46 protein-coding genes and 4 pseudogenes (1 of these 50 only partly in view) are annotated in these 57171 nt (G+C 71.4%); 26 read left to right on the top strand and 24 right to left on the bottom strand.

The genetic code is table 11. The annotated features are described in order from the left end of the window. The 8 genes in view from AB0E67_RS22920 to AB0E67_RS22885 are tightly spaced (at most 45 nt apart) and all read right to left on the bottom strand, a layout consistent with a single transcriptional unit that may run on beyond the window. Window positions 1-427, bottom strand: the 5' portion of a protein-coding gene (locus AB0E67_RS22920; protein ID WP_362029821.1) for a right-handed parallel beta-helix repeat-containing protein. The gene continues 662 nt to the left of window position 1, outside the view; only the first 427 of its 1089 coding nucleotides appear in the window; it begins with the start codon at window positions 425-427; its stop codon lies beyond the left edge, outside the window. After that, window positions 424-1029 (bottom strand): hypothetical protein, encoded by a 606-nt coding sequence (locus tag AB0E67_RS22915; protein WP_362029819.1) that lies wholly within the window; start codon window positions 1027-1029, stop codon window positions 424-426. The genes AB0E67_RS22920 and AB0E67_RS22915 overlap by 4 nt, the downstream gene beginning before the upstream one ends. 3 nt (window positions 1030-1032) lie before the next feature. Beyond that, window positions 1033-3015, bottom strand: coding sequence for a hypothetical protein (locus AB0E67_RS22910; protein ID WP_362029816.1), 1983 nt, complete (start codon window positions 3013-3015; stop codon window positions 1033-1035). 3 nt (window positions 3016-3018) lie between these two features. Next, window positions 3019-4800 (bottom strand): heparinase II/III family protein, encoded by a 1782-nt coding sequence (locus AB0E67_RS22905; protein ID WP_362029814.1) that lies wholly within the window; start codon window positions 4798-4800, stop codon window positions 3019-3021. After that, window positions 4797-5561 carry an SDR family NAD(P)-dependent oxidoreductase gene (locus AB0E67_RS22900; RefSeq protein ID WP_362029812.1) on the bottom strand — a complete coding sequence of 255 codons (765 nt, stop codon included), beginning with the start codon at window positions 5559-5561 and terminating at the stop codon, window positions 4797-4799. Before AB0E67_RS22900 ends, AB0E67_RS22905 begins: the two co-directional genes overlap by 4 nt. 45 nt (window positions 5562-5606) lie before the next feature. Beyond that, the gene (locus AB0E67_RS22895) at window positions 5607-6530 is read right to left on the bottom strand and encodes a carbohydrate ABC transporter permease (protein WP_362029809.1); all 924 of its coding nucleotides are present in this window, start codon (window positions 6528-6530) and stop codon (window positions 5607-5609) included. Continuing rightward, window positions 6517-7488: a sugar ABC transporter permease gene (locus tag AB0E67_RS22890; RefSeq protein ID WP_362029806.1), complete on the bottom strand. Its 972-nt coding sequence runs from the start codon at window positions 7486-7488 to the stop codon at window positions 6517-6519. Before AB0E67_RS22890 ends, AB0E67_RS22895 begins: the two co-directional genes overlap by 14 nt. A gap of 12 nt (window positions 7489-7500) precedes the next feature. After that, window positions 7501-8769 (bottom strand): ABC transporter substrate-binding protein, encoded by a 1269-nt coding sequence (locus AB0E67_RS22885; RefSeq protein WP_362029803.1) that lies wholly within the window; start codon window positions 8767-8769, stop codon window positions 7501-7503. Window positions 8770-9007: 238 nt separating this feature from the next. On the opposite strand from AB0E67_RS22885, the gene AB0E67_RS22880 reads away from it, so the two are divergent. From AB0E67_RS22880 to AB0E67_RS22870, 3 genes and pseudogenes are all read left to right on the top strand, one after another. Further along, complete coding sequence (locus AB0E67_RS22880) at window positions 9008-10195, top strand: LacI family DNA-binding transcriptional regulator (protein ID WP_362029801.1); 1188 nt, start codon at window positions 9008-9010, stop codon at window positions 10193-10195. 81 nt (window positions 10196-10276) lie between these two features. Beyond that, window positions 10277-10687 (top strand): annotated as a pseudogene (locus tag AB0E67_RS22875) (Tn3 family transposase); the annotation flags it as partial. Window positions 10688-11039: 352 nt separating this feature from the next. Beyond that, window positions 11040-11849: a hypothetical protein gene (locus AB0E67_RS22870; protein WP_362029798.1), complete on the top strand. Its 810-nt coding sequence runs from the start codon at window positions 11040-11042 to the stop codon at window positions 11847-11849. 418 nt (window positions 11850-12267) lie between these two features. Here the strand turns inward: AB0E67_RS22870 and AB0E67_RS22865 are convergent, their stop codons facing one another. Further along, window positions 12268-12576 carry a hypothetical protein gene (locus AB0E67_RS22865; RefSeq protein WP_362029795.1) on the bottom strand — a complete coding sequence of 103 codons (309 nt, stop codon included), beginning with the start codon at window positions 12574-12576 and terminating at the stop codon, window positions 12268-12270. A gap of 506 nt (window positions 12577-13082) precedes the next feature. Here AB0E67_RS22865 and AB0E67_RS22860 point away from each other — a divergent pair. After that, entirely contained in the window at window positions 13083-13640 is a 558-nt protein-coding gene (locus AB0E67_RS22860; protein ID WP_362029792.1) for a DUF3291 domain-containing protein, read from the top strand. 123 nt (window positions 13641-13763) lie between these two features. On the opposite strand, the pseudogene AB0E67_RS22855 reads toward AB0E67_RS22860, so the two are convergent. Beyond that, a pseudogene (locus tag AB0E67_RS22855) lies at window positions 13764-14027 on the bottom strand (MFS transporter); the annotation flags it as partial. A gap of 254 nt (window positions 14028-14281) precedes the next feature. Continuing rightward, window positions 14282-15157, bottom strand: a complete 876-nt coding sequence (locus AB0E67_RS22850) for an aminoglycoside phosphotransferase family protein (RefSeq protein ID WP_362029789.1) — start codon at window positions 15155-15157, stop codon at window positions 14282-14284. A gap of 220 nt (window positions 15158-15377) precedes the next feature. On the opposite strand from AB0E67_RS22850, the gene AB0E67_RS22845 reads away from it, so the two are divergent. Next, window positions 15378-15998, top strand: coding sequence for a LysE family transporter (locus AB0E67_RS22845; protein ID WP_362029786.1), 621 nt, complete (start codon window positions 15378-15380; stop codon window positions 15996-15998). Window positions 15999-16079: 81 nt separating this feature from the next. Here AB0E67_RS22845 and AB0E67_RS22840 read toward each other — a convergent pair whose 3' ends face one another. Continuing rightward, complete coding sequence (locus AB0E67_RS22840; RefSeq protein ID WP_362029784.1) at window positions 16080-17933, bottom strand: serine hydrolase; 1854 nt, start codon at window positions 17931-17933, stop codon at window positions 16080-16082. A gap of 182 nt (window positions 17934-18115) precedes the next feature. Here AB0E67_RS22840 and AB0E67_RS22835 point away from each other — a divergent pair, with 182 nt between their 5' ends. Together AB0E67_RS22835 and AB0E67_RS22830 are read left to right on the top strand one after the other, a co-directional pair. Next, the gene (locus AB0E67_RS22835; RefSeq protein ID WP_362029781.1) at window positions 18116-19225 is read left to right on the top strand and encodes a nitronate monooxygenase family protein; all 1110 of its coding nucleotides are present in this window, start codon (window positions 18116-18118) and stop codon (window positions 19223-19225) included. After that, window positions 19222-20793 (top strand): acyl-CoA synthetase, encoded by a 1572-nt coding sequence (locus AB0E67_RS22830; protein ID WP_362029778.1) that lies wholly within the window; start codon window positions 19222-19224, stop codon window positions 20791-20793. Before AB0E67_RS22835 ends, AB0E67_RS22830 begins: the two co-directional genes overlap by 4 nt. A 70-nt stretch (window positions 20794-20863) precedes the next feature. On the opposite strand, the gene AB0E67_RS22825 is transcribed toward AB0E67_RS22830, so the two are convergent. Beyond that, window positions 20864-22621, bottom strand: a complete 1758-nt coding sequence (locus AB0E67_RS22825) for an AIPR family protein (RefSeq protein ID WP_362029775.1) — start codon at window positions 22619-22621, stop codon at window positions 20864-20866. 234 nt (window positions 22622-22855) lie between these two features. On the opposite strand from AB0E67_RS22825, the gene AB0E67_RS22820 reads away from it, so the two are divergent. Both AB0E67_RS22820 and AB0E67_RS22815 read left to right on the top strand, forming a co-directional pair. Then, the gene (locus AB0E67_RS22820) at window positions 22856-23284 is read left to right on the top strand and encodes a DUF3592 domain-containing protein (RefSeq protein WP_362029773.1); all 429 of its coding nucleotides are present in this window, start codon (window positions 22856-22858) and stop codon (window positions 23282-23284) included. A 330-nt stretch (window positions 23285-23614) separates the two neighbouring features. Continuing rightward, the gene (locus AB0E67_RS22815) at window positions 23615-25114 is read left to right on the top strand and encodes an acyl-CoA synthetase (protein ID WP_362029770.1); all 1500 of its coding nucleotides are present in this window, start codon (window positions 23615-23617) and stop codon (window positions 25112-25114) included. Window positions 25115-25171: 57 nt separating this feature from the next. Here the strand turns inward: AB0E67_RS22815 and paaK are convergent, their stop codons facing one another. Then, a complete protein-coding gene (gene paaK / locus AB0E67_RS22810; RefSeq protein ID WP_362029768.1) occupies window positions 25172-26461 on the bottom strand; it encodes a phenylacetate--CoA ligase PaaK in 1290 nt (429 codons plus the stop codon). Between the two features lie 184 nt (window positions 26462-26645). Continuing rightward, window positions 26646-28274, bottom strand: coding sequence for an FAD-dependent monooxygenase (locus AB0E67_RS22805; protein WP_362029986.1), 1629 nt, complete (start codon window positions 28272-28274; stop codon window positions 26646-26648). A gap of 264 nt (window positions 28275-28538) precedes the next feature. Here AB0E67_RS22805 and AB0E67_RS22800 point away from each other — a divergent pair, with 264 nt between their 5' ends. The 7 genes from AB0E67_RS22800 (at window position 28539) to AB0E67_RS22770 (ending at window position 33847) form a co-directional block, all read left to right on the top strand. Then, complete coding sequence (locus AB0E67_RS22800; protein ID WP_362029766.1) at window positions 28539-29660, top strand: SchA/CurD-like domain-containing protein; 1122 nt, start codon at window positions 28539-28541, stop codon at window positions 29658-29660. Window positions 29661-29736: 76 nt separating this feature from the next. Next, window positions 29737-30171 carry a cupin domain-containing protein gene (locus AB0E67_RS22795; RefSeq protein WP_362029763.1) on the top strand — a complete coding sequence of 145 codons (435 nt, stop codon included), beginning with the start codon at window positions 29737-29739 and terminating at the stop codon, window positions 30169-30171. Next, window positions 30168-31436 (top strand): beta-ketoacyl-[acyl-carrier-protein] synthase family protein, encoded by a 1269-nt coding sequence (locus tag AB0E67_RS22790; RefSeq protein WP_362029760.1) that lies wholly within the window; start codon window positions 30168-30170, stop codon window positions 31434-31436. Before AB0E67_RS22795 ends, AB0E67_RS22790 begins: the two co-directional genes overlap by 4 nt. Continuing rightward, window positions 31433-32683 (top strand): beta-ketoacyl synthase N-terminal-like domain-containing protein, encoded by a 1251-nt coding sequence (locus AB0E67_RS22785; protein WP_362029757.1) that lies wholly within the window; start codon window positions 31433-31435, stop codon window positions 32681-32683. The genes AB0E67_RS22790 and AB0E67_RS22785 overlap by 4 nt, the downstream gene beginning before the upstream one ends. Before the next feature lie 14 nt (window positions 32684-32697). Next, complete coding sequence (locus AB0E67_RS22780) at window positions 32698-32955, top strand: acyl carrier protein (protein ID WP_362029754.1); 258 nt, start codon at window positions 32698-32700, stop codon at window positions 32953-32955. Window position 32956: 1 nt separating this feature from the next. Then, window positions 32957-33436 (top strand): SRPBCC family protein, encoded by a 480-nt coding sequence (locus AB0E67_RS22775; RefSeq protein ID WP_362029751.1) that lies wholly within the window; start codon window positions 32957-32959, stop codon window positions 33434-33436. A gap of 75 nt (window positions 33437-33511) precedes the next feature. Beyond that, the gene (locus AB0E67_RS22770) at window positions 33512-33847 is read left to right on the top strand and encodes a TcmI family type II polyketide cyclase (RefSeq protein ID WP_362029748.1); all 336 of its coding nucleotides are present in this window, start codon (window positions 33512-33514) and stop codon (window positions 33845-33847) included. An 84-nt stretch (window positions 33848-33931) separates the two neighbouring features. On the opposite strand, the gene AB0E67_RS22765 is transcribed toward AB0E67_RS22770, so the two are convergent. From AB0E67_RS22765 to AB0E67_RS22755, 3 genes are all read right to left on the bottom strand, one after another. Further along, window positions 33932-35023, bottom strand: coding sequence for a methyltransferase (locus AB0E67_RS22765; RefSeq protein ID WP_362029745.1), 1092 nt, complete (start codon window positions 35021-35023; stop codon window positions 33932-33934). Between the two features lie 35 nt (window positions 35024-35058). After that, a complete protein-coding gene (locus tag AB0E67_RS22760) occupies window positions 35059-36126 on the bottom strand; it encodes a right-handed parallel beta-helix repeat-containing protein (RefSeq protein WP_362029742.1) in 1068 nt (355 codons plus the stop codon). A gap of 340 nt (window positions 36127-36466) precedes the next feature. Continuing rightward, complete coding sequence (locus AB0E67_RS22755) at window positions 36467-38119, bottom strand: acyl-CoA synthetase (RefSeq protein WP_362029739.1); 1653 nt, start codon at window positions 38117-38119, stop codon at window positions 36467-36469. A 165-nt stretch (window positions 38120-38284) separates the two neighbouring features. Here AB0E67_RS22755 and AB0E67_RS22750 point away from each other — a divergent pair, with 165 nt between their 5' ends. The 4 genes from AB0E67_RS22750 to AB0E67_RS22735 are packed head-to-tail and all read left to right on the top strand — an operon-like array spanning window position 38285 to window position 42263. Then, window positions 38285-39085: a crotonase/enoyl-CoA hydratase family protein gene (locus tag AB0E67_RS22750; protein WP_362029736.1), complete on the top strand. Its 801-nt coding sequence runs from the start codon at window positions 38285-38287 to the stop codon at window positions 39083-39085. A 15-nt stretch (window positions 39086-39100) separates the two neighbouring features. Next, window positions 39101-40051, top strand: a complete 951-nt coding sequence (locus AB0E67_RS22745) for an OB-fold domain-containing protein (protein WP_362029733.1) — start codon at window positions 39101-39103, stop codon at window positions 40049-40051. Next, window positions 40052-41107, top strand: a complete 1056-nt coding sequence (locus AB0E67_RS22740; RefSeq protein ID WP_362029730.1) for a thiolase domain-containing protein — start codon at window positions 40052-40054, stop codon at window positions 41105-41107. Continuing rightward, window positions 41097-42263, top strand: a complete 1167-nt coding sequence (locus AB0E67_RS22735) for a thiolase domain-containing protein (protein ID WP_362029727.1) — start codon at window positions 41097-41099, stop codon at window positions 42261-42263. Before AB0E67_RS22740 ends, AB0E67_RS22735 begins: the two co-directional genes overlap by 11 nt. Before the next feature lie 48 nt (window positions 42264-42311). On the opposite strand, the gene AB0E67_RS22730 is transcribed toward AB0E67_RS22735, so the two are convergent. After that, entirely contained in the window at window positions 42312-43769 is a 1458-nt protein-coding gene (locus tag AB0E67_RS22730; RefSeq protein WP_362029724.1) for an MFS transporter, read from the bottom strand. A gap of 88 nt (window positions 43770-43857) precedes the next feature. Between AB0E67_RS22730 and AB0E67_RS22725 the strand changes: the two genes are divergently transcribed. Further along, complete coding sequence (locus AB0E67_RS22725) at window positions 43858-44601, top strand: TetR/AcrR family transcriptional regulator (RefSeq protein ID WP_362029721.1); 744 nt, start codon at window positions 43858-43860, stop codon at window positions 44599-44601. 23 nt (window positions 44602-44624) lie between these two features. Then, window positions 44625-45125, top strand: a complete 501-nt coding sequence (locus AB0E67_RS22720; protein WP_073789562.1) for a hypothetical protein — start codon at window positions 44625-44627, stop codon at window positions 45123-45125. Window positions 45126-45401: 276 nt separating this feature from the next. Here AB0E67_RS22720 and AB0E67_RS22715 read toward each other — a convergent pair whose 3' ends face one another. Next, window positions 45402-47621, bottom strand: a complete 2220-nt coding sequence (locus tag AB0E67_RS22715) for a terpene synthase family protein (RefSeq protein WP_362029718.1) — start codon at window positions 47619-47621, stop codon at window positions 45402-45404. Between the two features lie 385 nt (window positions 47622-48006). Here AB0E67_RS22715 and AB0E67_RS22710 point away from each other — a divergent pair, with 385 nt between their 5' ends. Then, a complete protein-coding gene (locus AB0E67_RS22710) occupies window positions 48007-49338 on the top strand; it encodes a peptidoglycan recognition family protein (RefSeq protein ID WP_362029715.1) in 1332 nt (443 codons plus the stop codon). Between the two features lie 79 nt (window positions 49339-49417). Here the strand turns inward: AB0E67_RS22710 and AB0E67_RS22705 are convergent, their stop codons facing one another. After that, window positions 49418-50548 (bottom strand): aminoglycoside phosphotransferase family protein, encoded by a 1131-nt coding sequence (locus AB0E67_RS22705; RefSeq protein WP_362029713.1) that lies wholly within the window; start codon window positions 50546-50548, stop codon window positions 49418-49420. Between the two features lie 231 nt (window positions 50549-50779). Here AB0E67_RS22705 and AB0E67_RS22700 point away from each other — a divergent pair, with 231 nt between their 5' ends. After that, window positions 50780-52279, top strand: coding sequence for a hypothetical protein (locus AB0E67_RS22700; protein WP_362029710.1), 1500 nt, complete (start codon window positions 50780-50782; stop codon window positions 52277-52279). A 258-nt stretch (window positions 52280-52537) separates the two neighbouring features. On the opposite strand, the gene AB0E67_RS22695 is transcribed toward AB0E67_RS22700, so the two are convergent. Beyond that, a complete protein-coding gene (locus AB0E67_RS22695) occupies window positions 52538-54004 on the bottom strand; it encodes a SpoIIE family protein phosphatase (RefSeq protein ID WP_362029708.1) in 1467 nt (488 codons plus the stop codon). 482 nt (window positions 54005-54486) lie between these two features. After that, entirely contained in the window at window positions 54487-55143 is a 657-nt protein-coding gene (locus tag AB0E67_RS22690; RefSeq protein ID WP_362029705.1) for a YoaK family protein, read from the bottom strand. Window positions 55144-55389: 246 nt separating this feature from the next. On the opposite strand from AB0E67_RS22690, the pseudogene AB0E67_RS22685 reads away from it, so the two are divergent. Together AB0E67_RS22685 and AB0E67_RS22680 are read left to right on the top strand one after the other, a co-directional pair. Next, window positions 55390-55823 (top strand): annotated as a pseudogene (locus tag AB0E67_RS22685) (DUF664 domain-containing protein). A 447-nt stretch (window positions 55824-56270) separates the two neighbouring features. Continuing rightward, the gene (locus AB0E67_RS22680; protein ID WP_073791731.1) at window positions 56271-56786 is read left to right on the top strand and encodes a lytic polysaccharide monooxygenase auxiliary activity family 9 protein; all 516 of its coding nucleotides are present in this window, start codon (window positions 56271-56273) and stop codon (window positions 56784-56786) included. A gap of 132 nt (window positions 56787-56918) precedes the next feature. Here AB0E67_RS22680 and AB0E67_RS22675 read toward each other — a convergent pair. Further along, window positions 56919-57171: pseudogene (locus AB0E67_RS22675) on the bottom strand (hypothetical protein); the annotation flags it as partial.

The raw sequence follows: 57171 nt of genomic DNA, 5'->3' as shown, positions 1-57171 counted from the left end.
CATATATGAGTTTGAGGCGGTAGCCCGACACGTCGGTGGACGATCCGTGCAGCCCGTCCACGGTGAATCCGCTGAGCGTCGTCGAGTCGTGCCGGACCTGGATGATCCGGGCGTCGCCCGCCCCCTTCACCACGGCGCTCGAGGGGCCGGTGACGGTCACTCCGGAGCGCTTGGTCACGACGTCCTGCCGGTACGTGCCGGCGGCGAGGTGCACCACCGAGCCCGTCGGCGCGAGATCGAGGGCGTTCTGGATCGTGGCGAGCGGGGCGCCGGCCGACGTGCCGGTGTTGGAGTCGCTGCCGGTCGGCGAGACGTAGTACGCGGTGGCTTGTTCGGCCGCTCCGGCGGCGACGGAAGCGGGCGGGAGGGCGAGCGGCGCGCCGACGGCGAGGGCGGCGACGAGAGTGGTGCGTAGTACACGGCTCATGGGGTGTGCCTCCTGGGATCTGCGAACGACAGGGCGAGCAGGACGGGGACGCTGGGGCCGAGGAGCAGGGGCCCCAGCGGTACGACGAGGGAGAGCAGCGCGGCGGAGACCACCGCGCCGAGCAGTGCGGTGCCGCGGGCCGCCGACCCGAAACCGAGGGCCAGCGCGCCGCGCGACCAGGCACGGACCGTGCCGCCCGGGGACCGGCCGGCCTCGGCCGCCAGCGCCACGTGGTGGACGGTCAGCGCGGCGGCGATGCCCACCTGCGCGGCGAGCAGCACGAACGTCCAGGGCTGCGGACGTCCGAGGAGATGAAGGATGTTGGCGGCCAGCAGGAGTGCCGCCGCGGTGGACGCGAGGGAGTGGGGCCAGAGCGCCCGCCAGTACCGGGGAAAGGCGGCGAGTACGTTGACGAAGCAGCGGCTGTCGCCCTCCGCCCGCCACCGCTGCAACGCGTTCCCCAGCGCGGCGAGCGCGGGCAGCCAGGTCACGACGCCGAGCGAGAGCAGGGCGAAGGCGGCCCCGGCAGCGGCCGGGTAGGCCACGAACTCCAGCCCCCGCAGCAGCGACGCCGACCGGCCGGACGAGAGGGACGCCCGCATGACTCAGCCCACCTTTCCCGTGTACGGCTCCGGCACGTCCAGCAGCACCCGGCCCGCGAGCTCCAGCCGGGTGGCCGCCACCACGTACGCGGGCGCCCCGTCGGCGAGCAGCACCGCCGCCGCGTCGGCCACGACGGTGTCGGTCCGGATGCGCCGCGCGGCGGGGGACAGGAGCACGGTCTCCCCGTCGCAGACCACCCCCTCGCCCCGCGCGCACGCCACGCGTTCGACGGCGGCCGGTGCCGCGCCCGGGACGATCGCGGTGAGGAAGAGGCCGTGCGACGAGCGGGCCGTCGTGGTGCGCGACGTGTGCAGAGTGCGCGTGAGGCGCAACTCCGGGGTGCTGGACGTCGGATTGGCCTCGACCTCCGTGACCTCGGACACGAACGAGCTCTCGGGCGAGGAGAACTGACGCACCGTCGCCCGCGCCGCGCCGGACCGGACGAGCCTGCCGCCGTCCGGCAGCGGCTCGGTCGGCCGGTCGGTCTGGAGCAGGAACGTCCACTCCCGCTCCGAGTCCGCCTCGGCCAGGTCCAGCAGCACCAACCGCCCCGACGGGGTGAACACCAGCGTCCGGTCCAGCCGCCGCACCCCCAGCGCCGGGTCGTACATCGCGGCGATCTCCGCCGTGGCGTGCGCCCATCCGTGCTCCTCGTCGACGAGCACGTCGCGCTGCCGGGCCTGCCGCTCGTACGGGATGTCCCGGTACACGTGGTAGCGGTCCTCGTCCGCGTACCCCTGCCCGTCGACCAGCAGCAGGTTGTGGTGCGCGGCCCGCTTGCGGTTGCTGTAGCCCTCGTCGACCGCGAGGAACTCACCCTGCGAGATCAGTACGAACGAGCCCGAATCGGGGTGGTGGTGCCCCTGGTTCAGGGTCTCCCAGCCCCGCTCCGCCCGGTGCCCGGCCGAGGTCTCCCACGCCTTGTGGCCACCACCGGGGCTCGCCTTGAACGAGACGAGCGTGGCGTCCTCGTCCCAGCCGGTACGGGCCGCGAGCAGACCGAGGTCCGGGAAGAACGCCCGCGTGGCGGTGGGGCGGGCACCGGGCACGGACGGGTCGTACCAGAGGTGTTCCAGGTACGCCTCCGGCAGGATGCCCGGCCGCACCCCGCTCTCCGCGGCCTCCTGCCACAGCAGTTCGCCCGAGACGAGATCACCCAGCCACTGCGCCTCGGGGATGCCGTACTGGGCCGCGAGACGGTAGTAGAGGGCGGCGCTGTGGCCGCTGCGGCGGTCGTGGCAGTCCCCGTGGTCGACGTTGAACGCGAAGCCCGGGGCCGCTTGGTGCAGCCGGTAGCGGAAGGTGCGGGAGAGGAAACCGCCCCGCCCCCACCAGTCGATGCCCTCCGCCTCCTGGAGGAGGTCCAGATGGATGGCGAGGAACGGCACCCCGTAACGCCAGTAGACCACCCCCTCGGCGTGCGAACCGTCGTCCGGCAGCAGATCGAGGACCGTACCCAGATTGGCCTTGGCACGCTCGGTCCACTCCTCCTTTCCCAGCACGTAACCGGCCGTCGCCAGGCCCGCGTAACAGATCCAGTTGTGGTTCTGCCAGTACGACGACGACCACCAGCCGCCCTCGCTCGCCACCGCGTACTCGTACAGGCGCCGCCCCTGGAGCAGCAGCTTGTACCGCAGCAGCGCCCGCAGCCCGTCCGGCAGGTCGTCACCGATCCACCGGTACGCGAGCGAGAGATGGTGCAGCAGCCAGCCCGCGTCCAGGTCGTGGTCCGGCATGTGGGCCCGGCCCCAGTGCGGGAACCGCACCGCGGCCTCGATCCAGCGCGCGCTCTCCGCCAGATGGGCCGGATCGCCGCCGACCCGGAAGGCCAGCGCCGGATTGCAGGCCGCCGGGCCCAGCCAGGTGACGCTGGCCAGCGGGTGGTCGCGCGGCGGAGTCAGCCCGCGGTGGCGGGCGGCCTCCTCGAACAGCCGTGCCTCGCGCGCGGGACGCGGGCCGGGCGGCGGGGTCGCCGAGAGCAGCAAGGGTCAGTCCTCCGTCCGGAACCGTTCGGCGGTGCCGTCCGCCAGCACGACCGTCAGCAGTCCGTCGCCGTCGAGCCGTACGTCGGTCACGGCCGGACCCGCCGAGGCCGCCTGGTACACCGAGGCGAACGTGACCCGGTCCGCGACGGCCGTGAAGTCGACCCGGGTGCGCACGCGTTGCGGATCGTCGGCCGTCCCCGGCCCCGGCCGGGCGACCGGCCGCACCGGCCGGCCCGGGGTGTGGGTGTGCCAGCCGTGCAGGGTCTCGTCCCCGTACCAGGTGGTGCGCACCGGGCCGGTGCCCTGGACCTGGACGTCCAGCGCCACCCCGGGACGCAGCTGCGCGGACAGGCGCCGCTCGTCCTCGGCGGCCACGGTCAGCAGGTCGACCAGGAAGCCGCCGCCCAGCACGAGCTTCCGCACGGCGCGCACGCCCTCGTACGCCGCCGTCACCTCGGCGGTGACCGACGCACCGTCCGCGCGCAGCAGCCTCCCCGCGCACTCGGCCTGTTCGCCGTCGTCCGCGCGGAACGCGGGATGCGCAGCCGTCGACGCGTAGAGGTCGCGGAACTCGGCATGGGCGTAGGGGACCTGGCCGGGGTCCGGCTGCCACGGGGTGGTGTCCCCGTACAGGTACAGCGACAGCTTGTCGCGGTGTCCGTGCGAGCCGCCGTGCGGGCCGAAGTCCAGCAGGGCGTGGATGCCCGCGTGGCGCAGTACCGCGTATCCGGCCACGGGGAACACCGTGACCGGCTCCGGCGCCGCGCGTTCCGGCAGCGGGGGACCGGCGAACCAGCCGCCCAGCTCGCGGTCGAGGCCGTCGTCGTGCGCGCCGAGCTCCTCGCGGGCCCGCCCGGCCACCGCGTCCAGTGCGGGGGAGGGGAACAACTGCCCGGCCAGTGCGGCCAGTTCGAGCCATTCCAGGGCGAGCGGGGCACGCAGGTACGGGCCGTCGTGCAGGGCGGGCAGGAGGCCGCCCGGCGTGGCGATCGCCGCCAGCACGTCCGTCATCCCCGCCAGCACCTCCAGCACGTCCTTCGGAACGGCCGCGGGATCGGTGCCGCGCAGCGCCAGCAGCGCGGCCCGCAGCACGAACCCGTGGTAGTAGGTGCTGCCCTCCCACTCCCAGCCGTCGTCGGCGACCGCCGCCCGCAGATGCGCGTACAGCCCGTCCTCGCCCTCCAGCCACCGCTCGGCGCCGCCCCACTCCCGGCCCCGGACCGCGTCGGCGGCCCGGCTCGCCGCCGCGCCCGCCGCGTTCAGCCACGCGGTGTAGTTGGAGGCGAGATGCCCCTGACCGGTCAGCACGCCCCGGGCGTCGAGCGCCGACCGTTCCAGGTCGTCCAGGAGCGGCAGCACACTGTGCAGGCCGTCGACGGACGCCTCGGCGAGCGTGGTCACGGTGTGCCCGACGGTGACCGCCCAGATGGCGTCGGTCAGCGCCTGGTGGAAGAGCCGGCCGCGCAGCATCCAGCTCTGTGCCTCGCCGTGCCGTTCGGTGGCGAGTTCCGCGTACAGCGCGGCGTACTCGACGAGCCCGGCCAGGGCCCGGGCGTGCTCGCCGCGGTGGGCGAGCACCCGCAGGTGTCGCGCCCACGCCTGGTGCGACAGCACCAGCCAGGCGCCGCGCACCGCCTCGTCGTCCACCCGGCAGCCGTACGCGCACCGCGCTCCGCCCTCGGGGAAGACCCCGGAGAGCACATCGCCGTGATCCAGCTCCACGCCGTGCGCCGGGCAGACGTACGCGTGCCACCAGCCGCCCCGCTCCCGGGGGATCCGCTTCACCGCGGCCACGCCCCGCCGTCGATGTCCACCGTGGTCGCGGTGAGGAAGCCGGACGACGGTGACGCCAGATGCACCACGGCGGCGGCCACGTCCTCGGGGGTGCCGGCCCGTCCGACCGGGATGCCCGCCTCCATCGCCTGCTGGGCCTCGGGGGCGGTGAACGTGTCGTGGAAGGCGGTGCCCTTGATGAAGCCCGGGGCGACGGTGTTGACGGTGATGCCGGTTCCGGCGAGCTCCTTGGCCAGGCCCTTGGTGAAGCCGCGGACACCGGCCTTGGCCGCCGCGTACGCCACCGAACCGGGGCCGCCGCCGTTGTGCGCCGCCAGCGAGGACATGGTGATGACGCGTCCCGCCGCGGACTTCGTCAGATGCGGCAGGGCGGCCCGGACGGTGCGGAACGTCGACGTCAGGTTGGTGGACAGGACGCGATCGAAGTGGTCGTCGGACATCTCGGCGATCGTGGCCCGGCCGATCAGATGGCCCGCGTTGCAGACCAGCACGTCCAGGCCGCCGAGGAATCCGGCCGCCTCCTCGACGAGCCGGTCCACGTCCTCGGTGACGGTGACATCGGCCGGCAGCGCCTTCGCCCTGCGGCCCAGCGCCTCGATCGCCGACACCGTCGCCGCGGCCTGCTCGGCGGAGGAGTGGTAGTGCACGACGACATCGGCGCCGGCCTCGGCGAGGGCGACGGCGATGGCGCGGCCGATGCCGTGCCCCGCACCGGTCACCAGTGCGCGGGAGCCGTGGAGATCAGCAGACATGGAGTAAGAACCTTTCGATATCCGGTCGTATCCGACCGGTACCGGTCACTTGAGGCCGGCGGTTGCGAAGCCCTGCACGAAATAGCGCTGGCCGATGAGGAAGAGGATGACCATGGGAAGGGTGGCCAGCGTGGTGCCGGCCATCAGGAAGTGCCACTGGGGGCCGTTCTCCGTCTTGAAGACGGAGAGCCCCACCTGGATCACCCGCAGGCTGTCCGTGCGGGTCACCAGCAGCGGCCAGAGGAAGTTGTTCCACGACGACTCGAAGGTCAGCAGCGCCACGGTGGTGAGGGCGGGCTTGACCTGCGGCGTCATGATCCTCGCGTAGATCCGGAACTCGCCCAGACCGTCGAGCCTGGCCGCCTCCTCCAGCTCCACCGGAAGGTCGAGGTAGAACTGGCGGAAGAGGAAGACCGCGAACGGGGTGACGGCGCCGGGGACGATGAGCGCCCACCAGGAGTCCAGCCAGCCGCTGCCGCCCTGGCCGAGGATGTCGTTCCCGCCGGCCAGCGGCATGAAGCGGACGATCAGGAACTCGGGGAGCACCTTCGTGTACGTCGGGATCATCAGCGCGGCGATGAAGAGGTAGAAGATGACCTCGCCGCCCCGGAACCTGATCCGCGCCAGCGCGTACCCGGCCATCGACGCCACCACCACGTTGAGGACGGTGTGGCTGATCGCGATGACGAGGCTGTTGCGCGCGTACGTCGCGAACGGTGCCGCCTTCAGCGCGTCGAGGTAGTTCCCGAACTTCCAGTGCTCCGGCAGCAGTCCGGCGTCCCGCGAGGCGATCTCCACGGGTGACTTGAGCGAGGTGAGCACCATCCAGACGAACGGCACCACCATCAGCAGCGAGACGGCGGTGAGCGTCACGTACAGCGCGACCCGGCCGGCCGTCGGCCGCCTGCGGGCCGCCCGGATCCGTCCCTTCCCCGCGATCCCCGGCGCCGGCGGGTCAGTTGTGGCCACGGGTGCCTCCCATGATCCGCCGGTTGACCAGGGTGAAGCCCATCAGCAGCACGAACAGCACCAGCGACTGCGCGCAGGCGTAGCCGACGCGGAACTCCCGGAAGGCGGACTTGTAGATCTCGTACGTCATCATCGTGGTGCTGTTGGCGGGACCGCCGTCGGTGAGGATGTAGATCTGGTCGAAGGACTGGAACGCGCTGATCATCGACGTGATGAGCACGAAGAACGTCGCGGGCTTCAGCAGCGGCAGCGTGATCGAGAAGAACTGCCGCACCTTCGACGCGCCGTCCACCGAAGCCGCCTCGTACAGCTCCTTCGGCAGCGACTGCAGCGCGGCCAGGTAGATCAGCATCTTCATGCCGATGCCCTGCCAGATGCCGACCAGGATCACCGAGGGCATGGCCCACGAGGTCGACGACAGCCACGCCGGGCCGTCGATCCCGAGGAACGAGAGGAGCGTGTTGAGCAGCCCGTTGCCCGGGTTGTAGATCCACAGCCAGACCAGCGCGATCGCGACGGTCGCCGTCACCTGCGGAAGGAAGACCGCGGTGCGGAAGAAACCGCGCGCCCTCAGACCGGTGTGCAGCGCGAGGGCCAGGAGCAGTCCCAGCGCCATGCCGAAGGGCACGGTGAAGAACGTGTAGACGACCGTGTTGACGACGGACTTGCGGAACACCGCGTCGTCCAGCATCTCGCGGAAGTTGTCCAGACCGGCGAACCGCGGCGCGGTCAGCACGTCGTACTCCGTGAAGGCCAGGACCACCGACGCGACGACGGGCAGGCCGATCCAGAGCGAGGCGTGCAGCAGCGCGGGCGCCACCATCAGCAGACCGGCGCGCCTCCTGCGTCGCCCCGGCCCCGCGGGCCGCCGGTCAGTGGCGGCCCGCTTCGGGGCCGTGCGCCCGGCCGGGGCGGGAGGGCGCGCGGGCCGCGCCTTGAGTACGGATGTCGTTCCCACGGTGACGGGCCCTCACATCCGGCCGATGGCGGCCTCGGCGAGCCGGCCGAGTTCCGCGATGGCGTCCTTCGCGGACTGGCGGCCCACGATCGCGGGCTCCAGCGTGGGCTTGATCTTCTCGCGGATCTCCATCCAGGCGGGGGTGCCGCCCTCGGAACAGGCGTCGCCCATGCTCCGCAGCGAGAGGTCGACGAACTCGTTCTCCTTCACGTATCCGGAGTCGTTGAGGTCCTTGAGCCCGGGCACCGAGCCCCGCTGACGGGCCGCGCCCAGGATGGAATCGGGGGTCGCGAGGTGCTCGACGAGCGCACGGGCCGCCGCCGGATGCTTCGAGCTCGCGGACTGGGTGACCAGTGTGCCGCCCTGGAGCATCGCCGGCCTGCGGTTGGCGAGGACGAACGCGCCGAGCAGGTCGTTCTCGATCAGATCCGGTGTCTGGTCCTTGACCTGGTTCCACAGGGCGCTGGTCGTCATCATCATCGACGCCTCACCGGTCTGCACGTTGGTCGGGGCACCGGCGTCCGTCTTCCTGGCGTAGTCGGCGGAGCCGTCCTCGATCAGGTCCTTGAAGAACTGCAGCGCCTCGACCCCCCGGGCGTCGGTGAACAACACCTTCCTGCCGTCCGCGCCGAACAGTTCACCGCCGTTAGCGAACAGGAACGTCTCCCAGCACTGGCGCAGGTCGATGGAGAAGGGGTCGAACCCGATCCGTCCGCCCTTCGTGAGCTGCTTGGCCACGGCGCGCAGTTCGGCCCAGTTCGCCGGGGTCTTCCTGATGCCCGCCGCGGCGAAGTGGTCCTTGCGGTAGACGACGATGCGGGTGTCCAGCACCACCGGGAGCGCGTACAGCCTGCCGTCGTACCGGGAGGGCTCCAGGACCCGCTTCTCGTAGTCGTGCGCGGTGGCGAGCTTCTCGGGCAGTTCGGCGATCGCCTTCTTCGCCGCGAACGGCGGGATCCAGCCGACGCCCATCATCAGGACGTCGGGCAGCAGACCGCCCGCCAGACCGGTGGTGATCTTCTCGTTGAGCTGCGCGTACGTGGTGTAGTCCACGTTCACCTCGACGTCCGGGTACTTCTTCCGGAAGCTGCCGAGGATCTCCTTCTCCAGCTGCTTCTTGCCGTCGGCGCCCTCGAAGATCGGGGTGAGCAGCCTGATCTCGCCCTCGGCGGGGCCGTCGGCGGAGCCGGCCGTCGAAGTGCCGGTACCGCAGGCGCCGAGGGCGGCGGCAGCGGTACCGGCGCCGATGGCGGCGAGCACCGACCGTCTTGTGAGTTCCATGGGACACCCCTTTTGAGGTGGAGACTGTGGATCGATCCAGCGATGGCAACAGGGATGACAACCCGGCCATGGCTGAGAAGCGCTGGTAAATCGATGCAGTGATGCTAGGAATGAGTCAAGAGGGACGTCAACAGCTGATGCACATGAATTTTTCTAGGGTGTTGAACGGTGTACCGGTGAACGGAGTCAGGTAAATCGATACACTGCTGCGGCAGACGTGTTCCGAACCGGAGGTGGCATGAGCGGGGTAACGATTCATCAGGTCGCGGAGGCCGCAGGGGTCTCCGCGAGCACGGTGTCCAACGTCCTCAACGGGCGCACGGACCGCATGCAGGCGGCCACCCTGGCCCGGGTGGAGCAGGCGATCGAGCGGCTCGGCTACCGGCCCAACCGCGCGGCCCGCATGCTGCGCACGGGACGCATCAAGGTCATCGGGCTCATCGTCCCGTCCGTCGCCAACCCGTTCTGGGGGGCGCTCGCCCGTGAGCTGGAGGCGATCGCGCTCGCCGAGGGCTACCACGTACTGCTCTGCAACAGCGAGCGGGACCCGGCCCGGGAGCTGAAGTACGGGGAGGAACTGCTCGCGGACGGGGTAAGCGGCGTGGTGCTGTGCTCCTCGCTGCCCTCGCTCGACCACATGACGCCGCTGCTCGGCCGGGGGCTGAAGATGGTCGCGTTCGACCGCACGGCACAGGCGGGCGACCCGCCGTCGCTGGCCTCCATCAGCGTCGACAACGCGATGGGCGCGGAGATCGCCACCCGCCACCTCCTGGAACTCGGCCACCGGCGGCTGGCGTTCGTGTCCGGTTCGGTCCACAGCGTCAACCGCACCGCGCGACTGCTCGGCTTTCGCGCCGCCCTGGAGTCGGCCGGCCTCGACCCGGCGGACGCGATCGTCTGGCCCGGCGCCGACACCACCGAGTTCGGCGACAAGGACGCGGCCGAGCTCGGGCGCAACGCGGCCCGTGAGCTCCTCGGCGGCCCGCGACCGCCCACCGCCTTCGTCGCCATCAACGACATGTGCGCGATCGGCATCTGCCGCGGTGCCAAGGACGCCGGGCTGAGCGCGGGGCGGGACGTCTCCGTGGTCGGCTTCGACGACATCCTCCTGGCCGACCTCTTCGAGCCGCCGCTCACGACCGTCCGTCAGCCGCTTCCGGAGATGGCCGCGGAGACGTTCCAGCAACTGCGGGCGCGGATCGACTCGGCCCCGGCGGCAGGGCGGTCACTGCTGATCCGGCCGAGGCTGGTGGTACGGGAGTCGACGGCCCCGGTCCCGGCGCCGGCCGCCGGGTCCGACGTCCCGCCCCGGCCGGCCACCGTGCCGGGCCCCGCCGCCGTTCCGGAACCGGCCGGTGGCGGGCGGGCGGTGGCGGGCGGCTCGTCGCGGGGCGCCGTCACGGCCGGCTCCCGGAGTCCGTCGTGAGGCGGTGCGCGCCGGACGCGGGGGTAGCCCAGCGGGACCGCCACGCGTTCCCCGACCCCGTTCATCGCGCCCATGCGCCCCGTGGTCGACCCCGTCGACGACACCTACCGCCGTCGGATGAACCGGCAGCTCACCGTGCAGGAATCCCGCCACAAGCTCGCGAGGGGTGTGTGTCACGGCAAGCGCGGCACCATCCACCAGGCGTACCGGGACGGGATGGAGGACCAGCTCGGCGCACTCGGCCTGGTCCTCAACGCCGTCGTGCCGCGGACCACCCGCTACCTCGGCGCCGCCGTCGGCCGGCTCCGCGCCGAGGGCCACGAAATCCGCGACGAGGACGAGGGCCGGCTCTCGCCGCTCAAGCACCGCAACCTGAACGGGCTCGGCCGCTACAGCCTCACCGCGTCCACCCCGGTCGGTGGCGGCCTCGGGCCACTGCGAGACCCGGGCACGCTTGGGCTCGACGAGGACGACGACGGCACCGAAGACTGACCGCGGCCGGACACTCACCAGACCGATGGCCGCTCCTTGGAGCCTGCCCGGCGGGAAGCCGACCTGGGCCCCCGCAGGCCGGACGGCGCTCGACCGTGTTCTGGCATCGGCCTGAGAGCCGCTTGCTCGTCGCAAGGATTCCGAGGTGCGGCGACCGTGCCTGCCCGCACGGCTGACGGTCCGGCAAGCAGGAGGGAGCGGGCGCCCCGGCCATGAGGATACGAGGGCCCGCCCCCGCGGCCCGTGGGGCGAACACCTTTGCCACCAGGGGCGCGGGGCGGCGGATTCACCCGCGAGAGCCCAAGGTGGCCTGCGGCCGCAGGCCATCCATGACCAGTGGAGTTCGAACAACATGAGACCCAGACGCCTGCGCCGGTATGTGTGCATAGGAACTCTCCTCGCTGTCGGCACCCTGGCCGGATGCTCCTCGTCGGACGGGTCGGCCGAGCCGACGCGGACAGAATCGTCGTCCGACCGGCCCGCGCACGAGAGCGGCAGCCCGAAGGCGTCGTCGTCCCCGGCGTTCACCACCCCGGCCGAGTGCGGCGGGCTCCAGCTCAGGGGCGACGCGACCTTCGCCGGTTCGGCCCTGTCGAAGTGTCTGGTGGCCGCGTTGAAGGCGTACGGATCGGGTACGGAGTCCGTGCAGTCGGGGGACGAGTCGGGGACCTCGCAGTTCGTCTTCGGGGACGAGCCCGCGCTGTCCGGTTCGATGACGGGACCGGAGGGGGAGAACGCGTACGTCTTCAAGGGCGACGACGAGTGGATCAAGACCCCGGGGCTCGGCAAGTGGGTCAAGGGGGACGAGAACAGCACCGACCCGCAGGAGCGGGTGGTGGCCGCCACGGGGAAGCTCTATCGCGCGCTCGCCGATCCGGCGGTGACGGCCCAGATGATCGCGTCGGCGCCGGAGTGGACCGTGGAGCGGGAACGGCCCGTGATCTCCCTGGACAACGGGGAGGACGTCGAGGCGTGGCGGATCGTGAACAAGAAGCCGTACACGTTCCTGGGCGCGGACGTGCGGGAGCACATCCTGTGGTTCGGGGACGACTTCACGCCTTACGGCGGGCAGGCCGAGTCCAGAGCAGGCGGCGTGATGACCACGACCACGCAGCGCTTCTACGATCTGGGCGAACCGGTGACGATCGAGCCGCCCGAGTAGACCTACCGGAGTCCGGAGTCCGGGCCCGATCCGCGCACGCGGCCGGAGGAGCGCGTACCGTCCGTCAGGCACCAGGGGCGCGGCCTTCGTCGGGGGTCGGGACAGGTGAGACCGCCACCCGGGCCGACGGAACCGGTACGGCCCGATGCCGTCGGTCCGCCGGGAGATTTCAGGAATCCCCCGGTGACCTGGAGACACACGCTCGCGCTGGAGGACCTTCGACTCCTCGGATCCGTGTCGGACCGCCCTCCGGTCGGCGAGCGCGGCCACTTCGGTGAAGTACACGCGGAACAACGGCTCGTCACCGCAGCGGCACCCGGAAGGTGGTCTCCTGTCCTGTCGAAGTGCATGTGTCAGACAGCGAGCCGTTGACCTGCTGGGATGCCAGGTCGTTTGAGAAGACGGCGGCCCGGAGTTCTCAGGCGACCTGGCTTTCGCGGAAGTCGCGATCTCGGTAGAGGCAGAACCTCCGGTGGAGGGGGTCCTGGGTTCCGAGGGTGGTACAGATCCGCGCGAATCGTCGGCTCAGCTCGGCGGTCGTCGCCAGGTAGAGCTCTTTGGGGTCGAAGGCGGTTGTGGGCGGGTCGAGGATCAGGTGCGTCAGCACCACGATCTCGGGGAACGCCGCGAGGTGGCTGCGGTCCTCAGCCGCGGTCTTCTTGCTGACAGCGAGTGCTTCGACCCGGTCAAGGCGATCGGCCCACTCTCTCCCGAGGTCGATCGGCATTCCGGAGGTGGACCAGTCCTCGACGATCTTCCGCGCCAGGTCGAGGGCTCGCCTCGTCTGCCGTTGACGGCGGTCGAGCCGGTCGAGTCGTCGCTGGGCCTCGATGACTTCCGGTAGGACGCCGAGCGGACGTCATGAGTGGAGCGGATCCAGAGCTGATGTCGCGCGCAGAGGTGGACGTGGGCGGGCGAGAGGGCTCGTGCACAGGGCAAACGCCGTCGCTTGTCCTTTGATAGCGAACCCAGTCGCTGTGTCATCCAACCCGGTCGACGCCGCTGGCGTCGCCCCGCAAGAGGCCACTTGGACAGGGAAAACGCAACTTCGACATGGCCCGCGGAGGCAGCTACCTTCACCTGGTCTTCGGCGGTCGCCCACGGTCGCACAGGGGTTCCTTCAGGCTGAGCCACCTGCGACGGGATGAGTTGGTCACCCCACGAATCCTCGACCCCCATGCGCAAGCCACCGAACCGGGTCCCCACCAGGCACCCCCAACCAGGGAGAGAAACTTGCCCCATCTTGCTCTGTACACATTCGGCGTTCTGAAGTCACCTCTCGCCGGTCCCGCACCTCTCACGCGCCAGTTCCACGACAGCGCTGAGGCCATCTACCGGAAGATCGGTCAGCACCCCGGATACCTCGCTCGTGCGGAAGCGGCAGACGGCGACCGGGGCACACACTTCGACTTGGACTGGGGTGCATGGGGAGAGTTCGCCGTACCGGCCTGGTACGGCAAGGGCCGTACGGTGGAAACCATCGCCCTGGCCGCGACCCTCTCACTCTGGACCGACCTGCGCCCCGCCTTCGACGCCATCTACACCGGCCTGCACCGTGAGGCGCTGAACAGGCGTTACGACTGGTTCGAGAGGACAGGACACCCGGGTTACGTGTTCTGGTGGGTCTCCGACGGCGTGGTACCCACCTGGCAGGACGGGGTTTCCAGGCTGGAGCACCTCCACGACCACGGCTCCGCGCCGCACGCCTTCACCTTCCACCACTCGTTCGCCCCGGACGGAACTCCGACCAGGATCAAAGGCATCGGGCCGAAGAGCGACCAGGTTCGCTGACAAGGAAGCCTGATCGACTGGGTTCGCTGTCAAACGCCTCGAGTGAATGACGGCCGAGGCTCAGTGCGACAGGACACTCCGGACTCGGCCCCGTTCTCGTATAGCTACGGCGAGCGGACATGTAGCGCTGAGTGATGCTCGGGGCTGGATCGCGGCCAGGAGGTTGCCCAGGAACAGGATCCGACTGCGCGACAGCCGGTCGGCGAGCACGCCGCACACGACGGTGGGGACGATCGTCGGCAGGGAGTTCGTGGCCAGCACGACGCCGAGCGATCCGGTTCCGCCCTGCCCGATCACCGCGTACGCGAGGGCGAGGGGAGCCATCGCGGACCCGGTGGCCGATACGAGGCTCGCGAGCACGAAGCGGCGGAAGGCGGGAACGCGCAAGGGGGCGAACCGGGGTGCGGTCCGCGCGTCCGCGGCGCTCGCGCCGTCGTCCCGCCCGGTACCGCGGGGGCCGGGAACACCCGCCTCGCGGGCCGTCGCACCGTGCGATTCCCGCCCGGCGCCATGCCGCCCGCCCGTATCCGCCTTGCCGCCACCGAGCACCACGGGGGCCTACCGCACCGATGCGATCTCCGGCCCCGTCGCGGGAGACCCCGACGGGGCGGCGGAGGGCGGCCCCCGACGGACGTGCTGCCTCACAGGCGTCGCTCGGCCAGATCGATCCAGTGTCCGACATCGCCCGGGGCGAAGTGCCTGATGGCCCAGTCGACCATCCGCAGACTCATGTGCGCCCAGGAGACCCGCAGGACGTCCTCGGGCAGGCCGTCCAGAATGTCGTCGAGGCGGTCCGCGACCCCCGGCACCTGTTCGGACGCGTGCAGCCCGAAACGCAGCGTGACCAGGTCGAACCGGCGGTCTCCCCGGCAGGCGCCGTCCCAGTCGATGACACCGGTGACGAAGCCGCCGGTGCACAGCAGGTTGCCGTGGTGGAAGTCGTGGTGCACGACGTCCCGGCCGGTCAGCAGCCGAGGACGGTCGGCGCCGAGCGCCGCGATCCGGCGCTCCAGGTCGCGGCTGCGTCGGCCGTGCCGGCGCAGCGGCTCGTGAAGACAGTAGCCGGGACCGTCGTCGAGCAGATACAACGGCATCGGGGGAATGTCCGCACGAGGGGCCAGCAGTCCCGCCTGCGCCTCGTTGAGGGCGAGCGCCCGGTCCAGCCCTTCGTGGTCGAGGCGGTCCACCGGCGCGCCCGGCAGCAATTCCTGGACCAGAACCGAGGCATGGCCCACCTGGAGCGCCAACTCCGTCGACGGGCAGGGATATCCGTGCGCGCGCAGCACCTCGCACACCGCCAGGGCGCCCGCCCGCAGCTCCTCGATCCGGGTGTCCGGACGCCACTTCAGCACGGACCGGCGACCGTCCGGCCATCGCACGTACGCGGCACCCACCTCGCCGCCCGGGCAGGGCCCCTCCACGGTCGGCCTCAGGCCCGTCCGCGCGTACAGCTCCTCGGAGAGGCGAGAGGCGTCGAGCCGCCGGACGCGCGTCCAGTCCTGCGGTGATGTGGTCATCGGGGCATTCTTCCATCGCCCGGGCGCCGGGTCGTCCGGTCGCCGGGTGCCGGACCGCCCGGGCACGGCGAGGACGAAAATGCCTTGCCCGGGGCGCCGCACGGCTCGACCATCTGCCCATGACACCGACCACCGTGCTGTCGCCGTCCACCTCCGCCGCCTGTCCGGTGCGGGACCGACAGCGGTCCGGGCGACGGCGGAGACCGGCTGTCGCGCGCCCATGACCGCCGCGCTGGTCGCGGGTCTTCTGGCCGGGTTCGGCATCGCCGTTCCCGTCGGGGCGGTCGGGAGCCATCTGGTCGGCCTCACCGCCCGGACGTCGCTGCGGACGGGAGCCTGCGCCGCCCTGGGCGTCGCCACCGCCGACGGTCTCTACGCGGCTGCCGCCGTGTTGGGAGGTTCCTCGCTCGCGGCGGTCCTCGCACCGGTCATGCCGACGCTGCGTGCGGCGTCCGTGCTGGTGCTGATCGCGCTGGCCGTCCATGGCGGCGTGACGGCGATCGCGCGGTACCGGGGGCGCCGGGCGGCGTCCCCGGTCGGCGCGGAGCCCGCCGGTCCGGGACGGTCGTACCTGCTGCTGTTCGGGATCACCCTGATGAACCCGGCCACCGTCGTCTATTTCGCGGCGCTCGTGCTCGGAAGCCGTACCACTGCCGAGGCCGGGCATCCGGAGCGGGCCGTGTTCGTGCTCGCCGCCTTCCTCGCGTCGGCGAGTTGGCAACTCCTGCTCGCGGGCGGGGGAGCGCTGCTCGGCCGGGTGGTGACGAGCCGACGCGGGCAGCTCGTCACCGCGCTGGCCTCCAGTGTCCTGATCACGGCCCTCGCCGTCCGATCGCTGTGACCGTGCCGGCGGCGGACCGGCCTTCAACGGCACGGCCGCGCCGCCCCGGCCCGCCGCGGCCGTACCTCCGGTTCGTCCCGCTCAGTCCGCCGAGGCGGTCCACCCCACCGCCTCGATCCGCGCCGTGTCGGCGGGCCGGCTCTCGTCGAAGACCGTCCGCCCGCCGTCCTCGACCCGGATCGCGTCCACGTACACCCCGCGTCCGACGTACAGCTGGTCCGTGGTGTACCGCCAGCGCAGCCGCACCTCCTGGCCGCGCCATGCGGCGAGGCCGGCGTCGAGCCGGTGCCAGATCCGGCCGGACCAGCCGGAGACCGAACCCGTCGGCCGGGGTTCGGGCTCCGGGCGGCCGGGCCCGTGGAGCGGCGAGGTGGTGAACGGCACCGGCTGCCAGGTAGCACCCGCGTCCGCGGATGCCTCCAGAAGGACGAAGTCGGACCCGGGCTCGGTGTCCCACCACAGGGCCGACGTCAGCCGGGCCCGCGACGAGGCGAGGCGCAGCGCGGGCAGGGTCAGCGTGGCGGTGGCGGCGCTCGCCATCCCCGAGAACCACGCCGTGCGGCCCCGGACCGGACGGACCGGGACGGCCCGCGCCATCCGGTTGGCGGCGGCGACGCGCGGCGCGCTGCCGGAACGCCAACTACGAACCGGATGAACCGAGTTGCCGAGAACGATCAGGAACGAGTCGGTCGTCGGGTCCAGGACCAGGCAGGTGCCGGTGAAGCCGGTGTGCCCGGCCGTGCGCGGGGTCGCCATCGCGCCCATGTACCAGTGCTGGTAGAGCTCGAACCCGAGCCCGTGCGCATCGCCGGGGAACGCGGTGTTGAAGTCCGTGAACAGCAGGTCCACCGAGGCTTCGGACAGGATCCTCGCCCGGCCGTAGGCCCCGCCGTTGAGCAGGGTGCGGGCGAGGACCGCGAGGTCCCAGGCGCAGGAGAAGACCCCGGCGTGCCCCGCGACGCCGCCCAGGCCGTACGCGTTCTCGTCGTGCACCTCGCCCCAGACCAGCCCTCGGTCGAGGCCGGACCACGGGAGCCGGGCGTCCTCCGTCGCCGCGATCCGCGGCCTCCAGGAGGCCGGAGGGTTGTACCGCGTGCGGTGCATCCCGAGGGGAGCGGTGATCTTCTCACGGAGCAGGACGTCCAGCGCGCGGCCGGTGATCCTCTCCAGCACCAGTTGCAGCGAGATCAGGTTCAGGTCGGAGTAGAGGTAGACCGTGCCGGGCGCGTTGGCCGGCGCCTCGTTCCACAGCAGCTCCAGCTGCCCCTCGCGCGTCGGCGCCTTGTACAGCGGGATCCACGAGCGGAACCCCGAGGTGTGCGTGAGCAGCTGACGGATCGTGATGTCCTGCTTCCCGGCGCGGGCGAAGTCGGGCAGGTACGCGGCGACCCTCGCCTCCAGCTCCAGTGTTCCGCGCTCGATCTGCTGCACGGCCAGGATCGAGGTGAACAGCTTGGACACCGACGCCAGGTCGAAGACCGTGTCCTCGGCCATGTCGATCTGCCGGTCGGGCGGGAACTCGACCCCCGTGTCGGTCTTCTCGTCGTACGCGGAGTAGCGCACGGCCTTGCCGATCGGCCGGTGCAGCGCCACCGTGCCGCCGCGTCCGGCGAGCAGCACCGCACCGGCGTACCAGGGGTGCGCGGGGGAGGGCTCCAGGAATTTCTCCGCGTCCGCGACCAGTTGGTCCAGGTGCTCCGGCGAAAGACCGGCGCGGACGGCGGATCCGCGCCGCAGTGTCGGGCGGGCGCGCCCGGGCACCGTGCCCGTCCCGGATCCCGCGCGCATACCCGACGACTCCGCTCCCGACTCCATGGCCGACGCGCGTTCCGCGAACGGAATCGGCGCCAGGGCGAGTGCCCCGCCCAGGGCCAGCATCCCACCGCCCAGCCTGCGTCGGCTGATCCCTCTGCTGCCGGTCGTGTCCTCGGTCATCCGGAACCCCTTCCCGCCGCGCGAAAGTAACTTTCGAAATCGTGCCCGATGATGAAACTTCTTTCCGTCGCAGAGAGTACTGTCACCCCCGCCGTCACGGAGGTCCCCGGCGTCACAAAGAATCTGACGAAGCATCAGAAAATCTCTTCCTTCGGCCGTCCGGCTGCGGCATCCTGCGCCCCATGGAGACGGAGCTGAGCAAGAAACTGGGAGTCGAGCACGCCATCTTCGGCTTCACGCCGTTCCCCGCGGTGGCCGCCGCCATCACCCGGGCCGGAGGTTTCGGCGTACTCGGCGCGGTCCGCTACACCGCCCCCGGAGACCTCGCGCGCGATCTCGACTGGATGCAGGAACACACCGACGGCAAGCCGTACGGTCTCGATGTCGTCATGCCCGCCAGGAAGGTCGAGGGCGTGACCGAGGCCGATGTCGAGGCGATGATCCCGGACGGGCACCGGCAGTTCGTCCGGGACACCCTGGCCGAGCACGGCGTGCCGGAACTCGCCGAGGGCGAGGCGTCCGGCTGGCGGATCACGGGGTGGATGGAGGACGTCGCCCGCACCCAGCTCGACGTCGCCTTCGACTACCCCATCAAGCTGCTCGCCAACGCCCTCGGCTCACCGCCCGCCGACGTGATCCGGCGCGCCCACGACCAAGGCGTCCTCGTCGCCGCGCTCGCCGGCAGTGCCCGGCACGCCCGCCACCACGCGGACGCGGGCATCGACATCGTCGTCGCCCAGGGCTACGAGGCCGGCGGCCACACCGGCGAGATCGCCTCCATGGTCCTGGTCCCGGACGTGGTCGACGCCGTGGGTCCGCTCCCGGTCCTCGCCGCGGGCGGTATCGGCAGCGGCGAGCAGATCGCCGCCGGACTCGCCCTCGGCGCCCAGGGTGTCTGGCTCGGCTCGATCTGGCTGACCACCGAGGAGGCCGACCTCCACTCCCCGGCCCTGACCCGCAAGCTCCTCGCCGCGGGATCCGGCGACACCGTCCGCTCCCGCGCCCTCACCGGCAAACCCGCCCGCCAGCTCCGCACCGAGTGGACCGACGCCTGGGACGACCCCTCGGGCCCGGGCGCCCTGCCCATGCCGCTCCAGGGGCTGCTGGTCGCCGAGGCGCTCTCCCGCATCCAGAAGTACGAGACCGGCGCGCTGCTCGGGACCCCCGTCGGACAGATCGTGGGCCGGATGACCCGCGAACGCGGCGTGCGCGCCGTTTTCGACGACCTGACCCGCGGCTTCGAACGCGCCGTCGACCGGATCAACCGCATCGCCGGACGGAGTGCCTCATGAACCCCCCGCCCAACGGCTTCTGGGCCCAGGCCGCGGCCGACCCGGGACGCAGGGTCCTGACCGCCCCCGACGGCGAGGACTGGACGGCCGGACGGCTGCACGCCGCGGCCAACCGTCTGGTCCACGGACTGCGCGCGGCCGGGCTGCGGCGCGGCGACGCCTTCGCGGTCGTCCTGCCCAACGGCGTCGAGTTCTTCACCGCCTACCTCGCCGCCGCCCAGGCGGGCCTCTACCTCGTCCCCGTCAACCACCACTTCGTCGGACCCGAGATCGCCTGGATCGTCTCCGACTCCGGCGCCAAGGTCCTGATCGCACACGAACGCTTCGCCCCCGCCGCGATCGCCGCCGCCGACGAGGCGGGGTTCCCGGCCGGCCGCCGCTACGCCGTGGGCGCGGTCGACGGCTTCCGCCCGTACGGCGAACTGCTCGACGGGCAGCCCGGCACGCCACCCGAGGACCGCACCCTCGGCTGGGTCATGAACTACACCTCCGGTACCACCGGCCGGCCGCGCGGCATCCGCCGCCCGCTCCCCGGCAGGCTCCCCGAGGAGAGCCACCTCGGCGGCTTCCTCGGCATCTTCGGCATCCGGCCCTTCGACGACAACGTCCATCTGGTGTGCTCGCCGCTCTACCACACGGCCGTCCTCCAGTTCGCCGCCGCGTCCCTCCACATCGGGCACCGGCTCGTCCTGATGGACAAGTGGGCGCCCGAGGAGATGCTGCGGCTGATCGACACCCACCGATGCACCCACACCCACATGGTGCCGACCCAGTTCCACCGCCTCCTCGCCCTCCCCGACGAGGTGAAGGGGCGCCACGACGTCACCTCCATGCGTCATGCCGTCCACGGCGCCGCACCCTGCCCGGACCACGTCAAGCGGGCCATGATCGAGTGGTGGGGGAGGTGTGTCGAGGAGTACTACGCGGCCAGCGAGGGCGGCGGAGCCTTCGCGACCGCCGAGGACTGGCTGAAGAAGCCCGGCACCGTCGGCAGGGCCTGGCCGATCAGCGAACTCGCCGTCCTGGACGACGACGGCAACCGCCTGCCGCCCGGCGAACTGGGCACCGTCTACATGAGGATGAACACCGGCGGCTTCCGCTACCACAAGGACGAGGCGAAGACGGAGAAGAACCGCGTCGGCGACTTCTTCACCGTCGGCGACCTCGGCGTCCTCGACGAGGAGGGCTACCTCTTCCTCCGCGACCGCAAGATCGACATGATCATCTCCGGCGGGGTCAACATCTACCCCGCCGAGATCGAGGGCGCCCTCCTCGCGCACCCCGCCGTCGCGGACGCGGCCGTCTTCGGCATTCCCCACCCCGGCTGGGGCGAGGCGGTCAAGGCCGTGGTCGAACCGGCCCCGGGACACGAGCCCGGCGACGCGCTCGCGGCCGGGATCCTGCTCCACTGCGAGCAGCGCCTCGCCGGGTACAAGCTTCCCCGGAGCATCGACTTCATCGCGGCGATGCCCCGCGACCCCAACGGCAAGCTGTACAAACGGCGACTGCGCGACCCGTACTGGGAGGGGCGCCCGAATGCGCTGTCTCCGTCGGAGCAAGGAAACTGATGACCGGCGGGACGAGCGCACCTGTGCCGACGCGCTCGCCCCGGCTCACCTGAGACCTCCGGAACGAGCCTCAGCGCTCGATGTGAAAGCGAGTCTGTGAGATGACGGACTGCCGGAGTCGGCTGGTGAACTCCGGACTCCGGGCGATACGGTCGACGCCACCGGCCTTGCTGGTGCGCAGGGCGGACTTGAAGTTCTGTTCGAGAACACCGGTCATGCGCCCCATGAGGTCGGTGTTGAGGTGGTCGAGGTCGATGTTGAGCAGGTCTCGCGGGGAGGGGCGGCGAAGGCGGGTGAGCGTGTATGCGCAGACGCCAGCGAGAGGATAGAGCCAGTTCTCCACCGTTTCGCCGAGGAGGGGGCGGTCTTCGGAGTATTGGATGAGAAACCGGCGCAGGCGCGTGTGGACGTCGAGCGTGAGACGGTACAGGTCGAGGTCGTTACGAGGAGAGAAGATCTGCCCGTAGTGCTTGTCGTCCAGGAGCAGGGCCTCCGAGTGGCGTAGCGCGGTGTGAGGCTCCCGCAGTGCAAATGCGGTGAACTCACGTGCGAGTCGGGTCATGCTGACGACTTGGTCGAGACGAAAGCCGAGATTTCGGTAATAACCTGCTCGGCGTTCGTAGTAGTAGCCACCTCCATGGTTGAGGCTTTCCTCGATATCTTTCTGGATCGGTTCTGTGGCCCGCAGCGCCCCGGCCGGCAGCTGTGTCTGGCTGTTGGTGGCCCGGATGATTCGGTCACGAGTGGTACCGGACTCGGGCGCAACGACGATCTTGACCAGCAGTGACCTGTCGAGGTGTTGCCCACCCCCTTGGAAGTAGCGATAGACCTCGTGACTGCTCTGAAGTCCGTTGACGATCTGTGGGTCCTTGATCACGATCTTCTTCCCCGCGATCTGGGCGGCATCGGCAACGACGGTGACACCGTTGTTGAACCACCAGAAGTCCTCACGCGTCCCGGACTTCAGCGTGTCGCCGATGGCTGTGTTCACTGCCGTGGAGCCGGCGTAGTCCCTCACATTTGATTCGAACAACTCCAGTCGTAGCGCCTCGTTTTCAGAGGTGATGAACCGGTAGTACTCGTCCAGGCGGGCCAGACAGACATAGCCTTCGCCGAGAGACGTACTCATCGGTGTCTCGGAGAAGACGAGTTGTGCGACCGCCTTCGCCCCTCGGGCGGTTCGCTCGCGCAGGTCCGCGGCGCTCAGGTACTCGATAGTCGCCTCGGAGTCGGATGTGATTTTTGCCAGCTCTCGGCGCAGTCGGTCACCTTTGGCCTTGACGTTGGGGTGAGGCTTTTCCGCTGCTTTGCTTGCATAGATCACCTTCACCCGAACCTGGGGGAACGAGGAGGCAAGTTCCTCAAGGACCTGTAGAAAGCGACGTGTGCGATCCATCAGTTTCGCGTTGGTGTGCGCGATGAGTTCGTCCTCGTCGCGGCCCATGTCGAGCAGCGCGGGGAGATGGAAGTGCAACTTTTCGAACACCGTTTCCTGGTAGCCGGGTGAGGTCTTCGCCTGCAGAATGACCAACTCGATCGTACTCGCCCGGGAATTCAGATACTGGTGGGCATCGGCGGTGACGTAGCGGCCATCGACGAAGGACCAGATACCGTCGATTCCGCAGTCGTGTGCCCCGTCCACGATGCCGTCCGTGATCTCGTCGTTGTCGAGATCCCAGTCCTGTAGCGCCTTGTCAGCGGCAAAGAAGGTAAAGAAGTCGTCTCGTCCTTGATGTGGAGCGAGACGTCGACGCTGATCATCCAGGATGCGGTCGAGCAGGCGCTGGTCGTTGCTCTGTGCAGATGTCACAAACCCCCCAGTGGTCATGCGGACGGGACAAGATTGTCATTGGACTGGTGCCTGGGGAAGCCCACGAAAGTCGTGAAACCTGTTTGATTACAGGGGAGTCGGCCGCGTCTTGAGTCGCCCTGGAGGCTGACCTGCCGTCACGATCGCCCCTTGCCGACCGGGCGGTGGGCACGGGATCATGGCGTCCATACGGGAGTTCGACTTCCGGGCGGGACCGGCGCCCGGAAGGGCCGTCAGCATTCCGGGGGAGCCGTGGTCGTCGCCGTCGTGTATTTTCTCGCCGCCCTGGGGGCGGCCGCCGCCTTCGCCGGGGGGCTGGACCGGCAGCTCCACGGGCCTCGGCTGCGGGCCGCGTGGAAGGACGGGCTCACTGCCGACGCGCGGTGCACGCGTGTGCGCACCGAGGAGGCGCAGGACGCGGACGGAGTGCCGTTCGTCCGCGTCTGTCCGACCCTGGAGTTCCGCACCGCCGACGGCCGGACGGTGAGCTTCGAGGAGCGCCAGGGACGCACCGAACCGGCCGAGGGCGACTTCCTGACGGTGCACTACAGCGCGCACGACCCGCTGACGGCGACGACCCGCTCCCCGTCGTTCGGCATGCTCCATCTCAGGGCCCTGGTGACCGGCGCGGGAGCGGTGTTCGCCGCGGTCACGGCGACCGTGCTGGCGCTGGTCCTCTGACACTGTCCGCGGTGCGTGCGAAGGTCTGTCCCGTAATCCCTGGTGGATCGGCGCGCGGCGTCGGATGCGGTGCGTCGCAAGGCGGAGGGGCGCCCGCATACTGGATGTATGCGGGCGTTCCGACAACGCGGCGAGGTGCCGTAGCTGTCGTCGTGCGCCCGCCAGGGATTACGGGACAGCCCTCAGGGGGCACCGCTCCCGGTCCGTCGCGTCCGAGCGGTCGGCAAACGGGCCGCCGGTGCCTGAGCGGACCCCTGTCCGCACCCCGTGACCTCCCCTTGCGTCGTCCCACCCCTTGACCGCAGGGATCCGGCCGCACAGGATCACGCCATGACAGGTGTACGGAGCAGCACAGTCGACGGTGTCGTGGCCCGCAGCGCACGCCGCACCCCCGGGCGCACCGCCCTCGCATACGCACGGCGGACCTGGACCTACGCGGAACTCGACACCGCCGTGAGCACGGCGGCGGCGGTCCTCACCGGGGAGCACCGGCTGAGCGCGGGCGACCGGGTCGCCTGCTACGCGCACAACTCCGACGCGTACCTGATCGCCTTCCTCGCCTGCGCCCGCGCGGGCCTGGTCCACGTCCCCGTCAACCAGAACCTCACGGGTGACGACCTCACGTACATCCTGGAACAGTCCGGCACCGCCCTCGTGCTCGCCGACCCGGACCTCGCCGACCGGGTCCCGGACGCCTTCGCCGTACGCGCGCTGCGCGACGCACCGGGCTCCCTCCTCGACGCCCTCGCCGCACCGCGCCCCTTCACCCCGGACCGCGAACCGGAAGCCGGGGACCTGGTCCAGCTCCTCTACACCTCGGGCACCACCGCGCTCCCCAAGGGCGCCATGATGACCCACGGCGCCCTCGTCCACGAGTACGTCAGCGCGATCACGGCGCTCGGCCTGCGCGCCACCGACCGGCCCGTCCACTCGCTGCCGCTCTACCACTCCGCGCAGATGCACGTCTTCCTGCTGCCCTACCTCGCCGTCGGCGCGAGCAACGTCGTCCTCGACGCCCCCGACGTGGACACGATCTTCGACCTGGTCGAGGCGGGCCGGGCGGACAGCCTCTTCGCCCCGCCCACCGTCTGGATCGGCATCTCCCGGCACCCCGGGTTCGCCACCCGGGAACTCGGTGGACTGCGCAAGGCGTACTACGGTGCGTCGATCATGCCCGTACCCGTGCTGGAACGGCTCCGCGAGCGGCTGCCCGGCCTCGCGTTCCACAACTGCTTCGGGCAGAGCGAGATCGGGCCGCTCGCCATGGTCCTGGGACCGGACGAGCACGAGGGCCGGATGGACTCCTGCGGCAGGCCCGTCCTGTTCGTCGAGGCCCGGGTCGTCGACGAGGACGGCAAGGAGGTGCCCGACGGCACGCCCGGCGAAGTCGTCTACCGCTCACCGCAGTTGTGCGAGGGCTACTGGGACAAGCCCGAGGAGAGCGCGGCGGCGTTCCACGACGGCTGGTTCCACTCCGGCGACCTCGCCGTGCGCGACGCGGACGGCTTCTTCACGGTCGTCGACCGGGTCAAGGACGTCATCAACTCGGGCGGTGTCCTCGTCGCCTCCCGCCAGGTCGAGGACGCGCTCTACACCCATCCCGCCGTCGCCGAGGCCGCCGTCGTCGGACTGCCCGACGAGCGCTGGATCGAGGCGGTGACGGCCGTGGTCGTCCTGCGGGGCGAGGCGACGGAGGCCGAGCTCATCGACCACGCCCGCGAACGGCTCGCCCGCTTCAAGGCCCCCAAGAAGGTCCTCTTCGTGGACGAACTGCCGCGCAACGCCAGCGGGAAGATCCTCAAGCGGGAGCTGCGCGACAGGTTCGCCTGACAGCCCGGTACGGACCCTCGGCGGGGTCGGCGGGGCCGCGCCGTCCCCGCCGACCCGCTACCGCCCGCCGCGTTCGTCCACGATCCGCCGGAACTTGCCCACCGACCGCTCCAGCGTCTCGGGATCCACGATCTCGACCCCCACCGAGACCCCGATCCCGTCCTTGACCGCGGTCGCGATCGACTCCTCGGCGGCCCTCCGTTGCTCGGGGGTGGCCCCGGCCCGGGCCTCCGCCCGTACGGTCAGGGAGTCGAGGCGGCCCTCGCGGGTCAGCCGCAGCTGGAAGTGCGGCGCGACGCCCGGCGTCCGCAGCACGATCTCCTCGACCTGGGTCGGGAAGAGGTTCACGCCGCGCAGGATCACCAGGTCGTCGCTGCGCCCGGTCACCTTCTCCATCCGCCGGAACACCCGCGCCGTGCCGGGCAGCAGCCGGGTCAGGTCCCTCGTCCGGTAGCGGATCACCGGCATGGCCTCCTTGGTGAGCGAGGTGAAGACCAGCTCGCCCTCCTCACCGTCCGGCAGGACCTCCCCGGTGAACGGGTCGACGATCTCCGGATAGAAGTGGTCCTCCCAGATGTGCAGCCCGTCCTTGGTCTCCACGCACTCCTGCGCCACACCGGGGCCCATGACCTCCGACAGCCCGTAGATGTCGACCGCGTCGATCGCGAACCGCTCCTCGATCTCGTGCCGCATCCCCTCCGTCCACGGCTCGGCGCCGAAGATTCCCGCCTTCAGGGAGGTCGTGCGCGGATCCACGCCCTGCCGCTCGAACTCGTCGAGCAGCGTCAGCATGTACGACGGCGTCACCATGATGATGTCGGGCCGGAAGTCCTGGATCAGCTGCACCTGACGTGCCGTCATGCCGCCGGAGGCGGGGATGACCGTGCAGCCGAGCCGTTCCGCCCCGTAGTGCGCCCCCAGACCGCCGGTGAACAGCCCGTATCCGTACGCCACATGGACCTTGTACCCGGGGCGGCCGCCCGCCGCCCGGATCGAGCGGGCGACCACGTCCGCCCAGGTGTCCAGGTCCCGCTCGGTGTAGCCGACGACGGTCGGACGGCCCGTCGTCCCGCTCGACGCGTGAATCCTGCGCACCCGTTCCTCTGGGACGGCGAACATGCCGAAGGGGTAGTTGTCCCGCAGGTCCGCCTTGGTCGCGAAGGGGAAGCGGCCGAGATCGGCGAGCGTGCGGCAGTCGTCCGGCCGCAGCCCGGCCGCATCGAACGCGGCCCGGTAGTGGCCGACGTTCTCGTACGCGTGGCGCAGCGCGGCGCGCAGCCGCTCCAGCTGGAGTGCCTCCAGCTCGTCCCGGCCCAGTCGTTCCGCCGAGTCCAGCAGAGACGTCATCCGGATCTCCCTCTCCCGAGCAGACGACCGATCATTCGGTCGATCTTTCTGGAGCAGTAATTCAGGATGTTCCGCCCCATGGCAAGAGGGGCGACGCGGATCATTCGCGTCGCCCCTCGCTTCCGCCCCGCCCGTCCGCCGCGAGCCCGCCCCGGCCGGGCCGGCCGGGAGCGCGACGGGCAGGTCAGGACCGGTGCAGCAGTGAGGTCAGGACGTCGTGGAGGGTGGCCTCGGCATCGTCGACGGAGCCCGTCGACCGCCAGGCGACGAAACCGTCGGGACGTACCAGCACGGCGCCCTCGGGCGTCGTGCCGTGGGCCTGCGCCCAGTCGGCCCCGCCCTCCGGCTCCAGGTCGGCACCGGGGCCCACGCCGTACACCCGTAGCCGTACCGACAGCCTGGCGGCGACCCGCTCGGCCGCCCGCCGCCACGCCACGTCCCCACCATCGGTGAGCAGCACGAAGGTGTTCTCGTACAGATCCAGGGTCGACTTGCGCCCGCCGGACTGACGCACCCACAGATGCGGCGCGCGGCTGCCGGGCCTGCCGTCCAACTGCATCTTCTCCGGCACCACCGGCTGATCCGGTTCGGCGTCCAGCACGGCGCCCCGGAGATAGCGGTAGCCCAGGGCCACGGCGAGCATCCCGCCCTGCCTCCCACCGCCCACTCCAGGGGCCGCGGTGTAGCCCGGGTGGCTGTGCTCGCTGGAGCGCGCCGAGGCCCGAGCGCTCGTCGCCCGCGCCACCGGCAGCCGTTCCGCCTCGTAGGTCTCCAGCAGACCCGGACCCGCCTCGCCCCGCAGCACGGCGGCGAGCTTCCAGGCCAGGTTGTGCGCGTCCTGGATGCCGGTGTTGGAACCGAACGCCCCGGTGGGGGACATCTCGTGGGCCGAGTCCCCGGCGAGGAACACCCTGCCGGAGCCGTACCGCTCCGCGACGCGTTCCGCCGCGTGCCACGGCGCCCTGCCGGTGATCTCGATGTCGAGGTCCGGCGCCCCGACCGCGGTGCGGATGTGCGCGGCGCACCGCTCGTCGGTGAAGTCCTCCAGCATCTCGCCGAGCCCGGGTTGCCACGGGGCGTGGAACACCCAGTCCTTCTCGTTGTCCACGGGCAGCAGCGCACCGTCCGCGGCGGGGTTGGTCAGATAGCAGACGATGAAGCGGCGGTCGCCCAGCACTTCGGCGAGCCGCCGCGAACGGAAGGTGATGCTGACGTTGTGGAACAGGTCGCCCGGCCCCGTCCGGCCGATCCGCAGTTGCTCACGGATGGGGCTGCGCGCCCCGTCGGCGGCGATGAGATAGTCCGCGCGGACACTGATGTGCTCACCGGTCTCCCGGCTCTTGAGGGCCGCGTCCACTCCCGACGCGTCCTGTTCGAAGCTCTGCAGCTCGGTCGAGAACCGCAGATCGCCGCCCTGCCCGAGCGCCTGCTCCAGCAGCACGGGCTCCAGGTCGTTCTGACTGCACAGGCACCAGCCGGTCGGACTGAAACGGGCCAGCCCGCCGCCCGGGTCGATCTCCTTGAACAACCACCTCTGGTCGTCCCCGGTGAGCGACCCCGCCTGCAGGATGCCGTGGTTGCCGGCGAGCACCGACGCCGCCTCGCGGATCGCCGGTTCGGTTCCGGCGGTGCGGAACACCTCCATCGTGCGCACGTTGTTGCCGCGGCCGCGCGGATGCGTCGAGGTGGCGCGGTGCTTCTCGACCAGCAGATGCTCGATGCCGAGCCGGCCGAGGAAGAGTGAGGCGGACAGGCCCACCAGGGAGCCTCCCACGATGAGGACCGGTACGCGAATGTCGACGTTCTCGTTCATCAGTTGCTCCAGCTCGGACGCCGTTCGGTTGCCTTGTTCCATGCCCTTGTCGGAGCGGTTCGGACGGCCGCTCACCTGAACGGTTCATAAATCTCGCGCCACCCGGACCAGCGTTTCACGATCGGTCACGGAGACGATGCCCGCTGTCACGGGGGCGGACCACCCGCATCCGCAGGGAGAGTCCCCGCTCCGAATCCACTCGCCAACCGACGGTTGACGGCACGCCTCCGGGCTGCCCACGACGCCGTCTCGAAGGAGACCCATATGACCAGCACCCTCTCGGAACGGATCTCCCAGTCCGCCTTCGACGGTTCCCGACTGCGTGTCGTGCTGCTGCTCGACCTCTACGACGGGGCCCAGCAGCAGTTCCTGGAAGCGTACGAACACCTGCGCAACCAGGTGGCGTCCGTCCCCGGACACATCAGCGACCAGCTGTGCCAGTCCATCGAGAACCCCTCGCAGTGGCTGATCACCAGCGAATGGGAGAGCGCCCCGCCGTTCCTCGCCTGGGTGAACAGCGAGGAGCACGTGGAGACGGTCCAGCCGCTGCACAACTGCGTGCGCGACACCCGTTCGCTGCGCTTCAGCGTCCTGCGGGAGACCGGGAAGGCGTTCGAGCTCGCGTCCGAGACGGCCAAGGGCAAGCTCCAGGCGTCGCCCCGTCTGGGCGACGGGGTGGTGCGCCACGCGCTTACGTTCACCGTCCAGCCCGGCACCGAGGGAATCGTGGCCAAGATCCTCGCCGATTACGAGTCCCCGAGCGCGCGTGTCGACGAGGACACCCGACTGCGCCGCACCTCGCTCTTCATGCACGGCAACCGCGTCGTACGGGCCATCGAGGTCGAGGGCGACCTCCTCGCGGCCCTGCGCCACGTCGCCCGCCAGCCCGAGGTCCGGGCGGTCGAGGAGGCCATCAACCCGTACCTGGAACAGGACCGGGACCTCAGCGACCCGGACTCCGCCCGCATGTTCTTCACCCGGGCGGCGCTCCCCACCGTCCACCACGTGACCGCGGGCCGCCACGCCGCCGCCGACGTACGCCGGCACGCGCTCTTCTACCAGGCCAGGCCGGGCTGTGGCATGGCACTCGCCCGGCTGCTCGCCGGCCACGACGAGGAAGCGGCCGACGACCCGGCGAGCATCATCGACAGCAGCACCATCTTCCAGCGCGACGACGTGGTCGTCCGCCTCCTCGAAGCGGTCGAACCCCTCGACGCGCAGCCCGCCCAGGCCGTCGGCATCGACGGTCCCGGCAAGGTGGCCAGGCTCGGACGCCTCCTCGACGGCGCCACGAACACCGTGCCCACCGACGACCGGGAGATCGCGGACTTCCTCGCGGGGGCCGAGATGTCGCTGATCACCGACCGGCGCGCCACGGAGTCCTGAACCGCGCGTCCGCACTCCGGGGGGTTCTCGCTCAACCCGTCAACACATCGCGCAATGTGCCAGGAGGAAAGCAGTCATGACCACGTACCGGCCACGCATCGTGGACCTCAGCGAGACGCAGCCCAACCGCAGGCGCGGAGGAGACCTTCGCGCCATGCTCACGCCGACCGCCGTGGGAGCCACCAGCGGCTTCATGGGGCTGGCCATCGTCCAGCCCGGCGACCGCATCGGCGAGCACTACCACCCGTACTCCGAGGAGTTCGTGTACGTCGTCGACGGCCTCCTGGAGGTGGACCTGGACGGCGAGCCGTACAAGCTGCGGCCCGACCAGGGACTGCTGATCCCTCCCCATGTGCGCCACCGGTTCCGGAACGTGGGGGACGTCGAGGCGCGCATGGTCTTCCACCTCGGCCCGCTCGCGCCGCGCCCCGAACTCGGCCACGTCGACACCGAACACACCGGATCCGACGACCGCGTCGCACCGCCGGAGCGGACGGAGGCCTCCTCATGACCCGACGCGTGGCGGTCACCGGCGTCGGTGTCGTCGCCCCCGGCGGCATCGGCGTACCGGCCTTCTGGGACCTCCTCGCGAACGGACGTACCGCCACCAGGGGCATCACGCTCTTCGACCCCACCGGATTCCGCTCCCGCATCGCCGCCGAGTGCGACTTCGACCCGGCGGCACACGGCCTGGACGCCGACGAGATCGCCCGTTCGGACCGCTACGTCCAGTTCGCCATGGTGGGCGCCAGGGAGGCCCTCGACGACGCCGGTCTCGACCCGGGGAAGGTGGACCCCTGGCGGATGGGGGTGTCGCTCGGCACCGCGGTCGGCGGCACCACCCGGCTGGAGCACGACTACGTCGCCGTCAGCGGCGGCGGTGCCCGCTGGGACGTCGACCCCCGGCCGGCCGGGCCGCACCTGGAACGGGCCTTCTCGCCCAGCACGCTCGCCTCGGCGGTGGCCGAGCAGATCGGCGCCCACGGCCCGGTGCAGACCGTCTCCACAGGCTGCACCTCCGGACTCGACGCGATCGGGTACGCCTTCCAGTCCATCGAGGAAGGACACGTGGACATCTGCGTCGCCGGGGCGTCCGACTCGCCGATCACCCCCATCACGGTGGCGTGCTTCGACGCGATCAAGGCCACCTCGCCCAACAACGACGACCCGGAGCACGCCTCCCGGCCCTTCGACGCCCGCCGCGACGGTTTCGTCATGGGCGAGGGCGGGGCGGTGCTGGTCCTGGAGGAGCTGGAGCACGCCCGCGCCCGCGGCGCGACCGTGTACTGCGAGATCGCGGGGTACGCCACCTTCGGCAACGCGTACCACATGACCGGGCTGACGGCCGAGGGACTGGAGATGGCCGAGGCGATCGACCGCGCACTGGGCCACGCCCGGCTGGACGGTTCGCAGATCGACTACGTCAACGCGCACGGCTCGGGCACCAAGCAGAACGACCGGCACGAGACGGCGGCGGTCAAGCGGGCCCTGGGCGCGCACGCCTACGACGTGCCGATGAGCTCGATCAAATCCATGATCGGCCACTCGCTGGGGGCGATCGGGGCCATAGAGATCGCCGCCTGCGTACTGGCCCTGGTCCACCAGACGGTGCCGCCCACGGCGAACTACGAGAGCCCGGACCCGGAATGCGATCTCGACTACGTGCCGCGCACCGCGCGTCCGCTGAAGCTGCGCAGTGTCCTCTCGGTCGGCAGCGGCTTCGGCGGATTCCAGTCCGCGGTGGCCCTGACCCGGACAGGTGGGAGGACACCATGAGAAGCCGCAGAGCCCGGCGGACCGTCGTCACCGGCATCGGTGTCGTCGCCCCCGGTGGAACCGGTACCGAAGCATTCTGGAAGCGGGCGCAGGAGGGCATCAGCGTCCTCGACCGGGTCTCCCGCGAGGGGTGCGAGCACCTTCCGCTGCGGGTCGCGGGCGAGGTGCGGGACTTCGAGGCGGCCGAACTGATCGAGGAACGCTTCGTCGTCCAGACCGACCGGTTCTCGCACTTCGCGATGGCCGCCGCGGACATCGCCCTGGACGACGCCCGGCTGGGCCGCGCCGACTACGAGGACTCACCGTTCGACGTCGGTGTGGTGACCGCCGCCGGGTCCGGCGGCGGCGAGTTCGGGCAGCGCGAACTCCAACGGCTGTGGGGGCAGGGATCCACGTACGTGGGCCCGTACCAGTCCATCGCCTGGTTCTACGCCGCCAGCACCGGTCAGATCTCCATCCGCGGCGGGTTCAAGGGTCCGTGCGGCGTCGTGGCCAGCGACGAGGCGGGCGGACTGGACGCGCTGGCCCACGCCGCCCGCTCGATCCGCGGTGGCGCCGAGGCGGTGGTGGTGGGCGCGGCCGAGGCACCACTGGCGCCCTATTCGGTGGTGTGCCAGCTCGGCTACGACGACCTGAGCACCCGCGACGAGCCCTCCCGCGCCTATCTGCCGTTCACCTCGGACGCCTGCGGCTTCGTGCCGGCCGAGGGCGGCGCCATGCTGGTGGTCGAGGAGGAGCAGTCGGCACGCGGGCGCGGCGCCCGGGTCCGGGCCGAACTCGCCGGGCACGCCGCCACGTTCACCGGGGCGGGCCGCTGGGAGGAGTCCCGGGAGGGCCTCGCCCAGGCGATCATCGGCGCGCTGCGGGAGGCCGACTGCGCACCGGACGAGATCGACGTCGTCTTCGCGGACGCCCTCGGCGTGCCGGCCGCCGACCGTGCCGAGGCGCTCGCGATCGCCGACGCGCTCGGCGCACACGGCCGGCAGGTACCGGTGACGGCCCCCAAGTCCGGGATCGGGCGCGCCTACTGCGGGGCTCCGGTGCTGGACGCGGCCGCCGCCGTGCTCGCCATGGAGAACGCCCTGATACCGCCCACGCCGAACGTCTACGAGGTGTGTCACGACCTCGACGTCGTCACCGGCAGCGCCCGCCCCGCCGAACTGCGCACGGCGCTGGTGCTCAGCCGCGGGCTCATGGGCTCGAACGCGGCCCTGGTGCTGCGGCGCTCCACCGATACCCCATCGTGAGAAGGAGAAGTCCCATGACCGACCGACTGACCTACACGGAACTCGCCGCGCTGATGAAGAAGGGCGCCGGGCTCACCGTGGACCCGCGCGAGATGGAGAAGAGCCCCCAGGCCGCCTTCGACGAGTTCGGCCTCGACTCGTTGGGCCTGCTCGGCATCGTGGGCGTGCTGGAGAACCGGCACGGACGGGCGCTGCCGACCGACGCCGACCGCTGCAAGACCCCCCGTGAATTCCTCGACCTCGTCAACAACAGCCTCATGCAAGGAGCCTGACGTGCCCGGACACACCGAGAACGAGATCACCATCGCCGCCCCCCTGGACCTGGTCTGGGACGTGACGAACGACCTGGAGAACTGGCCGAGCCTGTTCAGCGAGTACGCCGCCGTCGAGATCATCGAACGGGACGGCGACCGGACGAAGTTCCGCCTGACCATGCATCCCGACGAGAACGACAAGATCTGGAGCTGGGTCTCCGAGCGGACCGTCGACCGTGCCGCTCGTACGGTCCGCGCGCGCCGTGTCGAGCCGGGCCCCTTCCAGCACATGGACATCCGCTGGGAGTACTCCGAGGTTCCCGGGGGCACCAGGATGCACTGGACCCAGGACTTCGCGATGCGGCCCGACGCACCCGTCGACGACGCGTGGATGACCGACAACATCAACCGCAACTCCAAGGTCCAGATGGGGCTCATCCGGGACAAGATCGAACAGCGTGCCCGGGAGCGCCGCACCGCCTCGATGTCGGCCGGCTGACCTCCGTACCCCTGCCACGGCTCGGCACCCGGTCGCGACCGGGTGCCGAGCCGGGACCGAGAAAGGCACGCAACGATGCACCACGCCCTGATCGTCGCCCGGATGGCACCGGGTTCGGCGCCCGACATCGCCCGGGTCTTCGCCGCTTCCGACAGCACCGAACTGCCGCACCTCGTCGGTGTCACCCGGCGCAAGCTGTTCCAGTTCGGCGACGTCTATCTGCACCTCATCGAATCGGAACGCCCGCCGGGCCCCGAGATCGCCAAGGTGACGCAGCACCCGGAGTTCCAGGCCGTCAGCGAGCGGCTCGGCGCCTACGTGAGCGCGTACGACCCCGAGACCTGGCGCAGCCCCAAGGACGCCATGGCCCAGGAGTTCTACCGCTGGGAGCGCGGGGCCACCCCCGCCTAGTGCCACGGCACTAGGCCGCCGAAACGCGCCACGCGAAGTGCCCCGGGCCCGTCCGGACCCGGGGCACTTCGCGTGGTGCCGGACTCAGTCGGGGACCACGCATTCGAAGGCGTGCAGGTAGGGGTTGACCGGCACGATCCTGTCGATCACCAGGCCGGCGTCCGAGATCCGGCCGACCAGGCTCTCCCTGGTGTGCTTCGCGCCGCCGACGTTGAGGAGCAGCAGCAGGTCCATCGCGGTGGTGAACCGCATGGAGGGGGTGTCGTCGACGAGGTTCTCGATGACGACGACGCGGGCGCCCGGACGGGCCGCGCGGATGACGTTGCGCAGGGTGCGGCGCGTGCTGTCGTCGTCCCATTCCAGGATGTTCTTGATGATGTAGAGGTCGGCCTGGACCGGGATGGCCTCGCGGCAGTCCCCGGCCACGATGCGGGTCCGCTCGGTGAGCGGCCCCTCGTCCCGCAGCCGGGCGTCCGCCCGCGCCACCACGCCCGGCAGGTCCATGAGGGTGCCGCGCAGCGTCGGATGCTTCTCCAGCAGGCTCGCCAGCACGTGTCCCTGGCCGCCGCCGATGTCGGCGACCACGGACACCCCGGTGAGGTCGAGGAGTTCGGCCACGTCCAGGGCGGACTGCACGCTGGAGGTGGTCATGGCCCGGTTGAATACCTGGGCCGACTCGTGGGCGTCCTGGTGGAGGTAGTCGAAGAAGCCCTTGCCGTGGACGTCCTGGAACACGCTGCGGCCGGTGCGCACCGCGTCGTCGAGTCGCGGCCAGACGTCCCAGGTCCAGGGTTCGGTGCACCACAGGGAGATGTGGCGGAGGCTGTGGGGGTCGTCCTCGCGCAGCAGGCGGGACATGTCCGTGTGGGCGAAGCACCCGTCCGGGGTCTCGGCGAAGATCCCGTGGCAGGACAGGGCGCGCAGCAGCCGGCGCAGCGGCGCCGGTTCGGTTCCCACGAGTGCGGCGAGTTCCCGCACGTCGGCGGGTGTGTCGCCGAGCGCGTCGGCGACACCCAGCCGGGCCGCGGCGCGCACGGCGGCGGCGCGGGCCGCCCCGAAGACGATCTCGCGCAGCTGCATGCCGGGGTGCGGGGCCGCACCGGGGTGGGGGACGGCGGCGCCGTGGGCGGTGGTCGGGGCGGGGGTGGGTGCGGGAGTGGGACTCACTGTGGTCATGCCGATTCGCTTCTCCTCGTGCGGGGGTGCGCCGGTCAGCACATCCCGACCGGTGTGGACTTCGAGCAGACGTTGGATACGAAGGTGTTGCCCTTGCCGGTGTCCCCGTTGGCGAGGTCGGCGGGCTTGTTGCCGAGCGCGACGTTGCCGCTGACGGTGTTGTTGTTGTTCTTCGTGTCCACGAAGCTCTTGAACAGCACGACGCCGCCGGACATCGGTGTGGCGCCCGTGTTGTCGCTGATCGTGTTGGAGCGGACCCGGGTGTCCGCCGCGCCGGTGAGCACGATGCCGGAGCCCTGGATGGCGGGCAGCCTCTCCGTCTTCGCGCAGTACTTGTTGTTGCCGATGATCCGGTTGGACTGGATCGTCATCGCCCCGGCCTGCGGCCTGCCCTCGTCGCCGACCACGAACACACCGCTGCAGTTGGCGGTGAAGGTGTTGTCGTGGACCGACAGGTTCCTCACGCGCCGGGCGGTGAAGCCGATCCGGTTGTCCGACAGCGTGTTGCCCTGGAGTTCGGTGCCCCGGGTGTCGGTGGCGCCGCCCTCCTCGCTGATGGTGTTGGCGACGAAGATGCCCGCGTCTCCGTTGGCGCGTGCGGTGTTGCCCATGAACGAGCCGCGCGTGGAGCGTTCCTGGGCGATGCCCCAGACGCCGTTGCGTTCGGCGGTCACGCGCCGTACGGCCAGCCGGTCCGTCCAGGAGGCCCAGACGCCGTTCTTCTGGAAGCCGGAGACGGTCAGCGAGTCGAGGGTCACCCCGTCGACGGTCCCGCCGGACCGTCCCAGGACGCAGATTCCGCTCCCGGCCTTCGCGCAGGCGTCCGTCGCCCGCGCCTTCCCGGCCGCCGGACGGATGACGGTGCGCTCGCCGTAGCCGCGCAGGGTGAGCCCGGCCTTGTCGATCAGGACGGACTCCCGGTACGTGCCGGGCTGGACCACGACGGTGTCGCCCGGCCGGGCGGCGTCCACCGCCTTCTGGATCGACTGGCCGGGGCGCACCACATGGGGGCTGGTGGTCGACGCTGACGGAACGGCCGCGCCGAGCCCTGCGGCCGAGGCGACCACGACGGGGACGAGGGCCTTGAAGTGTCGTTTCCTCATGTGCCGAAGCTATGGGCGTTTTCCCCCCTTTGCCACACAGAGTGAGCGGTCGGGTACCGGGTATAGCCGCAATGGCCCAGGGCGCGGGGCGCAGCCCGGAAAGGGCGGCGGACGCGCTGCCCGGGTACTTCGGCGCTGCGGGCGAAGGAGCGGAGGGCGGGTCGGCCGGTGCGCGGCGGGGCCGTTCGGGTGCTTTCCGGGGGCGGCGGGCCGGGCCCGTCCGGGTGGCGCGGAGGACCCCCCGGGCCCTGTCCGAGGGGCGGCGCCGGGACGCGCTCGGCCGCCGGGGGGGGCCGGTACGCCGGCCCGGTTCCCGGCCGCCGAGGACCCGTACGCCCTCTCAGGCCCCGGGAGCCGTCACGTCGTCCCGGTCCCCGGCGCCGCGCGGGGAAGCGACGACCGCACGGGCCCACCGGTAGTCGGCCTTGCCGCTGGGGGAGCGCTGGATCTGCCGGGCGATCACCAGCCGCCGGGGGATCTTGTAACCGGCCAGCCGGGCCCGGCAGTGCGCCTGGACGTCGTCGAGCGAGGGTTCCGGGGCGCCCTCGCGCAGCTGCACCACCGCCGCGACATGATTGCCCCATCGCTCGTCCGGCACTCCGGCGACCAGGGCGTCGTACACGTCCGGGTGCGCCTTCAGCGCCTGCTCGACCTCCTCCGGGTACACCTTCTCGCCGCCGGTGTTGATGCACTGCGAGCCCCGGCCCAGGACCGTGACGATGCCGTCCTCGTCCACGGTCGCCATGTCGCCGAGCAGCACCCAGCGTCGGCCGTCCCGCCGGAAGAACGTCTCCGCGGTCTTGCGTGGATCGTTGTAGTAGCCGAGCGGCACATGGCCGCACTGGGCCAGCCGCCCCGGCTCACCGGGCGCCACCGGCTCGTACGTCACCGGATCCACCACCGCCGTACGGGAGTTGACCCGGAGACGGAACCCCTTCTCCGGACCCGAGTCGGGCGTGGCCGTGCCGTTGAACCCGGACTCCGACGAGCCGAAGTTGTTCAGCAGCACCGCCGTCGGCACCAGTTCCTGGAACTCCGCGCGCACCGAGTCCGACATGATCGCGCCCGAACTGGAGACGGAGAACAACGACGAACAGTCGGTGCCCCTCAGCGGGCCCCTGAGCGCGTCGATCAGCGGCCGCAGCATCGCGTCACCCACCAGGGAGACGCTGGTGACCTTCTCCTTCTCGATCGTCCGGAGCACCTCCTGCGGCACGAACTTGCGGTGCACCACCACCCGTTGACCGAAGTCGAAGGCGATGAACGCGGTGAGCGTCGACGTGCCGTGCATCAGCGGGGGAGTGGGGAAGAACGTGATGCCGTCCCCGCCCGCGGCCACCCGCCGCGCGAGCTCCTCCGGGGACTTCACGGGTTCGCCGGTCGGCGCGCCGCCCCCGAGACCCGAGAAGAAGAGGTCCTCCTGACGCCACATCACACCCTTGGGCATGCCCGTGGTGCCCCCGGTGTAGATGATGAACCGGTCGTCGGCGGACCGCGGCGCGAACCCGCGTCCCGGGCTGCCGCCCGCCTCGGCGTCCTCGAACGCCACCGCGTCCGGACCGCGGACCGCTGCCGGTGCGCCCACCCGGATCAGATGGCGCAGGGTCGGGGCCTTCGGGGCGGCGGCCCGGACCCGCTCGTCGAACTCGGCGTCGAAGACCAGTGCCGCCAGATCCGCGTCACGGTAGAGGTAGGCCAGCTCCTCCTCCACGTAACGGTAGTTGACGTTGACCGGAACGAGGCGGGCCTTGAGGCAGGCCAGCAGCGTCTGGAGGTATTCGACCCCGTTGTAGAGGTGCAGCCCCACGTGCTCCCCGGCGGCGATCCCCGCGTCCAGCAGGTGGTGGGCGACGCGGTTGGCGGCGGCGTCCAGTTGCGCGTACGTCAGCCGGCGCTCCGCGCCCGTGCCGGGATGGTCGACGTAGACGAGCGCCTCGCGTCCCGGGACCGCGTCGACGACCGACTCGAACAGGTCGGCAAGGTTGTACTCCACCGCTCCTCCTGACCCCGGCTGCTGACGGACACGGCGTCATTAGAGCGCCGGGACGCACAAGTGGGAAGGGCGCGGCCCAATAAATCTGACTACCTGTCAGAAAACTATTGAACTGGCTCCCCGCCTCCTGCAACCTGTTCCGGGACGTGAGACGGGAGGCAGACGATGAGTGGTACGGAACACCTCACCGTGCGGCGCGAGGGCGCCACGACGGTGCTCACCCTGAACAGGCCCGAGGCGAAGAACGCCCTCTCGCTGTCGATGCTGGTCGGGCTGTACGACGGCTGGCTCGCCGCGGACGAGGACGACACGGTCCGCTCGATCGTCCTCACCGGCGCCGGAGGCTGCTTCTGCGCGGGAATGGACCTCAAGGCACTGGCGGGCAGGGGGATGGAGGGCGAACGGTACCGCGACCGGATGGCCGCCGACCCGGATCTGCACTGGAAGGCGATGCTGCGCCACCACCGCCCCCGCAAACCGGTGATCGCCGCCGTCGAGGGCCCCTGTGTGGCCGGGGGCACCGAGATCCTCCAGGGCACCGACATCCGGATCGCCGGGGCGGGCGCCACCTTCGGCCTCTTCGAGGTCCGGCGCGGCCTCTTCCCCATCGGCGGCTCGACGGTGCGGCTGCCGCGCCAGATCGCCCGCACCCACGCGCTCGAAATGCTCCTCACCGGACGCCCGTACAGCGCCGAGGAGGCCGCCGCCGTCGGACTGGTCGGCAGGGTCGTGCCCGAGGGCACCGCGCTGGAGGAGGCCCTCGCCGTCGCCGAGCGGATCAACGCCTGCGGGCCGCTCGCCGTCGAGGCCGTCAAGGCGTCCGTGTACGAGTGCGCCGAACTGACCGAGACCGAGGGCCTGGCCGCCGAGCTGAAGCGCGGATGGCCGGTCTTCGCCACCGACGACGCCGAGGAGGGCGCACGCGCCTTCGCCGAGAAGCGCCCGCCCGTCTACCGGCGTTCCTGAACCGAGGAGGCACCCGTGCCCGAAACCCTCAGCGCACCCCTGGTGGTCGAATTCCCCTTCACCCGCTCGCTGGGCCCGGTCCAGAGCGCCTTCCTCACCGGGCTGCGCGAACGCACCGTCCTCGGCGTACGGACCGACGACGGAAGAACCCTCGTCCCGCCCGTCGAGTACGACCCGGTCACCGCGCGGGAGCTCCGCGAACTCACCGAGGTCGCCGCCACCGGGACGGTCACCACCTGGGCCTGGAACCCGCACCCGCGCCCGCGCCAGCCGCTCGCCACCCCCTTCGCCTGGGTCCTGGTGCGCCTCGACGGCGCCGACACCGCCCTCCTGCACGTCCTGGACGCCCCCGGCCCCGAGGCCGTCCGCACCGGCATGCGGGTACGGATCCGCTGGGCCCCCGACCGCACCGGCGCCATCACCGACATCGCCTGCTTCGAACCGTACGACGGGGAACCCGGCCGGCCCGCCCCGCGCAGCGGAGAGTTCGACGACCCCGTCACCGGCATCGTCACCCCCGCCCGCCTCGACTACCGCTACACTCCGGGCCGCGCCCACGGCGGCTACCTCGCGGCGCTCGCCGAGCGACGCATCATGGGCGAACGCTGCCCGTCCTGCGAGAAGGTCTACGTGCCGCCCCGCGGCGCCTGCCCCACCTGCGGCGTCGCCACCGCGGAACAGGTCGAGGTCGGCCCGCGCGGCACCGTGACCACGTACTGCGTCGTCAACATCAAGGCCTCCCATACGGCGAACCTCGACATCGAGGTCCCCTACGTCTACGCGCACATCGCCCTCGACGGCGCGGACCTCGCGCTGCACGCGCGGATCGGCGGCATCCCCTACGACCAGGTGCGCATGGGCCTGCGGGTCGAACCGGTCTGGACCGAGGGCGCGCGCCACCCCGACCACTACCGGCCGACCGGCGAGCCGGACGCCGACTACGACGCGTACAAGGAGCTGTTGTAGATGCGAGACGTGGCGATCGTCGCCTTCGCGCAGACCGACCATCTGCGCCGCACCGACGAACTCTCCGAGGTCGAGATGCTGATGCCCGTGCTCCACCGGGTCCTCGACCGGACCGGGCTCGGCGCCGGCGACCTCGGTTTCATCTGCTCCGGCTCCAGCGACTACCTGGCGGGCCGCGCCTTCTCCTTCACCATGGCGCTCGACGGAGTCGGCGCCTGCCCGCCGGTCTCCGAGTCCCACGTGGAGATGGACGGCGCCTGGGCGCTGTACGAGGCATGGGTGAAGCTCCGGTCCGGCCGGGCCGACACCGCACTCGTCTACTCCTACGGCAAGTCCTCGCCCGGTTCCCTGCGCGACGTCCTCACCCGCCAGCTCGACCCCTACTACGTCGGCCCGCTCTGGCCCGACTCCGTCGCACTCGCCGCACTCCAGGCCCAGGCCCTGATCGACGCGGGCGACACCGACGAGGCCGCACTCGCGGCGATCGGCGCCCGCAACCGCACCGCCGCCGGGGACAACCCCCATGCCCAGCTCACCGGACCGGTCCCGGCGGGCGACCACGTGGTACGGCCGCTGCGCACCGGCGACTGCCCGCCCGTCGGCGACGGCGCGGCCGCCGTGATCCTCGCCGTCGGCGACACCGCGAGGGCCCTGTGCCCCCGCCCCGCCTGGATCCGCGGCATCGACCACCGCATCGAGGCGCACGGCCTCGGCGTACGCGAACTGACCGAGTCCCCGTCCACCCGGCTCGCCGCCGAACGCGCCGGGGTCTTCGAACGCTCCGTCGACACCGCCGAGCTGCACGCCCCGTTCACCTCGCAGGAGGTCGTCCTGCGCAAGGCGCTGCGGCTCGACGACACCGTCACCGTCAACCCGTCCGGCGGTGCGCTCGCCGCCAACCCCGTCATGGCCGCCGGGCTGATCCGGCTCGGCGAGGCCGCGGCCCGCATCCACCGGGGCGAGTCCGACCGGGCGCTCGCCCACGCCACCTCCGGCCCCTGCCTGCAGCAGAACCTGGTCGCCGTACTCGAAGGGGAGGGCGCTCATGCCCGTTGAGCCCGTGGCCGTCGTCGGCATCGGCCAGACGAAGCACGTCTCCGCCCGCCGGGACGTCTCCATCGCCGGACTCGTCCGCGAGGCCGCCGTCCGCGCCCTGGAGGACGCCGGACTGGCATGGTCCGACATCGACGCCGTCGTCATCGGCAAGGCCCCCGACTTCTTCGAGGGCCTGATGATGCCGGAGCTCTACCTCGCGGACGCCCTCGGTGCGGTCGGCAAACCGATGCTGCGGGTGCACACGGCGGGATCCGTCGGCGGCTCCACCGCGCTCGTCGCCGCCGATCTGGTCGCCGCACGGGTGCACCGCACCGTCCTGACCCTCGCCTTCGAGAAGCAGTCCGAGTCCAACGCCATGTGGGGGCTCTCGCTGCCGGTCCCGTTCCAGCAGCCGCTGCTCGCCGGTGCGGGCGGCTTCTTCGCCCCGCACGTGAGGGCCTACATGCGCCGCACCGGGGCGCCCGACACGGTCGGCTCCCTCGTCGCGTACAAGGACCGCCGCAACGCGCTGAAGAATCCGTACGCCCACATCCACGACCCGGACATCACCCTGGAGAAGGTCCGGTCCGCGCCGATGCTCTGGGACCCGATCCGCTACTCGGAGACCTGCCCGTCCTCCGACGGCGCCTGCGCCATGGTCCTCACCGACCGCGCCGGTGCCGGGCGTTCGCCGCACCCGCCCGCCTGGGTGCACGGCGGCGCGATGCGCAGCGAACCGACGCTCTTCGCCGGCAAGGACTTCGTCTCGCCGCGCGCGGGCCGGGACTGCGCCGCCGACGTGTACCGGCAGGCGGGGATCGACGACCCGCGACGGCAGATCGACGTCGTCGAGATGTACGTGCCGTTCTCCTGGTACGAGCCCATGTGGCTGGAGAACCTCGGCTTCGCGGACGAGGGCGAGGGCTGGAAGCTCACCGAGTCCGGGGTCACCGCGCTCGACGGCGACCTCCCGGTGAACCCCTCGGGCGGAGTGCTCTCCACCAACCCCATCGGCGCCTCCGGCATGATCCGCTTCGCCGAGGCGGCGCTGCAGGTCCGCGGCCGGGCGGGCGAGCACCAGGTCGAGGGGGCGCGCACGGCGCTCGGCCACGCCTACGGCGGCGGATCGCAGTTCTTCTCCATGTGGCTGGTCGGAGCCGAACCTCCCAGCGGCTGACCGCGCGCCGTCCGGGACCGGTTCGGGCCCGGTCCCGGACAACGCGCCTCACTCCCCGGCCGGGACCCGCTTCCCGGCCGGGACCCGCTTCCCGGAACGGGTGCCCGACACCAGGACCGCGCCGATCAGCGCCACCGCGGCCGGGACCAGGAACACGGCGTACAGGTGGCGCGCGGCGTCCGCCGTGGTGGCCGGATCGGCGAAACCGGAGGCGTTCGCGACCATTCCGGCGACCGCCGAGCCGAACGCGGTCGCGGTCAGCTGGACCGTCGTCGTCGAGGCCCCGGCGACGTCCTGGTCGGCGTCCCCGGACAGGCGCAGCACGTCGGTGAGCAGATGCGGCCACGCGGCGCCGACACCCCACCCGAGCAGGACCAGTCCGGCCGTCACCGCCGACACCACGCCCGCCCCGGAGGACCGGACCGGGGACACCGCCACGAGCATCGCCAGGCCCGTGAGGCAGAAGAGGGGCGCGGTGGCGACGACCGGACCACGCCGCGCGGTCGCACCGCTGAGGACGATCGAACCGAGCGTCCAGCCCGCAGCCATCGCCGCGCCGAGGTACCCGGCACCGAGCGGGCCGAGGCCCTGGAGGCGCTGTCCGAAGAACGGCACGAAGACCTCCACGCAGGACGCGACGACCAGACCGGCCATGGTGACGTAGGCCAGCCGCAGCCGCCGGTCCGGGCCGAACGCCGCCCGGGGCAGCACCCGCACCGTCGCGCCCCGTTCATGACGTGCCCACACGCACAGCAGCACCACCGCGACCAGCACCCCCGCGGCGTTGACGGACGGCGACCGGGCCACGCTCGCGGCCGAGACCACCAGCACCGCCGCCGAGAGCAGGCCGACCGCGCCCCAGGGCAGGCGCACGGAGCCCGGCTCCCCGCCGCGCCCCGGCAGACGACGCGCACCCAGCACCGCGCACAGCACGAGCAGCGGCACGAGCGTCCAGAACGCGCCCCGCCACAGACGCGCCTGCGCCCACGCGCCGCCCAGGGCCGGGCCGACCAGGGTCGCGACGCCCCACATCGCCGAGACCAGGGCCATGGCCCGGGGCCACAGGGCCTCCTCGAAGACGATCCGCACGACCGAGTAGCACAGGGCGAACAGCAGCCCGCCGCCGAGCCCCTGGACCGCCCGGCCGACCAGCAGCACGGCCATGGTCGGCGCCAGCGCGCACACGACGGTCCCCACGAGCAGCGCCGCCGCCGACCACCGGTAGGCCGGGCGCGGACCGGTCCGGGCGAGGACCGCGGAGGCCAGCACGGACCCCAGGACCGACGCCACCACGAAGACGGTCGTCGCCCACGCGTACAGCCGGGCGCCGCCGATGTCCTCGATGACCGACGGCAGCACCGTCGTGGCCAGGTAGACGTTGACCGCGTGCAGCGCGACCCCTCCGGCGAGGGCAGTGGCGACCGCTCCGTGCCGACGGCCCAGCAGGTCCCGCCATCCCGGGGTGGCCGCCGCGGCCCCGGTGTCCGTCGCTTCCCTTGTGGTCATGGCCTCTCCCGCCCGCGATCCATCGCCTCTGCCGTGCGGCGAGCATTTCATTACGCACCGTACCGTATCTAATTGTTAGCCTGGTCGGATGGCGGACGGCAAGCAGCGGGCGGGACGCCCACGGGACCTGGGCATCGATCAAGCGGTCCGGACGGCGGCACTGGCCCTGCTGGCCGAGGCCGGATACGGGGGACTCGCGATCGAGGCGATCGCGCGCCGAGCCGGGACCAACAAGGCCGCCGTCTACCGGCGCTGGCCGAACCTTCCCGCGCTGGTGCTGGACGCGCTCGGTGCCCAGCTCGGTGATCTGCGGCCACCGGACACCGGATGCACGATCTGCGACCTCTGCGACGCGATCAAGCTGCAGCTGACCGTCTTCCGGCGCATGCCGCCCGATGCCCTGGCCGCGCTGCGCGCCGACTGCGGCGGTGACGAGGAACTGAACGAGGCGTTCATGCGCACCCTGTTCGACCCGCCGCGCGAGGCGGTGGCCCAGGTCCTCGACGCGGCCATCGCACGCGGTGACCTGCGCGAACACGTCGACCGTGAACTGGTCCTGGACCTGCTGGCCTCCCTGGTCCACTACCGCGCCCTGTTCGGCCACGGCTCCACCACCGACGAGGACGTCGAGGAGGCCGTGCACGCCCTGCTGCGGGGCGTCGCCCAGGACTACGCCCGCCTGGTCAGCGTCAGCCGGGCCACGTCGCACGCCCCCTCGCCCGGCCACCTCCACGCCGACGGGTACGCCCACCACTGGAACGCCGGAGCCTCCGGCACCGGGGCGGACCCGTCCGAACGCCCCGCCCCGCGCGGCCCCGGCGCCGCGACGTGAGCCCGGACACGTACCATGTCCGCATGTCCTTCCTCCGCCGCCGCAGCGCCGCCACACCCGCTGGCCCCGACTTCGACGTCCTGGCCATGGACCCGGGTGACTGGCCCGGAAACCTCGGCGCGGGTCTGCTGCCCGCCCCGGACGGGAGCTGCCAGGGCGTCTTCCTGCGCTACGACCTGTTCGGCGGCAGGGGCCCCGCGATGATCATCGGCAACCTCCCGGAGGGCTCGCCCGCGCGCGAGACCGAGGAGGGCCAGGTCCCGTTCGAGGTCGCACAGCTGCTGCTCGCGCTGGAGAACGACGAACCGGTCGAGGTCACCGGCACCGAGGACATGCCGGTGATGCAGGGCGACAACCTGCTCATCGTCCGCCGGATCAAGCTCTCCGAGAGCCGTATCTCCTGCGTCCAGTTCGACCGCAGCGACGGCGTGCTCGTCACCATCGCCAGCTGGGACCGGCCGATCACCGACGACCTGTACACGCTCCTGAAGCCGCTGCCCGCCGAGCTGTTCCAGCAGGGCTGAAACGTCCCTTCCGCGGCCGCGCGCCTCGTGTCGCGCGGACGCGGAAGATGCCCGGCCAACTCGCGCCGCGGGCCCCGCCCCTCGGGCGGACGACGCCACTTTCGAAACACGCGCTGGTGCTGTGGCCGGAGACGTCTGCCGGGAAGCTCGCGGCGTCCGGTGCGGTGCATCGCGAGGCGGAGGATCGCCCTCGTACTGGACGTACTCGGGTGATGCGACAACGCGGCGAGGTGCCGTGCCGGGCGTCGCGAGCCGGTAGACCTTCCGGTCGCAGCACTAGACGCGGCAGCCCGCGAGCGGAGCGAACAACGCCGTCACCCGCGCCGCCGACACACCGATCCCCGTGGGCCCGCTCAGCAGGCACGGGGTGCCGGTGCCCCGCCGCAGGTCCTGCTCCCGGTAGCGACGGCAGCCCCGGTGCCAGATCAGGATCCCCGCGATCCAGTGCTTGAGTTCGAGCACGTATCCGGCCAGGATCTCCCTCGCCTCGGCGTCCAGCCCGAAGTCGTCGTACAGCATCGGGAGTTCCCGCTCCGCGACATGCAGGAACTGACGCAGCCGCGACTTCATCAGGTCGTACACGATCCGCACCCCGGTCGGATAGTCCACCCCGAAGAAGTTCTGCACGACCAGGACGCCGTTGTGCACCTCGCCCTCGTACTCGATCTCCTTCTGGTACGAGAACAGATCGTTCAGCAGGCACGCGTAGTCCGCCGCCGCGTTCTCCAGCGAGCGCAGCGGACCGCTGCGGTAGATCTCCTCCGGCACCTTCCGGCCGTGGCCCAGCCGGCACAGGCTCATCGTCAGGTCGGAGCCGAACGTCATGCGCCGCATCTCGACATAGTCCACCGGGTCCGGGATGCGGTTCTGCACCTGATTCGCCAGCTCCCACAGCCAGCTCGCGGTCATGTCCTCGACCGCCGTCCGGAACGCGCGTCGCGCGCCCGTGTCCATCGGCGCCGAGGTCCTCGCCCACAGATCGGCGAGCCCCCGCTCCAGCGCGTTGACCGGTTCGGGGGTCCCGGCCCCGTCCAGCGGCATGAACAGCGAGAGCCGCTCGTTGGCGAGCCTGGCCCCGGTCAGGTCGCGGGCCCGCCCGTGCACCACCGGGAACCAGTCGTCGCCGTACGTCCCCCAGGTCAGCCACTGCGAGGCGAGATCCAGTTCCCCCGGCGTCGCGTCGGGATGCAGCCCCGCCGCGCACAACGGCAGGTCGAACGCGACGAGCCGTTCCTCGTCCCAGATGTGCGAGCCCGGCACACCCGGCTGCGCCTCCAGGATCCCCATCCGCCTCGACCAGTCGACGATCCGCACCCGCGCACCCTCCAGATGCGGGCTGAGGGTCGTGTCGAACGGCAGCTCGAAGTCGGGCAGCAGCGACGGGCCGACGTACTGGTAGGGCACATGCGTGTGACTGCGCAGCCGGGCCGTCTCCGAGCGGAGGGTCGGCCGGATCGACGCCGCGGCCATGCCGAAGGCGGGCACGGACCGGGCGCCGGCCTTACCACCGTCGTTCATGTACCGGCTGGAGCGCATGTGCCATTCGTGGCCGCCCGACTGCCAGTCCTGCAAGCCCTTGACGTACGCCAGGACCGCCGCCGTCCGCTCCGGTCCCAGCGCCTTCTCCGCGCACAGCGGGCCGAGTTCGGTGAGCACGGTGTTCTCGAACTGCTGGAGCCGGGACGTCAGCAGATCGTTCACCGCGTCGGCCGCCTCCTGCGTCGAGCAGCCGAGGAAATGTTCCAGCACCAGCACGCCGTTGCTGTTCTCGCCCTCGTCCTCGACCTCGCGCTGGTACGAGAACAGGTCGTTGCGCAGATGCACCCCGTCGGAGAAGGCGTCCCGCAGCACCCGCAGCGCACGCTCGTCCGCCACGGCCGCGGGGACCTCCGCACCCGCCGCGTACTCGACGAGACCCGCCGACCACGGGGCGCCGCCCACCTTGCGTCGCATCTCGATGTACTCGACGGGGTTCGCGATGCGTCCCTCGTCGATGTTGGCCAGCTCCCACAACGACTCGTTGAGAAGGTTCTCCGTCGCCACGGCGAACCGGCCCCGCCAGGCGTCGGACATGCCCGGCACCGTCCGCGCCCACAGATCGGCCAGCCCCGCCTCGACCGGATTCGTCGGCTCGGGCATCGCCGACCCGCGGCCCATCGGCATGAACGCGGGCAACCGGTCCAGATACCGCTTGCCGCCCTCGCGGTCACGGCTGCGTTTGAACAGCTCCAGGAAGTGGTCGTCGAAGAAGAAGACCCACACGTACCAGTCGGTGACCAGCGAGAGCGCCTCCGACGAGCAGTCGGGGTGGGTGTACGCGCACAGCAGCGCGTAGTCGTGGGAGTCGAGGTCCTTCGCCTCCCAGACGCCCGAACCCTCCAGCATTCCCATGCCGCGCGCCCACTCCCTGGTGTGCCGCCGCGCCTCCTCGACATGGGGATTGAGCCGGGCCGGATGAGGAACATAGAAGTCCGGCAGGGTGAAGGGCTGAGCCATGTGTGTCGGGCCTTTCCGAGATCTCGCCGTGCGCACGCCGCACGGACCGGGTGTCCGCGCGAGCACTACCCTTCGGCCGTTCGAGGCACGCACATCCGCAATTAGTCACACGAATGGTGCGTCCGGGCGCGCGGTGTCCCCGCCCGCCGATGACTGATCGGGCCGGGACGCCCGGAACGCGGGGATCGAGATGCCACCGGCCTCCCGTGGATTCCTTCTTTCCGCAGGTCGGAGAGGGCGCCAGTGGTCTGGTCCACTGGCTCGGTCGACGGGCGGCGCCGACCCCTTGACGCGCTGTCATCTCACGTCCGAGAGTGTGCGCGCACCACGGAACAGTGAGATCGGAACACGTACGGCCCCACTCGCACGGCTCCAGGAGAGGCCCATGACGCCCAAGCAGAGGACCCGACTCGCGGCCGCGTTGGCGACCGCCGGCGCGCTGAGCATGACACTGCTCGCCCCCGCGACACACGCCGGTGCCGACTCGGTGCGGCCCGACTGCCCGCGCGGTCTCGCGTGCGACTGGGTTCCGGCGGCCTACGAGCAGACGGGCGACCCCGCCGACAAGGAGACGTACGGCAACTACGACACCTCCGACCGACCCCGCACCAACAAGATCAGGTTCATCGTTCTGCACGACACCGAGGAGGACTTCGACACCACCCTCGAGATCTTCCAGAACCCGCTGAAGCAGACCTCCGCCCACTACGTGGTGCGCTCCTCCGACGGCCACGTCACCCAGATGGTCAAGAACAAGGACGTGGCCTGGCAGGCGGGCAACTGGTACGTCAACAGCCACTCCATCGGCATCGAGCAGGAGGGTGTCGCCGTCGACGGCGCCAAGTGGTACACCCCCGAGATGTACCGCTCCACCGCGAAGCTGGTGCGTCACCTCGCCGCCGAATACGACATACCCCTCGACCGCCAGCACATCATCGGCCACGACGGCGTACCGCCCACCACTGCCTCCGGAACCAGGAACATGCACTGGGACCCGGGCCCGTACTGGGACTGGAACCGCTTCATGGCACTGCTCGGCAGGCCCACCGTGCCGACCGCCTCCGCCCGCGGCGAACTCGTCACCATCAGCCCGGACTTCAAGAAGAACAAGCAGGTGTTCCGCGACTGCGAGAAGGGCGTGGACCTGCCCGTCCAGGGATCCAGCGCCGTCCCGCTCCACACCGCGCCGTCCGCCGACGCGCCGCTCTTCTCCGACCCCGGTCTGCACCCCGACGGCTCTCCCGGAACGAACTGCGCCGCCGACTGGGGCAGCAAGATCAGCGCCACCCAGCGGGCCGTCGTCGCGGACCGGGTCCCCGGCTGGACTGCGATCTGGTGGTACGGCCAGAAGGCGTGGTTGCGCACCCCGGCCCACACCCGGACCACCACACCCACCGCCGGATACGTGGTCCGGCCCAGGAAGGCACGCGCCGAGGTCCCGGTGTTCGGCGTCGCCTACCCGGAGAAGTCGGAGTATCCCGCGGACTTCGCGGACCAGCGGGTGGGAGCACCGCTCGGGTACACCATCAAGGCCGGGCAGTCCTACCCCGGCGGCGGCGAGGCCCCCACGGGCTACTTCCACGCCCCGACGATCGATTCCTCGCACCCCTACGACCACACGTACTTCCGGGGCGGGGAGAGGTACGTGACCGTACAGATCGGCCACCGGATCGCCTTCGTCAAGGCGTCCGACGTGGACATCGTGCGCGCGCACTGAGAAGGACCCGCGTCACGGCAGCGCGCCGCGGGCCCGGTGTGTCGGCACCGGACCCGCGGCGCGTCTCCCCCCGGGAGGGTCAGCGAGTGCCGACCGCGGCGCGAACGGCCCGGCGGGCCATGGCGCAGTCGTCGTGCAACCGCCGCAGCAGCAGCCGCTGTTCCTCGCTCGACGAGAGCGCACCCGGCCGGTCCGGAACGACGCCTCCGGTCCCCGGCTCCCGCATGGCCCGCTGGACGGCCGTCTCGTAGGTGCGGATCTCCCGCGTCAGCACCAGCATCAGGTTCACCAGGAACGCGTCGCGCGCCGCGGGTCCCGCCGCCTGTGCCAGCTGGCTGATCTGGCGCCGCGCCGCCGGTGCGTCCCCCAGGACCGCCCACAGCGTCGCCAGGTCGTAGCCCGGCAGGTACCAGCCCGCGTGCTCCCAGTCGACCAGCACCGGACCCGTGGGCGACAGCAGGACGTTGGAGAGCAGTGCGTCACCGTGGCAGAACTGCCACGTGCCCTGACGGCCGCCCGCCAGACCGTGCAGCAGCTTCCGCAGGTCGCCCAGATCGCGGTCGGTGAACAGACCGAGCTCGTGGTAGTGGGCGATCCGCGCGGCGTAGTCCAGGGGTGCGTCGAACAGTCCCGGAGCCGGGCGCCAGGTGTTGACACGCGCGATCGAGCCGAGCACGGCCCGCACGTCGGCCCGGGGCGGCGCCTCCCCCGGGTGCCGGGTCAGCGCCGCCACCCGGCCGGGCATCCGCTCGATCACCAGGGCGCAGTTGTCCGGGTCGGCCGCGATGAGCCGGGGCACCCGCACCGGCGGGCGGTGCCGGACGAACGCGCGGTAGGCCGCTATCTCGTGGCGGAACCGCTCCGACCACGCGGGGGAGTGGTCCAGTAAACACTTGGCGACCGCGGTCGTGCGCCCCGTGGAGCCGACCAGGAGAACCGAACGGCCGCTGCGGCGCAGGATCTGCACCGGACTGAACTCCGGGCAGATCCGGTGCACCGACGCGATCACCATCCTCAGCTGAGCGCCCTGCGGACCGGACAGGTCCAGCCGTCCGCTGAGCGGCGCGCCGCCCACCCCGGCCGGCCGCCTCGGCCGGACCGCGCCGGAAGCCGACGGGACGGCGTGCGGCGCGAGGTACGGCCCGCTGCCCGCCCCCAGGGGACGGAGCGGCCGGGGCGGGGCGGTCACGGAGGACGATGCTGTGTACATGGGGGAGACAGATCCCTTCGTGCGCCGACAAGTTGCGTGCACCGCCCCGTCCGGCGGCCCTTCGGCACCCTGGGGAGTACCTAGGGCTGCCGGGCGGGGTGGCGCTTTCCTACCCGACACCGGATCACGGGTGGCAGACCATCTGGCGCACCCTGGCGAACCCTGGCGAATAGTCGCGACGCCTGTGACAGGCGGCTACTGTCAACACAGCCGAGAACCTGGGGGCTTGACGTGACCGGAGAACCCAACACCCGCCTGTCCGACCTGTTCGGCCTCGCCGGCTGGTCCAAGGGCGAACTCGCGAGACTGGTGAACCGGCAGGCGGCGGCCATGGGCCATTCGCAGCTGGCCACCGACACCTCGCGGGTGAGGCGTTGGATCGAGATGGGCGAGTCCCCTCGCGATCCGGTGCCGAAGGTGCTGGCAGCCCTGTTCACCGAGCGGCTCGGTCGTGTCGTGACCATCGAGGACCTCGGGTTCGGCCGGCGCGGGCGTGTGGGGAAGCGGCGAGAGGCGGGGGCGGAGCACAACCCCGACGGACTGCCGTGGGCGCCCGAGCGGACGGCAGCGGTCCTCACCGAATTCACGGGAATGGACCTCATGCTCAACCGACGCGGCTTGGTGAGCGCGGGCGCCGCGCTCGCCGCAGGATCGACCATCACCGGCCCCATGCACAACTGGTTGCACAGCGACCCCGTGCTGGCGGCCGACGTCCCACGGACCGATGACCCGCTGCACGTGGACTCCGCCGGATTCGACCGGTACGAGGCCGCCCCCATCGGGTCGGAGGAGATCGAGGCACTCGAACGGTCCGTCGAGGTGTTCCGTGCCTGGGACGCCTCCAGGGGCGGCGGACTCCAGCGCAAGGCCGTGGTGGGGCAACTCAACGAAGTGGGCGGCATGCTCGCCTACCGCCACCCCGAGCACCTGCAGCGTCGCCTCTGGGGCGTCGCCGCCAATCTCGCGGTGCTCGCGGGGTGGATGTCCCACGACATCGGCCTGGAACCCACCGCGCAGAAGTACTTCGTCATCGCCGCGCACGCGGCACGCGAGGGCGGCGACCGTCCCCGCGCCGGCGAGGCCCTGTCCCGGGCGGCGCGCCAGATGGTCCACCTGGGCCGTCCCGACGACGCCCTGGACCTGATGAAGCTCGCCAAGTCCGGCTCGGGCGACATGGTTCTGCCGCGCACCCGGGCGATGCTGTGCACCATCGAGGCATGGGCGCAGGCGTCCATGGGGCAGGGACAGGCGATGCGGCGCACGCTCGGCAAGGCCGAGGAACTCTTCGTCTCGGACAAGAGCGACGTCCCGCCGCCCAGTTGGATGCAGATGTTCGACGAGGCGGATCTGCACGGGATGCAGGCCCTGGCGTTCCGTACCCTTGCCGAACACGACCCGTCGGTGGCGACGGTGGCTCAGCGCCACGCCAAGCAGGCGCTGGAACTCCGGGCCAACGGACGCCAGCGGTCCAAGATCTTCGACTTCATCTCGCTCGCCTCGGCGTGCTTCATCGCCGACGACCCCGAACAGGCCGACCGTTACGCCCGGTTGGCCCTGGTGACGATGGGGGAGACCTCCTCGCACCGCACCTGGGACCGGCTGCGCGAGATGTACCGGCTGACGGGCCAGTACGCGGGTTACGCGAAGATCGAGGACCTGCGGGAGGAGATCCGGGTCGCCATGCCGCAGCACTCCGTCATCAAGCAGCCCAGGCGCTCGTCGGAGATCTGACCCGGGGGCACCGCGAGGAGCGGGCACCGGTCGTCGACCGCGAGACAGCGGCCGCGGCCCGGTCGAGCACGGCCCGATCCGACACCGTCCGAAGCGACACCACCGTCCCATCGATCACCGCCCGACCGAACACCGTCCGACCGAACACCGTCCGGCCGGCGATCGTCCGCACACCGAGTTCCGTGGGCGGATCCTTCTCCCGCGTACCGCTTCGTGTCCGGCGTTCGCGTTCGAGTGCCCGTACGGGTGCCGTTGTGCCTACGCCCCGATGCGGGCGATCAGCACGCACGCGTCGTCCAGGGGCTCGGCGCCGCCGAACTCCGTGACGACCGTGCGCACGCACTCCTGTGCCGTACGGGCCCGCGCGAAGCGCGGTGCCAGCGCGAGCAGGGCGTCCGGGCCCGCACCCCGGTCGCCGTGACGGTTCAGCCCGTCGGTGTGGAGGACCAGCACATCGCCGGGCAGCAGCTGCGCCTCGTCCTGCTCGTAGGCGACACCCGATGCCGCGCCGAGGAGGACCCCGTCGGGCGACGGCAGCGGGCGCCCCTCGCCGTTGCGGAACAGCAGCGGCGCGGGGTGTCCGGCCTGCGCCCAGACGAGGGCGCCGGTGGCCGGATCGAAGCGGCAGCAGACGGCGCTGCCGAGGGCCGGCTGCACGGAGGATTCGAGCAACCGGTTGAGGTGCCCCATCAGAGCCCCGGGCTCGACACCGGCCACGGCCATCCCGCGCAGCGCTCCCAGGAGCATCGCCATGGCGGAGGCGGCCTCGACGCCGTGCCCCGTGAGGTCGCCGACGGTGAGCATCGTCCTGCCGTCGGGCAGTTCCAGGGCGTCGTACCAGTCGCCCCCGATCAGGGAGCTCGACTCCGACGGGAGGTAGTGGGCCGCGACGTCCAGCACACCGGCTCCCCGCGAAGGAAGCCGCAGCGGGCCGCGCCACGGAGGCAGTACGGCCTCCTGGAGCTCGACCGCCATCCGGCGCTCGGTGCGCGCCATGTGCTGCCTGCGCCGCAGCGCGTCGCGGGTCCGGCGCACCGCCTGCTCGCTGTGCCGCAGCTCGCTCACGTCCCGCAGCACCGCCCACATCGAGGCCGTGCAGCCGTCCGTGTCGAGTACCGGCTCGCCCATCATGTGGAGCGTGCGCGTCCGGCCGTCGGTCCGCAGGATGCGGAACTCCCCGTCCATGGGCCTTCCGTCCACCAGGCAGTCCGTGACCAGGGCTGTCAGTAGGGGCTGGTCCTCGGGGAGCAGCACGGACGGAAGCTCGTCCAGGGAGAGGGGGCCCGCGTCGGGGGACCTGCCGAAGATCTGGAACAGCTCCTCGGACCAGGTGACCTCGTCCGTCAGCAGGTTCCACTCGGCGCTGCCCACCCTGCCGATGAGCGAGCCGCTTCCCGACGGAGCCGCCCCACCGTGCGGAGCGGTCCGGGAGGGAGTCCTCGCGGACGGCTGCCCGGGGGGGCGCGGGGTGTCCGGCGCGTCGGGCCCGAGGCCCTCCCGCAGCTGTCCCAGTCGGGTGCCGAGGTCGTCGAGATGGTGGACCGCCAGTTCGCAGAGCGCTCGTTGCCAGCGCGTGTGCGGGTCCTCCTCGTCGACGAGGACCGCGTCGCGGCGTACGGCATCCACCTCGCCGCGCAGCTGCCGGGCGCGGTGGATCAGCGCGTCGACGGCGTCACGTTCGTGCGGCTGCGGGGCGGGGCGGTCCGCGGACAGATGGGACGGCATCTCGTACTCCGATACAGGCGCGGCGCGACCAGGTCTGAAAGGTGGACCGGAGACGACTGTGGCACAGGCCGCAGGGGCTCGTAAGGGATTTGGCAACACTCGACATGTTGTTGCTTCTGGCATATGCCATAGGCTGCGGATGGCGTCGATTCGTCGAACAGCCTTTCATCTGACGGAAGTTGACGCTCGAGGGTGGATGCATGTCGCGCCGTGCGCGCCCAGGTTGTGCGCCCAGCTCATGGGGTGTGCGCGGGGGGCGTGCGGGGGCGCGCGAGCGCCTCCCTTCGCGGTCCGGCGCCCGTCGCCGAGGGGGTGATTCCCGGGAGCGAGTGGCAATGGTTTATCGTTCATCTATGTGGGGTCGCGCAATGCGCCCACCCCTCGACCGCCCCGGCCGGAAACCCCCGATCCGGCCGGGGCTCCCCGGCTCCGCGCCCCGGCCGCCGCCCACTCCTGGTACCCGTACCGGCACCGTGCCGGGCTCAGCCGCCGGGCCGTCGCGTCGGGGCCGCCTCGATCAGCAGCGCGCAGGCCACGGGCACCACCGCCACCAGGGCCGCCGCCTCCGGCCTGAGCCGCACCGCCAGCGCGGTCACGGCGGCACCCACCACGACCGCCGCCAGCCGGCCGGCCGCCCAGCGGTCCTCCCGCCGCCACGACCGCGACGCCGCGCGCCCGACGAGGGACGTGAGCGTGCCGGTGAAGTAGTTCGTGGGCGTCGTGAGGACGCGCCCCTGGACGCCCATGGCCGCGGCGACGAGTACCAGCGGCCCCAGCCGGCCCCCGGCGGACGTGAGCGGACCCGCCCCCCACAGCACCGCGCCCGCCGTCAGCAGCACCACCTCGACGAGCAGCGTCATCGGCAGGGGCCACCGCAGCCGCGCGGTCAGCAACGCCCCGCACGCGACCCCCGAGCCGTACGAGACCAGCGCGGTGATCACCCCGAGGGCCACCCCGTGCTCCCCGACGCCGACCGCGGAGGCGCCCAGCAGCACGAGGTTTCCGGTCATCACCCCGGCGAAGACCTGCCCCAGACAGACGAAGGCGAACGCGTCGGTCGCCCCCGAGGCGGCCGACAGGAGCAGCAGGGCACATTCCGTGCGCGGATCGCGCCCGGTGGGGAAGGAGACGGTGGACACGCCTGCATTCTCGGTGCGGCCGTGCCGGAAGGCGCCGGAACGCCGTGGGCACGGCGCGGCGTTCGTCGCGTCGCGCGCTTCCGCTCCCCGGCGTGTCCGGCCGTTCGTCGGCGGCCGGCGAATTCGCCGGCCCGATCCTCCGCGGGCGGGGCAGGATCGGAGGATGACATGGACAGCACCTGATGTGCGGCGCGTATCCGGTCTTCTCGTGGCGGGCGAACGGGAGATGCTCACCGGCTATCTGGCGTGGTACCGCGGCACGCTGCTGCACAAAAGTGCGCGGGGTTCACGGGAGAGCAGCTCGCGCGGGAGACGGTGGAGCCGTCGAACCTCACGCTGCTCGGACTGATCCGCCACATGGCGAAGGTCGAACGGGTCTGTTCCGGCAGCGGTTCGCCGGTCAGGCCCTCGACCCCATGTACGACCCGGGGAAGGGGAAGGACGCGGACTTCGAGGACCTGGACCCGGCCCGCGCTTCCGACGGCTGCGACCGCCTCGTGGAGGAGTGCCGGCTGGCCGAGGCGATCGTCGCCGACGCATCCCTGGACGACACCTTCACCCGTGCCGGCGAGCTGTACTCGCTGCGCATGGTCCATCCGCACATGGTCGGTGAGTACGCGCGTCACATCGGCCACGCCGACCTGCTGCGCGAGCGCATCGACGGCGCGACGGGGTGGTGACGCGGCGCCGGTGACGAGCATCGCGGGGATGCCGCGCCGGGCCGTGTTCCCGAACCGGGGGTACGGTGACCGGCCTCTCCCCGGCCTCGTTCCCGCGGGCACGGGCACGGGCACGGGCGCATGCGTCGGCGCCCGCGGGGTGGACGCCCGGGAGCCCGCGCCCTGGGCGAGCCTTCCGGAAGCCGGCCGACGGGTGTTCGGGGATGTCCGGAAGCGGCCCCCGTGAACCCTCCGCCGGCCGCAACCCTTGACGGCGGCTCGGCGATGGCTATGGTCTGGTCCAAGTGCAAGGCCGCCTGACGGGCGCCCGCGACCGCGCGGTGTGCGTTCCGGTGGGCCCTGCCCCGCCCTTCGCGCCTCTTGGCCCCACACCGGAGAGGCCGGCCTGCCGTCGTCGGGCCCCCACGGCCCGGGCGTGCGCAGCGACGCCTCATGTGAAGGAGAAGCATGCACGCGAAAAGGAAGACAGCCGCAGTCGTCGGAGCCGCGCTGGCGCCGGTTCTGGCGCTGACCCTCCCGGCGGGCTCCGCCGACGCCCACGGATACATCTCGTCGCCGCCGAGCCGTCAGGCCCAGTGCGCCGCCGGGACGGTGAGCTGTGGAGAGATCAAGTACGAGCCGCAGAGCGTGGAAGGCCCCAAGGGGCTGACCAGTTGCAGCGGCGGCAACGGCCGGTTCGCCGAACTCGACAACGACTCCAAGGGATGGAAGGTGACCCCGGTCGGCCGGACCCAGTCGTTCCAGTGGGTCCTGACCGCCCGGCACGCCACGAGCACCTGGCAGTACTTCGCCGGCGGCCGGAAGATCGCCGAGTTCAACGACAACGGGGCCCAGCCGGGTGCGACGGTCACCCATCAGGTGAGCTTCGGCGGACTGACCGGCAAGCAGAAGGTGCTCGCGGTGTGGAACATCGCCGACACCGCCAACGCCTTCTACGCCTGCATCGACGTCAACGTCGGCTGACCGGGGGCCGGGCCGCCGGGTGCCCGGCCGTTTCCCCCGGTTGTCGCGCACGCACGGAACGGTTGCCGTGAACACACGGAACCCCGGCCCGATTCCGGCGGGCCGGGGTTGTGTGTGGGTTGAGCGGTCGGGTCAGTCGTCGTATCCGCCGCCGTAACCGCCCTCGTCGCCGCCGTAGCCGCCCTCGTCGCCGCCGTAGCCGCCCTTGTCGCCACCGTGGTGGCCGTGGTGGTGGATCACGCGGAAGCTGGCGACGATTCCGTTCTTGACGTGGACGCCGCCCTTGACGTGGCCCGGACGGACGCCGTCGCTGGAGCTCCACGGCCCGACGGTGGCGATGGGGGCGCCGTTGTCGCAGGTGACACCCCGGAAGACCTCGACGGTC

Source organism: Streptomyces sp. NPDC032161, from assembly GCF_040636995.1.
Taxonomy (GTDB): domain Bacteria; phylum Actinomycetota; class Actinomycetes; order Streptomycetales; family Streptomycetaceae; genus Streptomyces.
Note: the sequence above shows the minus strand (reverse complement) of the source record. Positions and strands in the feature narration are given on the sequence as shown.

Excerpts from the sequence above, each read along its gene's own strand:
- AB0E67_RS22915 (WP_362029819.1), bottom strand. The coding sequence starts at position 1,029 with ATGCGGGCGTCCCTCTCGTCCGGCCGGTCGGCGTCGCTGCTGCGGGGG.
- AB0E67_RS22900 (WP_362029812.1), bottom strand. The coding sequence starts at position 5,561 with ATGTCTGCTGATCTCCACGGCTCCCGCGCACTGGTGACCGGTGCGGGG.
- AB0E67_RS22885 (WP_362029803.1), bottom strand. The coding sequence starts at position 8,769 with ATGGAACTCACAAGACGGTCGGTGCTCGCCGCCATCGGCGCCGGTACC.
- AB0E67_RS22880 (WP_362029801.1), top strand. The coding sequence starts at position 9,008 with ATGAGCGGGGTAACGATTCATCAGGTCGCGGAGGCCGCAGGGGTCTCC.
- AB0E67_RS22870 (WP_362029798.1), top strand. The coding sequence starts at position 11,040 with ATGAGACCCAGACGCCTGCGCCGGTATGTGTGCATAGGAACTCTCCTC.
- AB0E67_RS22865 (WP_362029795.1), bottom strand. The coding sequence starts at position 12,576 with ATGCCGATCGACCTCGGGAGAGAGTGGGCCGATCGCCTTGACCGGGTC.
- AB0E67_RS22850 (WP_362029789.1), bottom strand. The coding sequence starts at position 15,157 with ATGACCACATCACCGCAGGACTGGACGCGCGTCCGGCGGCTCGACGCC.
- AB0E67_RS22845 (WP_362029786.1), top strand. The coding sequence starts at position 15,378 with ATGACCGCCGCGCTGGTCGCGGGTCTTCTGGCCGGGTTCGGCATCGCC.
- AB0E67_RS22840 (WP_362029784.1), bottom strand. The coding sequence starts at position 17,933 with ATGACCGAGGACACGACCGGCAGCAGAGGGATCAGCCGACGCAGGCTG.
- AB0E67_RS22835 (WP_362029781.1), top strand. The coding sequence starts at position 18,116 with ATGGAGACGGAGCTGAGCAAGAAACTGGGAGTCGAGCACGCCATCTTC.
- AB0E67_RS22830 (WP_362029778.1), top strand. The coding sequence starts at position 19,222 with ATGAACCCCCCGCCCAACGGCTTCTGGGCCCAGGCCGCGGCCGACCCG.
- AB0E67_RS22825 (WP_362029775.1), bottom strand. The coding sequence starts at position 22,621 with ATGACCACTGGGGGGTTTGTGACATCTGCACAGAGCAACGACCAGCGC.
- AB0E67_RS22815 (WP_362029770.1), top strand. The coding sequence starts at position 23,615 with ATGACAGGTGTACGGAGCAGCACAGTCGACGGTGTCGTGGCCCGCAGC.
- paaK (WP_362029768.1), bottom strand. The coding sequence starts at position 26,461 with ATGACGTCTCTGCTGGACTCGGCGGAACGACTGGGCCGGGACGAGCTG.
- AB0E67_RS22805 (WP_362029986.1), bottom strand. The coding sequence starts at position 28,274 with ATGAACGAGAACGTCGACATTCGCGTACCGGTCCTCATCGTGGGAGGC.
- AB0E67_RS22800 (WP_362029766.1), top strand. The coding sequence starts at position 28,539 with ATGACCAGCACCCTCTCGGAACGGATCTCCCAGTCCGCCTTCGACGGT.
- AB0E67_RS22795 (WP_362029763.1), top strand. The coding sequence starts at position 29,737 with ATGACCACGTACCGGCCACGCATCGTGGACCTCAGCGAGACGCAGCCC.
- AB0E67_RS22790 (WP_362029760.1), top strand. The coding sequence starts at position 30,168 with ATGACCCGACGCGTGGCGGTCACCGGCGTCGGTGTCGTCGCCCCCGGC.
- AB0E67_RS22785 (WP_362029757.1), top strand. The coding sequence starts at position 31,433 with ATGAGAAGCCGCAGAGCCCGGCGGACCGTCGTCACCGGCATCGGTGTC.
- AB0E67_RS22780 (WP_362029754.1), top strand. The coding sequence starts at position 32,698 with ATGACCGACCGACTGACCTACACGGAACTCGCCGCGCTGATGAAGAAG.
- AB0E67_RS22770 (WP_362029748.1), top strand. The coding sequence starts at position 33,512 with ATGCACCACGCCCTGATCGTCGCCCGGATGGCACCGGGTTCGGCGCCC.
- AB0E67_RS22765 (WP_362029745.1), bottom strand. The coding sequence starts at position 35,023 with ATGACCACAGTGAGTCCCACTCCCGCACCCACCCCCGCCCCGACCACC.
- AB0E67_RS22760 (WP_362029742.1), bottom strand. The coding sequence starts at position 36,126 with ATGAGGAAACGACACTTCAAGGCCCTCGTCCCCGTCGTGGTCGCCTCG.
- AB0E67_RS22750 (WP_362029736.1), top strand. The coding sequence starts at position 38,285 with ATGAGTGGTACGGAACACCTCACCGTGCGGCGCGAGGGCGCCACGACG.
- AB0E67_RS22740 (WP_362029730.1), top strand. The coding sequence starts at position 40,052 with ATGCGAGACGTGGCGATCGTCGCCTTCGCGCAGACCGACCATCTGCGC.
- AB0E67_RS22735 (WP_362029727.1), top strand. The coding sequence starts at position 41,097 with ATGCCCGTTGAGCCCGTGGCCGTCGTCGGCATCGGCCAGACGAAGCAC.
- AB0E67_RS22730 (WP_362029724.1), bottom strand. The coding sequence starts at position 43,769 with ATGACCACAAGGGAAGCGACGGACACCGGGGCCGCGGCGGCCACCCCG.
- AB0E67_RS22725 (WP_362029721.1), top strand. The coding sequence starts at position 43,858 with ATGGCGGACGGCAAGCAGCGGGCGGGACGCCCACGGGACCTGGGCATC.
- AB0E67_RS22720 (WP_073789562.1), top strand. The coding sequence starts at position 44,625 with ATGTCCTTCCTCCGCCGCCGCAGCGCCGCCACACCCGCTGGCCCCGAC.
- AB0E67_RS22715 (WP_362029718.1), bottom strand. The coding sequence starts at position 47,621 with ATGGCTCAGCCCTTCACCCTGCCGGACTTCTATGTTCCTCATCCGGCC.
- AB0E67_RS22710 (WP_362029715.1), top strand. The coding sequence starts at position 48,007 with ATGACGCCCAAGCAGAGGACCCGACTCGCGGCCGCGTTGGCGACCGCC.
- AB0E67_RS22705 (WP_362029713.1), bottom strand. The coding sequence starts at position 50,548 with ATGTACACAGCATCGTCCTCCGTGACCGCCCCGCCCCGGCCGCTCCGT.
- AB0E67_RS22695 (WP_362029708.1), bottom strand. The coding sequence starts at position 54,004 with ATGCCGTCCCATCTGTCCGCGGACCGCCCCGCCCCGCAGCCGCACGAA.
- AB0E67_RS22680 (WP_073791731.1), top strand. The coding sequence starts at position 56,271 with ATGCACGCGAAAAGGAAGACAGCCGCAGTCGTCGGAGCCGCGCTGGCG.